The organism is Aeromonas bivalvium (genome assembly GCF_000819765.1).
GTDB lineage: Bacteria > Pseudomonadota > Gammaproteobacteria > Enterobacterales > Aeromonadaceae > Aeromonas > Aeromonas bivalvium.
Genome location: NZ_CDBT01000020.1, coordinates 4,183 through 56,962 on the forward strand (window position 1 = coordinate 4,183; position 52,780 = coordinate 56,962).

General features: G+C 57.0%; 45 protein-coding genes and 1 pseudogene. 34 read left to right on the forward strand and 12 right to left on the reverse strand.

All coding sequences use genetic code 11. The annotated features are described in order from the left end of the window. Positions 1-148 precede the first annotated feature (148 nt). A complete protein-coding gene (locus BN1119_RS07620; RefSeq protein WP_041996084.1) occupies positions 149-646 on the reverse strand; it encodes a MerR family transcriptional regulator in 498 nt (165 codons plus the stop codon). A gap of 224 nt (positions 647-870) precedes the next feature. On the opposite strand from BN1119_RS07620, the gene BN1119_RS07625 reads away from it, so the two are divergent. Then, positions 871-2,115, forward strand: coding sequence for an NADH:flavin oxidoreductase/NADH oxidase family protein (locus BN1119_RS07625; RefSeq protein ID WP_041996087.1), 1,245 nt, complete (start codon positions 871-873; stop codon positions 2,113-2,115). On the opposite strand, the gene BN1119_RS07630 is transcribed toward BN1119_RS07625, so the two are convergent. Both BN1119_RS07630 and BN1119_RS07635 read right to left on the reverse strand, forming a co-directional pair. Further along, on the reverse strand, positions 2,096-2,863 hold the full coding sequence (locus BN1119_RS07630; protein ID WP_052448036.1) for a DUF3142 domain-containing protein: 768 nt from the start codon (positions 2,861-2,863) through the stop codon (positions 2,096-2,098). The two genes, BN1119_RS07625 and BN1119_RS07630, sit on opposite strands and share 20 nt — an antisense overlap. Positions 2,864-2,866: 3 nt before the next feature. Then, complete coding sequence (locus BN1119_RS07635) at positions 2,867-4,987, reverse strand: PA5441 family protein (protein WP_041996089.1); 2,121 nt, start codon at positions 4,985-4,987, stop codon at positions 2,867-2,869. 529 nt (positions 4,988-5,516) lie between these two features. On the opposite strand from BN1119_RS07635, the gene BN1119_RS20670 reads away from it, so the two are divergent. Continuing rightward, positions 5,517-5,669: a hypothetical protein gene (locus tag BN1119_RS20670; RefSeq protein ID WP_084205344.1), complete on the forward strand. Its 153-nt coding sequence runs from the start codon at positions 5,517-5,519 to the stop codon at positions 5,667-5,669. 256 nt (positions 5,670-5,925) lie between these two features. Here BN1119_RS20670 and BN1119_RS07640 read toward each other — a convergent pair whose 3' ends face one another. From BN1119_RS07640 to BN1119_RS07655, 4 genes are all read right to left on the reverse strand, one after another. Further along, positions 5,926-7,155: an MFS transporter gene (locus tag BN1119_RS07640; protein ID WP_041996092.1), complete on the reverse strand. Its 1,230-nt coding sequence runs from the start codon at positions 7,153-7,155 to the stop codon at positions 5,926-5,928. A 61-nt stretch (positions 7,156-7,216) separates the two neighbouring features. Continuing rightward, positions 7,217-7,987, reverse strand: coding sequence for an ABC transporter ATP-binding protein (locus BN1119_RS07645; RefSeq protein ID WP_041996094.1), 771 nt, complete (start codon positions 7,985-7,987; stop codon positions 7,217-7,219). Beyond that, positions 7,980-9,032: a FecCD family ABC transporter permease gene (locus tag BN1119_RS07650; RefSeq protein ID WP_041996096.1), complete on the reverse strand. Its 1,053-nt coding sequence runs from the start codon at positions 9,030-9,032 to the stop codon at positions 7,980-7,982. Before BN1119_RS07650 ends, BN1119_RS07645 begins: the two co-directional genes overlap by 8 nt. 115 nt (positions 9,033-9,147) lie before the next feature. Beyond that, a complete protein-coding gene (locus BN1119_RS07655) occupies positions 9,148-10,266 on the reverse strand; it encodes an ABC transporter substrate-binding protein (RefSeq protein ID WP_041996099.1) in 1,119 nt (372 codons plus the stop codon). 395 nt (positions 10,267-10,661) lie between these two features. Between BN1119_RS07655 and icd the strand changes: the two genes are divergently transcribed. The 22 genes from icd (at position 10,662) to BN1119_RS07730 (ending at position 38,002) form a co-directional block, all read left to right on the forward strand. Beyond that, positions 10,662-11,915: an NADP-dependent isocitrate dehydrogenase gene (gene icd, locus BN1119_RS07660; protein ID WP_041996102.1), complete on the forward strand. Its 1,254-nt coding sequence runs from the start codon at positions 10,662-10,664 to the stop codon at positions 11,913-11,915. Between the two features lie 541 nt (positions 11,916-12,456). Further along, a complete protein-coding gene (gene rfbB, locus BN1119_RS07665) occupies positions 12,457-13,542 on the forward strand; it encodes a dTDP-glucose 4,6-dehydratase (protein WP_041996104.1) in 1,086 nt (361 codons plus the stop codon). Beyond that, the gene (gene rfbD / locus BN1119_RS07670; RefSeq protein WP_041996107.1) at positions 13,542-14,429 is read left to right on the forward strand and encodes a dTDP-4-dehydrorhamnose reductase; all 888 of its coding nucleotides are present in this window, start codon (positions 13,542-13,544) and stop codon (positions 14,427-14,429) included. The genes rfbB and rfbD overlap by 1 nt, the downstream gene beginning before the upstream one ends. 112 nt (positions 14,430-14,541) lie before the next feature. Next, positions 14,542-15,420: a glucose-1-phosphate thymidylyltransferase RfbA gene (gene rfbA, locus BN1119_RS07675; RefSeq protein ID WP_041996110.1), complete on the forward strand. Its 879-nt coding sequence runs from the start codon at positions 14,542-14,544 to the stop codon at positions 15,418-15,420. Between the two features lie 62 nt (positions 15,421-15,482). Further along, entirely contained in the window at positions 15,483-16,031 is a 549-nt protein-coding gene (gene rfbC / locus BN1119_RS07680; RefSeq protein ID WP_041996113.1) for a dTDP-4-dehydrorhamnose 3,5-epimerase, read from the forward strand. 103 nt (positions 16,032-16,134) lie between these two features. Next, complete coding sequence (locus tag BN1119_RS19885) at positions 16,135-17,277, forward strand: glycosyltransferase family 4 protein (protein WP_157438638.1); 1,143 nt, start codon at positions 16,135-16,137, stop codon at positions 17,275-17,277. Next, positions 17,261-18,487 carry an oligosaccharide flippase family protein gene (locus BN1119_RS19890; protein ID WP_084205346.1) on the forward strand — a complete coding sequence of 409 codons (1,227 nt, stop codon included), beginning with the start codon at positions 17,261-17,263 and terminating at the stop codon, positions 18,485-18,487. Before BN1119_RS19885 ends, BN1119_RS19890 begins: the two co-directional genes overlap by 17 nt. Before the next feature lie 51 nt (positions 18,488-18,538). Then, complete coding sequence (locus BN1119_RS19895) at positions 18,539-19,390, forward strand: glycosyltransferase (protein WP_084205347.1); 852 nt, start codon at positions 18,539-18,541, stop codon at positions 19,388-19,390. A 33-nt stretch (positions 19,391-19,423) separates the two neighbouring features. Beyond that, positions 19,424-20,239, forward strand: coding sequence for a glycosyltransferase family 2 protein (locus BN1119_RS19900; RefSeq protein WP_084205348.1), 816 nt, complete (start codon positions 19,424-19,426; stop codon positions 20,237-20,239). Between the two features lie 10 nt (positions 20,240-20,249). Next, positions 20,250-21,536, forward strand: a complete 1,287-nt coding sequence (locus BN1119_RS19905) for an O-antigen polymerase (protein WP_084205349.1) — start codon at positions 20,250-20,252, stop codon at positions 21,534-21,536. A 67-nt stretch (positions 21,537-21,603) separates the two neighbouring features. Beyond that, positions 21,604-22,455 carry a glycosyltransferase family 2 protein gene (locus tag BN1119_RS19910; RefSeq protein WP_084205350.1) on the forward strand — a complete coding sequence of 284 codons (852 nt, stop codon included), beginning with the start codon at positions 21,604-21,606 and terminating at the stop codon, positions 22,453-22,455. Continuing rightward, the gene (locus BN1119_RS19915) at positions 22,455-23,354 is read left to right on the forward strand and encodes a glycosyltransferase (protein ID WP_084205351.1); all 900 of its coding nucleotides are present in this window, start codon (positions 22,455-22,457) and stop codon (positions 23,352-23,354) included. The genes BN1119_RS19910 and BN1119_RS19915 overlap by 1 nt, the downstream gene beginning before the upstream one ends. Before the next feature lie 15 nt (positions 23,355-23,369). Continuing rightward, the gene (locus tag BN1119_RS19920) at positions 23,370-24,305 is read left to right on the forward strand and encodes an NAD-dependent epimerase/dehydratase family protein (RefSeq protein WP_084205352.1); all 936 of its coding nucleotides are present in this window, start codon (positions 23,370-23,372) and stop codon (positions 24,303-24,305) included. Then, entirely contained in the window at positions 24,302-24,859 is a 558-nt protein-coding gene (locus tag BN1119_RS07690) for a sugar transferase (RefSeq protein ID WP_244463699.1), read from the forward strand. The genes BN1119_RS19920 and BN1119_RS07690 overlap by 4 nt, the downstream gene beginning before the upstream one ends. 29 nt (positions 24,860-24,888) lie before the next feature. Continuing rightward, entirely contained in the window at positions 24,889-26,850 is a 1,962-nt protein-coding gene (locus BN1119_RS07695) for a polysaccharide biosynthesis protein (protein ID WP_041996117.1), read from the forward strand. A 433-nt stretch (positions 26,851-27,283) separates the two neighbouring features. Next, positions 27,284-27,769, forward strand: coding sequence for a dTDP-4-dehydrorhamnose 3,5-epimerase family protein (locus BN1119_RS07700; RefSeq protein ID WP_041996119.1), 486 nt, complete (start codon positions 27,284-27,286; stop codon positions 27,767-27,769). Positions 27,770-27,842: 73 nt separating this feature from the next. Continuing rightward, positions 27,843-29,012: a nucleotide sugar dehydrogenase gene (locus BN1119_RS07705; protein ID WP_456691079.1), complete on the forward strand. Its 1,170-nt coding sequence runs from the start codon at positions 27,843-27,845 to the stop codon at positions 29,010-29,012. 56 nt (positions 29,013-29,068) lie between these two features. Continuing rightward, complete coding sequence (locus tag BN1119_RS07710) at positions 29,069-30,079, forward strand: NAD-dependent epimerase (RefSeq protein ID WP_041996122.1); 1,011 nt, start codon at positions 29,069-29,071, stop codon at positions 30,077-30,079. 158 nt (positions 30,080-30,237) lie between these two features. Beyond that, complete coding sequence (locus tag BN1119_RS07715; protein ID WP_041996125.1) at positions 30,238-31,245, forward strand: LPS O-antigen chain length determinant protein WzzB; 1,008 nt, start codon at positions 30,238-30,240, stop codon at positions 31,243-31,245. Between the two features lie 101 nt (positions 31,246-31,346). Continuing rightward, entirely contained in the window at positions 31,347-33,092 is a 1,746-nt protein-coding gene (locus BN1119_RS07720; RefSeq protein WP_041996127.1) for a PglL family O-oligosaccharyltransferase, read from the forward strand. 156 nt (positions 33,093-33,248) lie between these two features. After that, positions 33,249-33,920 carry a YceH family protein gene (locus BN1119_RS07725; protein ID WP_041996130.1) on the forward strand — a complete coding sequence of 224 codons (672 nt, stop codon included), beginning with the start codon at positions 33,249-33,251 and terminating at the stop codon, positions 33,918-33,920. 242 nt (positions 33,921-34,162) lie between these two features. Further along, positions 34,163-38,002 (forward strand): DEAD/DEAH box helicase, encoded by a 3,840-nt coding sequence (locus BN1119_RS07730; RefSeq protein ID WP_041996133.1) that lies wholly within the window; start codon positions 34,163-34,165, stop codon positions 38,000-38,002. Between the two features lie 223 nt (positions 38,003-38,225). Here the strand turns inward: BN1119_RS07730 and BN1119_RS07735 are convergent, their stop codons facing one another. Further along, complete coding sequence (locus BN1119_RS07735) at positions 38,226-39,125, reverse strand: DNA replication terminus site-binding protein (protein WP_041996135.1); 900 nt, start codon at positions 39,123-39,125, stop codon at positions 38,226-38,228. A gap of 551 nt (positions 39,126-39,676) precedes the next feature. Here BN1119_RS07735 and BN1119_RS07740 point away from each other — a divergent pair. The 6 genes from BN1119_RS07740 (at position 39,677) to BN1119_RS07765 (ending at position 45,160) form a co-directional block, all read left to right on the forward strand. Then, positions 39,677-39,886 (forward strand): DUF1127 domain-containing protein, encoded by a 210-nt coding sequence (locus BN1119_RS07740; RefSeq protein ID WP_041996138.1) that lies wholly within the window; start codon positions 39,677-39,679, stop codon positions 39,884-39,886. 238 nt (positions 39,887-40,124) lie between these two features. Beyond that, positions 40,125-41,147, forward strand: a complete 1,023-nt coding sequence (astE, locus tag BN1119_RS07745; RefSeq protein WP_041996141.1) for a succinylglutamate desuccinylase — start codon at positions 40,125-40,127, stop codon at positions 41,145-41,147. A gap of 238 nt (positions 41,148-41,385) precedes the next feature. Next, the gene (gene pdhA / locus BN1119_RS07750; protein WP_041996144.1) at positions 41,386-42,480 is read left to right on the forward strand and encodes a pyruvate dehydrogenase (acetyl-transferring) E1 component subunit alpha; all 1,095 of its coding nucleotides are present in this window, start codon (positions 41,386-41,388) and stop codon (positions 42,478-42,480) included. Positions 42,481-42,563: 83 nt separating this feature from the next. Further along, positions 42,564-43,550 (forward strand): alpha-ketoacid dehydrogenase subunit beta, encoded by a 987-nt coding sequence (locus tag BN1119_RS07755; protein WP_041996146.1) that lies wholly within the window; start codon positions 42,564-42,566, stop codon positions 43,548-43,550. Positions 43,551-43,644: 94 nt separating this feature from the next. Beyond that, positions 43,645-44,742 (forward strand): dihydrolipoamide acetyltransferase family protein, encoded by a 1,098-nt coding sequence (locus BN1119_RS07760; RefSeq protein WP_041996150.1) that lies wholly within the window; start codon positions 43,645-43,647, stop codon positions 44,740-44,742. Positions 44,743-44,950: 208 nt separating this feature from the next. Next, on the forward strand, positions 44,951-45,160 hold the full coding sequence (locus tag BN1119_RS07765) for a cold-shock protein (RefSeq protein ID WP_005302803.1): 210 nt from the start codon (positions 44,951-44,953) through the stop codon (positions 45,158-45,160). A 551-nt stretch (positions 45,161-45,711) separates the two neighbouring features. On the opposite strand, the gene BN1119_RS07775 is transcribed toward BN1119_RS07765, so the two are convergent. Further along, positions 45,712-45,963 (reverse strand): TIGR02647 family protein, encoded by a 252-nt coding sequence (locus tag BN1119_RS07775; protein ID WP_041996156.1) that lies wholly within the window; start codon positions 45,961-45,963, stop codon positions 45,712-45,714. Between the two features lie 210 nt (positions 45,964-46,173). Here BN1119_RS07775 and BN1119_RS07780 point away from each other — a divergent pair, with 210 nt between their 5' ends. Both BN1119_RS07780 and BN1119_RS07785 read left to right on the forward strand, forming a co-directional pair. Next, the gene (locus BN1119_RS07780; protein WP_041996159.1) at positions 46,174-46,728 is read left to right on the forward strand and encodes a hypothetical protein; all 555 of its coding nucleotides are present in this window, start codon (positions 46,174-46,176) and stop codon (positions 46,726-46,728) included. A 203-nt stretch (positions 46,729-46,931) separates the two neighbouring features. Continuing rightward, positions 46,932-47,324: a DUF2750 domain-containing protein gene (locus BN1119_RS07785; RefSeq protein ID WP_041996162.1), complete on the forward strand. Its 393-nt coding sequence runs from the start codon at positions 46,932-46,934 to the stop codon at positions 47,322-47,324. An 88-nt stretch (positions 47,325-47,412) separates the two neighbouring features. Here the strand turns inward: BN1119_RS07785 and BN1119_RS07790 are convergent, their stop codons facing one another. Continuing rightward, positions 47,413-49,218 (reverse strand): extracellular solute-binding protein, encoded by a 1,806-nt coding sequence (locus BN1119_RS07790; protein ID WP_244463707.1) that lies wholly within the window; start codon positions 49,216-49,218, stop codon positions 47,413-47,415. 135 nt (positions 49,219-49,353) lie between these two features. Then, positions 49,354-50,246, reverse strand: a pseudogene (locus BN1119_RS07795) (EamA family transporter). A 223-nt stretch (positions 50,247-50,469) separates the two neighbouring features. Here BN1119_RS07795 and BN1119_RS07800 point away from each other — a divergent pair. Further along, positions 50,470-50,661 (forward strand): hypothetical protein, encoded by a 192-nt coding sequence (locus BN1119_RS07800; protein WP_041996164.1) that lies wholly within the window; start codon positions 50,470-50,472, stop codon positions 50,659-50,661. Positions 50,662-50,713: 52 nt separating this feature from the next. On the opposite strand, the gene BN1119_RS07805 is transcribed toward BN1119_RS07800, so the two are convergent. Beyond that, positions 50,714-51,898: a cyclic di-GMP phosphodiesterase gene (locus tag BN1119_RS07805; RefSeq protein WP_041996167.1), complete on the reverse strand. Its 1,185-nt coding sequence runs from the start codon at positions 51,896-51,898 to the stop codon at positions 50,714-50,716. A gap of 154 nt (positions 51,899-52,052) precedes the next feature. Between BN1119_RS07805 and rsuA the strand changes: the two genes are divergently transcribed. Next, complete coding sequence (rsuA, locus tag BN1119_RS07810; protein WP_041996170.1) at positions 52,053-52,745, forward strand: 16S rRNA pseudouridine(516) synthase RsuA; 693 nt, start codon at positions 52,053-52,055, stop codon at positions 52,743-52,745. Positions 52,746-52,780: the final 35 nt, after the last annotated feature.

Genomic DNA, 52,780 nt, shown 5'->3' on the forward strand with positions numbered 1-52,780 from the left:
CCCGCCACACAGGCCCCCACGACCTCCTTGTCCGCCAGGGCGGCAAAGCCCCAGGCCCCGGGCAGATAGGCGGCGATGCGCGACGCGGCGGGATCGGCCTCCAGCAGCAGGGCCAGCGGCAGGTGAGCGGGGTCCATCTCGACAAACGTCATCCTTGTTTCTCTCCCTGTTTGTGACGGTGCGCGCCGCGCGAAACGATGGCGGGCTTGACCGATGTGCTGGCCTTGGCGGCGCCCTCGGGGGAGGCAATGCCCATGCTGGCCAGCACCCGGGCGGCGTTCTCCTCGCACGGCATCTCGCCCGGTTTGGCTTCAACCAGCTGGATCAGGGCCTGCAACTGCTGCTTGCTGTGGGCAAGCCTTGCCTCCAGTGCCTCGATGTCGCTCACCTTGGACTTGAGCGCCGCCAGCAGCGGGGCGTGCTGCCAGGTGCTGATATCCGCCGGTACCAGCTGCTTGATCTCGTCGAGGGAGAAGCCCGCCTGCTGGGCCTGGCCGATGATGGCCAGCAACTGCGCCGTTTCGGGCGGGTAGTCGCGATAGCCGTTGGCACCCCGCCGCACCTGGCTGAGCAGGCCCCTGGCTTCGTAGAAGCGGATGGCCGAGGCCGCCATGCCGGTCTGTCTGGCCAGTTCACCGATCTTCATCTTGCCTCCCGGGCTGCGGGTTGATGGGCCCGCCACGTCAATGACTGAGGGGGCGGGGTCTGGGGCATTCTAGGGTTAAAGCCCGCTTGAATGTCAACGGTCCCGAGCAAGGGCGGTGCGGCTGGATAGTATTTCCCCCATCGCAGCGGCATCCCGACAAAGGGGCTTGACCTTCAAGTCAGCTTCAAACTTATGGTGGGGCCCTCACTACCGAGGAGATCGCCATGAACCCCTTTACTCCCCTGACCCTGCCGAGTGGCAGCCAGCTTATCAACCGTCTCGCCAAGGCCGCCATGGAAGAGAACATGGCCGACCGTGACCATGCCCCTTCGGAGGCGCTGATCCAGCTCTATCGCACCTGGGCAGAGGGCGGCGCCGGCCTTATCATCACCGGCAATGTGATGGTGGACGGGCGCGCCATGACGGGGCCTGGGGGCGTGGTGCTCGATTCCCCGGCGCTATCCCCACAGATAGGCGAGCGTTTCAGGGCCTGGGCAGAGGCGGCCAAAAGCGGCGGGGGCCAGATCTGGATGCAGATCAACCACCCCGGTCGCCAGATGCCGGCGGCGCTGGGGCAGCCCACCCTGGCCCCTTCCGCCGTGCCCATGGCGCTCGGCAGTTTCTCCAAACAGTTCGCCCCGCCCAGGGCCATGAGCGAGCGCGATATTGCCGAGGTAAAGGCGCGCTTCATCAACACGGCGCGGCTGGCACAGGATCTGGGCTTTGACGGGGTGCAGATCCACGCCGCCCACGGTTATCTGCTCAGCCAGTTCCTCTCGCCGCTCACCAACCAGCGCCGCGATCGTTGGGGCGGCAGCCTTGAGAATCGTGCCCGCCTGCTGCTGGAGATAGTGCAGGGGATACGTGAGCAGGTGGGGGATTGCTTCTCCCTGTCGGTCAAGCTCAACTCCGCCGACTTTCAGCGTGGCGGCTTCAGCACCGAGGATGCCAGGGCTGTGGTCGAGATGCTCAACCCCCTCGGGGTGGATCTGGTGGAGCTCTCCGGCGGCAGTTACGAGGCGCCCGCCATGCACGGCCAGGCCCGGGATGGCCGTACCCTGGCGCGGGAAGCCTATTTTCTGACGTTTGCCGAAGAGATAGTGAGTGCCGCTCATATGCCCGTGATGGTGACCGGGGGGATCCGCCGTTATCCGGTGGTGGAGCAGGTGCTCGGCAGCGGAGTGGCGGTCGTCGGCATGGCCACCGCGCTGGCCATAGCACCGGATCTGCCAGCCAGATGGCGCCGGGAGCAGGCGGCAAGCGCCGAGCTGCGGCCCATCCCCTGGCGCAACAAGGTGCTGGCCTCGGTAGGCTATATGGCGATGGTGAAATACCAGCTGCGGCGGCTTGGGCGCGGCCAGCCGAGCCGCCCCAAGGTCGCACCCGCCCTGGCGCTGGCCTGCCAGCAGTGGCAGACCCTGCGTGGCAACGCCCGCTATCGGCGCTGGATCAAGGGGCAGGGGGTGTGAAGGAGGATATCGCCCTGCTGGCCCCCGGGCTCTGCGCCGGGCGGTTGAGCAGAAAGACCACCTCGCCCCGGTAGTGGGGGGAGGCGGCCAGTGTTGTCTGCCAGGCGGGATCCCACTCCCCATCCTGCACCAGCCCTACCTTGAACGGGATGGTCAGTTGCGCCATGGCGGGCAGATAGGCCTGATAGCCAGGCACAGTGCGTGTGCCCTGATAGGTCTGGATCACCAGCTCGTCCACGGGCAGGCGATTGAGCTCTGCCACGTCCCCCGTTTTCGCCCAGTCGAGCAGCCCAGTCACGCTGAGCTTGCACCCGGGAGGCAGGGCGCGCCGCAGTTGTTGCAGGGCGTCGCCATAGCGATCGAGCTGGCGGGTCGCCGCATCGAAGTCGATCTGGATGCCCGCCACCTGGGCCCCGGCCGCGCGCCACGCCTCGTAGAGGCGCACCAGCACCTGCTGGTGGGCGGGGGAGATGGGGAGGGCGTTGACACGCACCACCAGCCAGACCTGCCCGGCCTTGAGGGGGGAGGGAACCCGCCCCAGCTTGACGAAGCGGGGGCCGCCGGGCCTGTCCAGGATCTCCCCCTGATGCAGATAGAGGGTGCTGGCCTGTTCCAGAACCGGCTGGTGGCGGGTGGCGGACCAGAGCCAGAACTCGTGATAGGCGCTGGCATCGACGCTGGCCTCAAGGGGGGCGGCCAGGATCGCCAGCAGCAGCGCCAGCAGGGCGCGTTCAGGGGGTCTGCTCATGGATCACCAGTAGTATTTGAGGGATCTGGCCCACACCGAGTTGCCATAGCGCTGCTTGAGGGTGTTGAACCAGGCCTGCCGGGTGCGTTTGGGGATCTCCTGGCTGTCGCAGCTGTTGTAGCCGGAGGGGGCATAGCACTGGATGGCGCGATAGAGGGCATAGCTCTTGTCCTCGGGCTCCGCCTTGGGGTTGGCCATCACGGTCTGATAGAGGGCGAGCCGGCTCGGGGATGTGGGGCGCTCGTCTTGCGCCAGTCCCCAGATCATCTCGCTACCCTGCCACAGGTCGATATGGGGCTTTCGGCTGCGCAGGTACTCTCCCAGGCAGTTGAGGGCATGACCATCGTCGGGGTGCTGCACCAGGGTGCCAAGGGTCTGGGCCAGATCTCGGCAGTGGTAGCCCTGGGGCGTCTCCTCCCCACGCCACTGGAACGCCGAGAGGCGCACATCCCCATTGGGCACCGGCTGCCAGGGGGCGTCGGCGGGAGGGGTCGCCTCCTTGTGATCGGCGGGGATGAGGGCCACATCCTGCAAGAAGGTGGCAGGGTCGCTGGCGATGAGATCCCGCACCAGCAGGGTATGGAGCGCAATCTGCCGCTCCGCCGCGCTCGGGCCCTGACTGGCTTGCTGGCGCAAGAGGGCGGGTTCGGCCTCCTGCTTGAGCACGGCCGCGCGGATGCGCAGCTGGGTGATGGGGCTGCCCGGCTGGAAGATGGCCGCCGTGTTGCCAGTGCGCACCCAGTGATCCGCCAGCACGTTCTCCACGAACGCCTGCTGGGCTTGATTGAGGGGGGAGGTCACCAGCGCCATCAGGGCCTGCTCGGCCTTGTCGAAGGCCTTCATGCCCTGCCAGGCCCAGATGCGCAGCATCTGGTGGCTGAATGCCAGGGTGGCGTCCTCCTGGCCCGGGGAGGGCAGGGCCAGCACCTGCTCGAACTGCTTGTCCAACAAGAGGATATAGGCCTTGAGGTAGGCCGCCTGCGCCTTGTGACCGGTTTTTTGCAGTTGCGCGATGGCCTCGTCCAGCTGGGCATCTTGCCAGTCCCGCGGCCGCTCATAGGCAGGTCTGAGGCCCCGCAGGGCATTGACGAACAACAGCGCCGGCTGGGCCGAGTCCTGATAGACCGCCTGTTGGCGATAGGCATCGCCACTGAGCAGGGTGAGATCGATCTCGTTGACCAGGGCCTCCAGCGCCGGCAAGGGCTGGCGGGTTGCCATGGCCTCGTCATAGGCATCCCGCAGGGCGCCGAGATCCCCGGCCATCCACTGGATGCGTCTGAACAATCCTCTGGTCGAGCTGGCGTAGCGCCCCTGCGGGTAGGTCACCAGATAGGCCTGACCCTGGGCCATGGCGCGGCGAAGGGCCTCCTTGTCACTCCTGGCCACGTCCTGATCGCCGTATTCGTCTTTGGCCTCCTTCATCGCTAGGTTGATCTCCGTGCGCATCACCATGTAGGTCGCGCTCTCGGCCACCCAGGGGGCCTTGGCCTGCTGCAAGGCGGCAAAGCCTGCGCGGGCCTCCTCGAAGCGGCTCTCGTAGAAGTGACGGGCGGCCTGCAGATACCCCTGCCACTCAAGGGCAGCACCGCTCATTTCGGTAGCGGGGGCCGGGCTCTCCTGCTGGCCCAGGATCAGCAGACGGCTTCGCAGCAGCGACGTGCGCTCCGGGGCGGGCACCTCGCTCTGCTCGAGGGCGTCCAGAAACGCACTGACCGAGGAGAGGGAGTTGGAGATGGCGTGGCCGTAGAGGGAGTCGCGGCCCGCGTAGTGCTCGAGCAGCGGGGGGAGGGACGGGTCGTAGGCGGCCAGCCGGCTGCCCAGCTGCTCGCGCAGCGCCGGGTCTTCCACCTCGTCTGGCTGGGGGAGGCGCATCAGAGAGAAGAGCGCCTTGTCACGCTCGTTCAGCGGATCCGCCGGCAGGGTGAAGGGAAGGGGATGGCGCTGCTGATCCGCCAGCAGCATCAGCAGATTGCCCCGGGTGTCGTTCTCGTTGAGATAGAGCGGATAGGTGGGCAGCGGGCAGTCGGTGAGCCAGAAGCCGCACCCGCCACCGTCGCCGGAGGCGAGGGCGGGCACAGCGGCAATGGCCGCGACCAGCGCAGAGCCATATGTCAGTATCTTCATCGAAGGTGGTATCCGTTCGGTGTCGGTGGGCCGGGCTTGCAGAACAGGCCAGCGCGGTGAGTCGCCATGGCTGGCCATGGTACGAGATAGGGTTGCAATCGACAACCTATTGGCGGCCAGCACCGAGCCGCACCTCGGATGGGGCATCGATGACTGGGGTTATACCGCCCCTTGTCAGCCGGGCAGAGAGCGAAGGCGTGCCTGGTTCGGCCGCCTTTCATGAAAAAAGCGTGCATAGCCCGGGGCCTGGGAGGATGACGGACCCGTTGCCGAGGATTTATGTTAATTGTCTGATATAAAATGATTTTATGGTTTTTTATGGTGATGGATAAGCGCGCCAAGGATGGCCTCAAACGAAATATTTCTCATTTTTTTAGATTGGTTTTTGCATAATCAATCGTTTATTTCGTTGGGAAATTTGAGCTGTCCTGGTGTCCAATCTCGGGAACAGGTTGACCTGCCTCCATGGAGGCCGTGCCGTCAGCCAGTGTGTAACCGATGTGCAATCGAGATGTAAGGAGACATCCAGATGGAAAAACTTGACCAAGAGGTAGACACCATGCGCCAGAAATTCGAGTCCCAGGGGCTGAAACAGGCGCAGGAGAAATGGCAGGCCAGGTTTGATGAACTGCAACGGGAGCGCACCGAGCTGCCCAGGCTCAATGCGGCACAAGAGCACTAGTCAGACGGCCGCGAGGCCCGGATGACAAGCATAATGACCACCGCCCCAAGAGAGGGCGGTGTTTTTTTGCAAGGGACGGGTCTGGGGTTGCCCGCGTCGGCGCAGCACGCCACAGAGATCCTGGCCGGATAGCTGGCGTCGGGATCCTGCCCCCGGCTTGCCCATCTTTGGGGGAGCCGGTCGGGCTGCGGCGTCAGCGGGCTATTCTCCCCTGATCAACCATCACAAGGGCCATCGCAAGATGGCCCTTGTGCATTCAGGCAGACGAGGTGGCGGCTGGGGCCTGGGTGGCTCTGAGGTGAGTGTAGAGGCCGAGCCCGGCCAGCAATCCGACCAGGGCCAGCAGGTACCAGATGGCGGTGGCGGGGCGGCTGCCTGCATCCCCCAGCATAAAACCGATAAGCAGGTTGCCAAAAAGCGCCATGCAGCCCCCCGCGCTGGCATAAAAACCGTAGTAGCTGGCGAGCTGGTCGGGGGGGGCGTAGCGGGGCAGCTGGGCGGCAAAGAGCGGGAAGCAGAGAACTGAGCCGAGGGAGAGCAGGGCCACCTGGGCCAGGACGCCCGCCGTCGGCCAGGGGGAGAGCAGGGGCAGGGCCAGATAGCTCATTCCCATCAGCCCTATGCCGAGCCCCATGGCGCGCGGCACCCCAAGGCGGCGCTCCACCAGACGCGACGCCGGCAGCTGGAGCAGGACGCCGATCACCGCCGAGAGGGTGAAGACGCCGCCGAGCAGCTGGGTGGCGTCCGGCAGGCTCTGGATATGGGCGGGCAGGGCCAGATAGAGCTGGTGGAACAGGATCTGGTAGCTGCCCGCCAGCAGGGTGAACATCATGAAGGGGCGCTGGCGCACTATGGTGCCCCACTGGCGCAGGATGGCGCCGCGCGGGGTGTGGGTGTCTACCGGGCGTTTGGGTAGCCCCCGATATTGCAACACCCCGAGCAGGGCGAACAGGCCCGCCGCCAGGAAACCGGTCAGGGCATAGCTCTGCTGGGTCAGGGTGAGGCCGACCAGGGGGCCGAGCAGCATGCCCGCCTGGCTGGCGAGATTGTGCAGGGCGAAGGCGCGCTGACGCTGATCGGGCGCACGGCATTCGCTGGCGAGGTAAGCCTGGGCGCAGGGGGTGAACAGGGCCCCGGCAAAGCCGGTCAGGGCCGCCGCCAGCAGCAGTATGGGCAGAGACTCGGCCCAGCCCAGCAGCATGAAGCCCAAGGATCGCACCAGGCAACCCCAGACGATGGCGGGGTGATAGCCGATGCGATCCCCGAGCGTCCCCCCCAGCAGAAACAACCCCTGCTGGCTGAAGACCCGCATCCCCATGACCAGACCGCAGGCCCAGCCGGCGAGACCAAGCCCGCTGCCCATGTGCTGGGCGAGGAAAGGCAGCATCATGTAGAAGCCGAGGTTGAAGGCCAGGCCGTTGATGATGAGCAGGCGGGCGGCCGGGCTCATGCCCTGCCAGTCCCGCCAGTAGGAAGCGCGGCTCATGGGGTGTTTACCCAGGCGCCGGTTGCGGGCCACGTCGCAGCTGGCGTCATGGGCGATCTCGTCATGATGCTCTGCGCACGGTGCGCAGGAAGGGAATGCCGCTCTGATCGTGGCTTATCTGCACCGGCACCTGATAGAGGCGCTCGATGAGGGCCGCGTCGAGCACCCGGGCGGGGGGACCGAAGGCCTGCAGATCGCCCCCTGCCAGCACGATCAGCTGATCGGCAAACTGGGCCGCCAGGTTGAGATCGTGCAGCACCACTAGGGTGATCCACTGCTGCGCCCGGGTCTGCTGACAGAGGTGCTCCATCAGCTGCATCTGGTGGTGCAGATCCAGGGCGCTGACCGGTTCGTCCAGCATCATGATGCGGGGATCCCGCAGCAGCACCTGGGCAAACAGCACCATCTGGCGCTGGCCGCCGCTCAAGGAGTAGAGGGGGCGATCAGCCAGATGGGCGATGCCAAGGGCCTGCAGGGCGCGACCGGCCGCCAGTATGTCTTCGTCCGCCAGGCGCATGGATAGGCTGTCGAGACGCCCCAGCACCACCACCTCGATGACGCTCAAATCCAGCTCCAGCTGGATGTTCTGGGGCATGTAGCCAAACTGCTGGCGCCATTTGGCCTGGGTCATCTGGCGCTGTGACTGCCCGGCCAGACTGATCTCGCCAGCGGCCGGGGTCAGCTCGCCAAACAGGGTGCGCAGCAATGAGGTCTTGCCGGTCCCGTTCGGGCCGATGATCACATGGACCTGACCCGGCTGCAGGGTGAGGTCGAGATCCCGCAGCAGGGTCTGCTGGCCGAGGGAGAGGGAGAGTCGGGATATCTCAAGCACGTTTACGCCCCCTGCCGAGGATCAACCAGATGAAAAAGGGCACGCCAATGAGCGCGGTGACGATGCCGATGGGAAACAGGGCGCCGGGCACGATGGACTTGGAGAGCACAGAGGCTGCCGACAGCATGCAGGCGCCGCACAGGGCGGAGAGGGGGATCAAGAAGCGCTGATCTTCCCCCACCAGCATGCGGGCGATGTGGGGAGCCACCAGGCCGACGAAACCGATGACACCGACGAAGCTGGTGGCGGTGGCGGTGAGCAGGGCGACCAGGATCAGGGTCTTCATGCGCAGCCTGTCCACGTTGACCCCAAGGCTGCGGGCGCGGGCTTCCCCGAGGCGCAGGCTGGTGAGGGCCCAGGCATCCTGGTAGATGAGCAGGGTGCAGATCAGGGTGACGGCGGCCGTGATGGCCAGGGAGTCCCAGGTGGTGCGCATCAGGCTGCCAAACAGCCAGAACAGGATCTGCTGGTTGAGCTCGGGGGAGGAGAGGAACTGCAGCAGGGAGAGCAGGGACTGGAACAGGAACAGCAGGGCGATACCCGCCAGGATCAGGGTCTGGCTGCTGACGTTGCGCATCATGGCAAGGCCGAACAAGAGGCTGGCGGCAACCATGCACAGGATGAAGGCCCCGGCCGGAATGGCCACCAGGGGCGGCAGCCCGAGACCACCGGTGTAGAGGGCCAGTGCGGCGCCCAGCCCGGCCGCCGCCGCGAGCCCCAGGGTGTAGGGACTGGCGAGGGGGTTGTCCAGCAGGGTCTGCATCTGGACGCCGCCAAGGCCGAGGGAGGCGCCGACCACCAGGGCCATCAGGGCGATGGGCAGGCGCATGTCATGGACTATGGTGCGGGTCATGGCGTCCGCCTGAGCGGGAGAGAGCAGGGCATCGACCACTTCCCCCAGCGGCAGCAGGGAGGGGCCGGTGGCGATATCGAGCACTAGCGTGATGCACAGCACCAGGCTGAGCAGCGCCAGCCAGTGCCAGCGACGGCGTTCCCGTTGCCGTTGGCGGGTGAGGGTCTGCTGCAGGGCAGCCAAATCATTCATGATAACCATCCTGACGCGGGCGCTCTTGATGAAGCGCCCTGTGGGTAACAAGCAAGGGCGAAGGCGTTGCCTGCCTTGACGGCAGCGCGAGCCGCAGTGGCCTGCGGCTCTGGACTCAGTTCACCTGGGACGGGTTTACCCCTAGCATGAAGGTGCCCTGGGGACGAATGGGCAGATAGCTGCGGTAGAAGCTCTGATAGGTGGCCAGGGGATCGAGATCCTGGAACAGGTCCGGGTAGAGGGCCTTGGCCATGAACTCGATGAGGGCGGCATCCATGATGCTGCGGGTGGCGCCGTGATAGACCGCATAGAGGCGACCCTGCTGCACCGCAGGCAGATCGCGCCAGCCCGGACGGGCGGCAAAGCCTGCCAGGCGCTGGCGCACGGTCTCGGCCGACACATCCTGGCCCACCTGCATCGCTTCTGGGTTGCTGACGCTCTCGTAGCCCGCCATCAGGATCACTTCGGGCTTGCTCGCCAGCAGTTGTTCCGGGTGGATTTGACCCCAGCGATCGACGAAGGGGGCCGCGACGTTGTCACCCCCTGCCAGCAGGGCCATGGCGCCCCACATGTCCTTGCCATAGGTGTAGCTGTACTCGGCCGGCCCCTTGTCACCCAGTTCGATGTAGACCCGGGGCGGCTGGCGCTTCGCCGCGGCAATGCGCGACGTGATGGTGTCAATTTTGGCCTTGTATTCGTCGGCCATCGTGCGGGCGCGAGCCTCCTGGCCGGTCAGCTTGCCAAGCAGCAGGGTGCTCGCCATGTGGCGGGCCAGGGTCTGGGCGTTGTAGTCCACCACCACTACCGGGATGCCCGCCTGCTCGAGGCGCGGCAGATCCGGGGCCAGGGCCTCGTATTGCCACTGGGCCAGGATCACCAGGTCGGGCTTGACCGCCAGGGTCTTCTCGATGGAGAAGCTCTGATCCTGCACGTTGCCAAGGTCAGGCACCTTGGCCAGTTGCGGCAGGCTGGCCACATAGAGGGACCAGATGGCGGGGCGGGACTTGACGAACCAGCCACGGGACATGCCCACCAGGCGATCGGCACCCCCTTCACCGGCCACGGCCAGATAATCCTCGGGATAGAAACCGAGCACGATGCGGTTGGCCGGGAGGCTCAGAGAGACCTTGCGGCCCATCACATCTTCCACTTCAACGGGGGCGGCGTGCGCCATCCAGCTCATCAGGGCGAGCTGGCCAAGCAGCAGCAAGCTTGCCAGGGGGGAACGAAACATCTTGTTGGAACCTCGGGGGGATGGACACTAGAAAGAAAGTGAGAACTATTGCTATTTCATCACCAAAACGCAATGGGGTTTTGCATGGTTTGTCCTCTTCCCTGCCTGTACAGGCGTATCGTTTGCGCGGTGCGTGAGCCTTATGGGTCTCGTTCTGTCCCGGATATCCAGCATATGGCGTCGAATGGCATCGTTGTGTCCTGCATGAGCGCCGCCGGAGGAGAGGGAGAAAGTGTGGACCTGCCGCCTGTTTCATCCGGACTCGGGGTGCATTGTGATCCAGTGCGCGACTATGGCCCGCGCTGCGTGCTCGCCATTTGATTATGTAAAGGGATGGGCTAAGATGGCCGCGCGAAATGATCAGATTGATAACAAACGGAAGTTAGGAGATGCCGATGGAAAGCAAAGTAGTAATCCCGACCCAGGGTCAGAAAATCACCGTTGCAGCCGATGGCAAGCTGAACGTGCCGAACAACCCCATCATTCCGTTTATCGAAGGGGATGGTATCGGCGTGGACGTGACCCCGGCCATGCTGAACGTGGTCAACGCTGCGGTCGAGAAGGCTTACAAAGGCGAGCGTTCGATCGCCTGGATGGAGATCTACACGGGTGAGAAGTCCACCCATGTCTATGGTGAAGGCGCCTGGTTGCCGGCCGAGACCCTGGATTTCATCCGTGAATACTGTGTGGCCATCAAGGGCCCGCTGACCACCCCGGTCGGCGGCGGCATCCGCTCCCTCAACGTGGCCCTGCGCCAGGAGCTGGATCTCTACGTCTGCCTGCGCCCGGTGCGCTACTACCAGGGCACCCCCAGCCCGGTCAAATCCCCCGAGCTGACCGACATGGTGATCTTCCGCGAGAACGCCGAAGACATCTACGCCGGCATTGAGTGGAAAGCCGACAGCGATGAAGCCAAGAAAGTGATCGCCTTCCTGCAAAACGAGATGGGTGTGAAGAAAATTCGCTTCCCCGAGTCCTGCGGCATCGGCATCAAGCCCATGTCCAAGGCCGGTACCGAGCGTCTGGTCCGTGCCGCCATCGAGTACGCCATCGACAACGACCGCGACTCCGTGACCCTGGTGCACAAGGGCAACATCATGAAGTTCACCGAAGGTGCCTTCAAGGATTGGGGCTATGCCCTGGCCCAGAAAGAGTACGATGCCCAGCTCATCGACGGCGGCCCCTGGTGCTCCTTCAAGAACCCCAAGACCGGCAAGACCATCATCGTCAAGGACGTCATCGCCGATGCCTTCCTGCAACAGATCCTGCTGCGCCCGGCCGAGTATGACGTCATCGCCTGCATGAACCTCAACGGTGACTACATCTCCGACGCCTTGGCCGCTCAGGTCGGCGGTATCGGCATCGCCCCGGGCGCCAACATCGGCGACGGTGTGGCCCTGTTCGAAGCGACCCACGGCACTGCACCCAAGTACGCAGGTCAGGACAAGGTGAACCCGGGTTCCCTCATCCTCTCCGCCGAGATGATGCTGCGCCACCTGGGCTGGACCGAGGCGGCAGATCTGGTCGTGAAGGGGATGGAGCGTGCCATCGCCAACAAGACGGTCACCTATGACTTCGAGCGACTGATGGAAGGCGCTACCCTGCGCTCCTGCTCCCAGTTCGCCCAGGACATGATCGATCAGATGTAATCTATTGATTAAGTTGATATTAAGAGGCAGCCATCCCCCGATGGCTGCCTCTTTTCGTTAGTCGGTTCCCAAAGGGGGATGCTTTTCGGGCAGAAGAGGGACCATAAAACGGTCTGAGATAGAGATAGATTCCAACGGCACCTGATTAATTGCGGATTAATCAACCAAACGGGCCTTGGCAATTTGCTTTTCAGTATCTCTTGGCGGGAGGGAAGTGATAGAATCCTAGGCTGTTTTAACGACTGTCCATAAGCGTTTTTTCATGGAGAGTCCAACGCGTGTCAACTCATCCCTGAGCTCCCGATGCGCATTCCTGCAGTGCTAAGCGTCACTTGAGGTCAACATCATGATCCTTGCACGCACACAATCCGGTCAAAAGCAGCAAACTGGGGGCTGTAACTCAGGGGCGGTAGCTATGGTATTCGGGGTTATTGGCGCAATAGTCAGTAATTATCAAAGAAAGTAGGTAGCATCGTTTGTAGCAAACGGGTGTCCCCAATTTATCTCATTTCAGCACCAATTTTTATTCAAGAGCATATCTATGAAAATACTCGTTACTGGCGGAGCGGGCTTTATCGGTTCTGCGGTTGTTCGTCATATTGTAAGGGATACCAACGACTCCGTCGTTAATCTGGATAAACTCACCTATGCGGGCAATCTGGAGTCCCTGGCAGAGGTATCGGTCAGTGAGCGTTACGCCTTCGAGCAGGTAGATATCTGCAACCGCGCCGAGCTGGATCGGGTATTTGCAGCGCATCAGCCGGATGCGGTGATGCACCTGGCGGCGGAGAGCCATGTGGATCGTTCCATCACAGGCCCTGCCGATTTTATCGAAACCAATATCGTCGGCACCTACATGCTGCTGGAAGCGGCCCGAGCCTACTGGAGCGGTCTGGATGAGATGCGCAAAGCGGCCTTCCGCTTCCATCATATCTCCACCGACGAGGTGTATGGCGACCTGCCCCATCCAGATGAAGTGGCCCCCGGTGTTGCACTGCCGCTCTTTACCGAAACCACCCCTTATGCCCCCAGCAGCCCTTATTCTGCCTCCAAGGCTTCGAGCGATCATCTGGTGCGCGCCTGGCGCCGTACCTACGGCCTGCCGACTGTTGTCACCAACTGCTCCAACAACTACGGCCCGTACCACTTCCCCGAGAAACTGATCCCGCTGGTGATCCTCAACGCCCTGGATGGCAAACCGCTGCCGGTATACGGCAAGGGTGACCAGATCCGTGACTGGCTCTATGTAGAAGATCACGCCCGCGCGCTTTATACCGTGGTCACCACAGGTGTCATCGGCGAGACCTACAACATCGGCGGTCATAACGAGAAACAGAATCTGGAAGTTGTTCATACCATCTGCGATCTGCTGGATGAAATGGTACCCAAGGCTGGCTCCTACCGCGATCAAGTCACCTACGTGGCGGACCGCCCAGGTCATGATCGCCGTTATGCCATTGATGCCAGCAAGATGAGCGCAGAACTGGATTGGCAACCAAAGGAGACTTTCGAATCAGGTATTCGCAAAACCGTGCAGTGGTATTTGGATAACCAGCAATGGGTCAACAACGTAAAAAGCGGTACCTACCAATCTTGGATTGAACAGAATTACGGGGAGCGTGTCTGATGCATATTTTGCTGTTTGGCAAAAACGGCCAGGTAGGCTGGGAGCTGCAGCGTGCACTGGCGCCGTTGGGCCGCATCACCGCTGTTGATTTTGACTCCACCGACTATTGCGGCGATTTCAGCAACCCGGCAGGGGTGGCAGAAACGGTTCGTCTTGTCAAACCCGATGTCATCGTGAACGCGGCGGCCCACACGGCAGTCGACAAGGCGGAAAGTGAACAGGAATTTGCCGTGTTGCTCAACGCCACCAGCGTGGAGGCGATTGCCAAAGAAGCCGAGGCGTTGGGTGCCTGGCTGGTGCACTATTCCACCGATTACGTGTTCGATGGCAGTGGCGAGCGGCCCTGGACTGAGAGCGACCAGACCGCCCCGCTCAACGTCTATGGTGAGACCAAGCTGGCAGGGGAGCATGCTGCTGCGCTTTGCTCACGCCACCTTGTCTTTCGCACCAGTTGGGTCTATGCCGCCCGAGGCAACAACTTTGCCAAGACCATGTTGCGTATTGGCAAGGAGCGTGCAGAAATATCTGTCATCAACGACCAGTTTGGTGCCCCGACCGGTGCCGAGTTGCTGGCCGATTGCACCGCTCATGCGATCCGCGTTGCGCAAAACAAGCCAGAGGTCGCCGGGCTTTACCATTTGATCGCCTCCGGTACGACCACCTGGTTTGACTATGCCCAGCGGGTATTTGCCAAGGCTAGAGAGGCTGGGGTTGAACTGGCTGTCACGCAACTCAATGCCGTGCCGACCAGCGCTTTCCCAATCCCGGCCAAACGTCCCCATAACTCTCGGCTCGATACCCGCAAATTCCAGCAGACCTTCGATCTGGTATTGCCGGACTGGACCGCCGGTGTGGATCGGATGTTGACCGAGATCTTGGACAAGTAAGTCACTGACCAAAGATGTATTGAATGCAATCTTCGTCGGTAGGGATAAAACGTAAAAGGAGTAGCATTTGGCCACCCTTTTCTTTGCAGCTTAAAACAAGAAAATAAGCATCATGACTAAACGTAAAGGCATTATTCTGGCCGGGGGTTCAGGCACTCGCCTCTATCCGGTGACCATGGCGGTGAGCAAACAGTTGCTACCTATCTATGACAAGCCGATGATCTACTACCCGCTGAGCACCCTGATGCTGGCGGGTATTCGCGATATCTTGATCATCAGCACGCCGCAAGATACCCCTAGATTCGAACAGTTACTCGGGGATGGCAGCCAATGGGGCTTGAGTTTGCAGTACAAGGTGCAACCAAGCCCGGACGGATTGGCACAAGCGTTTATTCTGGGTGAAGAGTTTATCGGGTCAGACCCCTGTGCGCTGGTGCTGGGCGACAACATCTTCTATGGTCACGACCTGCAGAAGCAGTTGGAAGCGGCAGCGGGAAAAGAGAGTGGTGCCACCGTATTTGCCTACCACGTGCACGACCCAGAGCGTTATGGGGTTGTGGAATTTGACAAGCAGGGCACTGCTATCTCTCTGGAAGAAAAACCACTGGAGCCCAAGAGCAACTATGCGGTGACTGGCCTCTATTTCTACGACAACAGCGTGGTGGAGATCGCCAAGAGTCTGAAGCCGTCGCCGCGTGGTGAGCTTGAAATCACCGATGTGAACCGTATCTACCTGGAGCAAGGCAATCTGTCGGTCGCCATGATGGGTCGTGGTTATGCCTGGCTCGATACCGGCACCCATGAAAGCCTGATCGAAGCGAGCAACTTTATTCAAACCATCGAGACACGTCAGGGGCTGAAAGTCTCATGTCCGGAAGAGATCGCCTATCGCCAGAAGTTTATTACTGCCGAGCAGGTTCGTGAACTTGCAGCACCGTTGGCAAAGAACGCCTATGGACAATATTTGTTGAAAATGGTTGCCAAAGCCTGATGTGATATAGGGAGAGGGGGTATGTTCCCCCTATAAAATTTGAATTAAATGTGGATACACAGATGAATGTAATCAAGACAGCAATTCCTGACGTGCTTATATTTGAGCCCAAAGTGTTTGGTGATGAGCGGGGATTTTTCTTTGAGAGTTTCAACCATAAGCAGTTTGAAGAGGCGGTAGGATATCCAGTGACTTTTGTGCAGGATAATCACTCAAAGTCATCGAAAGGGGTATTGCGCGGCTTGCATTATCAGTTGCCTCCCCATGCCCAGGGCAAACTAGTGCGTTGTGTGGTGGGTGAAGTATATGATGTAGCGGTAGATATTCGCAAAAGCTCACTGACCTTTGGGCAATGGGTCGGAGTTCATCTATCTGGTGAGAACAAGCGGCAGTTGTGGATCCCTGAAGGGTTTGCTCACGGTTTTGTCACACTAAGCGAGACTGCAGAGTTTTTATATAAAACTACGAACTATTATGTGCCGCAATCTGAGGGGGCCATTCGTTGGGATGAGCCGCAAGTCGGTATAGCGTGGCCGATTGAAGATGAGGTAAGTTTATCCACAAAAGATAATGTTGCCATGATGCTTGCAAGTGCCGTCATTTTTGAATAGTTAATATAATCTTCAGGGATAACTCCTTGTATCTTAATATATAATAATGAATTAATCATTCTGTGTGTTTTAATGTGCTATCGATATAGACAAGGTTGATAAGTTGAAAAAAGCATTTGTTACTATATTCCCTCCATTTGAAAAAGTACATCTTTATAAAGATGTAGGCATGATACCAAGGTGTATGGCCAGTGACCATGGATATAAATCCTATATATTAAGCAATACAAGTTTTGTTATAGATGAAGAGCTATTTCATTCCGTTGAATTTAAATTGATAAATAAAAATCACAATGTAAGCAGCATAACTTCATCAAGTTACAGTGTTTTTGAAATTTTAAGCATATTACACGGCCTCTCGACTGAGAATGATAAAGTAGTGGTCAACTTCTACCATTTTCATCCTAAACATGTGGTTCTTTCATTTTTAATTAAAGTTTTTTTTAGAAATGTTTTTTCATATGTAAAACTTGATATTAGAAGCAATGGTGCTAAAGAGCTATTTGAACGCTCTAGATTTTATAAAAAACACATAAGGGATTTCTTGCTAGGGTTCGTTGATATTTTTAGCGCTGAGACAGCGCAGGCTTTCAACTATCTAAAACAGAAAAAGAATATCAGTGACAAAACTTACCTAATACCCAATGGTGTTTTATTAACTGAGGGAGTGATTGATTCCAACGGTATTGATTTCTTTAATGATAAAGAAAAGTTGATATTTTCAGCTGGGCGCCTCGAGTCATACCCAAAAAACACAAGATTAATGATCGATTCGTTTGTAAAATCAGGATTATGGCAAGATGGCTGGCAACTAATTCTTGCCGGTAGCTATGATCAAGAGTTGATCAATTACATAAAAGAAAAAACAAGAACGGTGCACCATGAAGCAATATATCTTGTTGGTCATTTAAATAGAGACCAGTTATTTTCTCATATGCGAAGAGCTAAAGTGTTTGCGTTAAGTTCTCGCTGGGAGGGTTTTGCGTTGGTTTTGCCTGAGGCTGTTGCTCATGGTTGTATTATAGCAGGTACAGATGTTGGAGGTGTAGAAGATGTCACAAATATGGGCACACTTGGTTTTATCGCTAAAGAGCAAACTGTTGACTCGTTTACCGAGGCATTAAAATCTGCTGCGGAAAGTGAGCCCTTGCTAGGGAAAAAACAAATGGATTTTGGGATATCTAATTTTGATTGGAAATCTATTTGTAACAAGTTGGCCAAGATCATTGATGAAAAAACAAATTAATCTTTCCTATGGTATTTTAAATACTATTCAAAATGCTATTTTTCCGCTAGTTACCTTGCCCTATGTGTTACAAACTGTCGGGCCTGAATTGTACGGAAAGAATTTACATGCTGCACTTTTTCATCAGCTATTTTCTTTTTTGTTTATATTAGCAGTAAATCCCTACGCATTACGTCTTTTTAGCCACGCGATGGGGGGGGGCAGAAAAGCTGAAGAAGAAAAAATTTTTAGTCGCATTGTATCATTTCAGTTTATGATGTCTTCAGTTGCTACTGTATTACAGTTTTTTGTGATTGCAGCTTTAGAGTTATTAACACCACTATATGCACTTTATATATTCATAACTTTTTTTTCATTTATGAATGTAGAGTGGCTTTTCCAAGCAAAACAAGACTACAAGACTATTTTTTTTAGAACGTTATTATTGCGTTCACTTGTATTAGGTTGTCTATTCGTTTTTGTAAAGAGTGGTAGTGATTTTGAGCAATACAACCTAATTATAGCTTTCAGCCTGATTTCTCCCGCGATCATATCCTTCCTTATTGCAAGACAATCATACAAATTCAAAATTGGCATCAGTAACATCAAGGATGATTTGTTTGGAGCTAAATATTTTTATGCCAATGGGGCTGTTGGTTCTATTTACTCTTATTTAGACCAAGTAGTTATTGGGCTGTTGGTTACAAGTAAAGAGTTAGCTGTCCTAAATCTAATAAAAACATTAGCATCGACAATAATGTCCATCCCTAATATGGTGAATAGATTTATTATGCCTGATGCCTTTAAGTCATTTAAAGCTGGAATGCTATTCTATCATCATAGTAAATATTTTACATTAATGTTGATATGTTTGGTGGTTGGGCTTTCTCTTTTTTGTTTTATTGGATTACCAGTAATATCCACATTTTTAGGTGAGGATATGAACTTCAAGCAGTCATACATTTTCTTAATCGCGGCGTCGGTTTTTTGTACTTCACTTGCGGTATATATTGATACACAATCAAGTGTCATATTGGGGTTGGAAAAGATTACTACGATATCCAATTTGATTGTTGCAACAATTAGCCCACTTACAACAATTATTTTGTTTAGTAATTTTACCTATATAAGCCCTTTTATCGGGATGATTATTGGTGAGTTCTGTGGTGTGTTAGTAATGATATATATGCATGTGTTTATATTTAAAACAAACTTTATAAAATATGCTTGAATGTTACCTTTGAAAATAAGCAGTATTTATAATACTTAGTGAGATTGACTTATGCATGAACATGCTTATTTAATTGTAATTTATAATGAAAGTGTATTTGAATCTAGTACATTTAAATCGCTACTGGAACTGCTAAAAAAAAGGCCCCATTCCGCTGTTGTATATTTATGGGATAATAGTCCAACGCCACAACATCAAGTAAGTGAATTTGATTTAATAAGATCATGCGACATAAAATATCTTTATCATGGGATAAATGAAAAGTTATCAATAGTGTATAACAGGGTTATAGAGTTGGCTTTGGTCGATAATTGTAAATTTATCAGCATATTAGATCAAGACAGTGTTTTGCCGTTAGATTTTAAAGATAAAGTGGATGCCATAGAAAACCCTAAATTAATCGTTCCTACAGTTTACTCTAGTAGTAATGGTTTAATGATTTCACCTCGTTATCAAAAGTACAATTATCTGACTAATAGTTGTATGATTAGACCTATCGATATATCTAAAGTGGAGGGTTCGCTTGCATCGAATGAGTTTTTTGCCGTTGGTAGTGGTATGACAATATCACGAACATTATGGGATACTGGTATTAGATTTAATGAATCTTTGAGCTTTTATGGTGTGGATACTGAATTTTGTAATGACTATGCTAAAAAGTTCAATAGCTTCAATATAATAAAGTGCAACTTTCAGCATGATGCATCAGGTGACAATAACGAGGATTTTGAAAAATTGAAATGGCGGCTGTCAAGATATTTTGAACATTGGAATTTCAGTTTAGTTAAAAAGTTAGGTTGGAATGTTTTTTTGGCAAAAATGTACATAAGTTTTTTTAAAACATTTTTATTAGCCAAGAGTTACGCGAAAAAGAATTTAGTAAATAAATTTATAAAACTATAAATTCTATTTTTAATAGGGAAGTTAGGGCTTAGTATGCAAGTCAGCGTCATAATTCCAACGTGCAATCGAAATGATACATTGCCACGTGCCATTTATTCTGCATTAAACCAAGGTGTCGCTAAATTAGAAGTTATTGTAGTTAATGACACAGACAATCCAATTAGCAATGAAATTCTCAATATTGCCATAACAAATCCGGTGACTTTCACTTGTAATCCTGGTAGGAATGGTGCCGCAAGTGCTCGTAACTATGGTGTGAGCCTTGCAAAAGGAAAATACATTACTTTTCTTGATGATGATGATATGTATTTGCCTGGTAGATTGAATAATATGCTAAATCTCACTCAGCAAAGGAAATACATTATGGTGTCATCGGGTCGCTTTTATGAAACTGGTGATTTTACTACCATACAACCAGCAAAAAAGCAACGCTTTGGTGAGATAAGACAAAAAGATATTCAGTATCAAAATGATATTGATATTGGTTTTATGATGGAGCGTGATATTTTCCTTAGCTTTGGTGGCTTTGATACCAGTTATAAATCGCTAGAAGATTGGGATTTTATCTTACGAGTACTCGAGAAAGGTAACTGTTACAAGATAAAACGTATGGATTATGCAGTCAACTTAGATCCTAACCGCTCTCGTGTTTCTGATAGGGATTCAGAAAGTTACCTTAAACTGGCGGAAATGTATAAAGAAAAATATGGAAAAGAGTGGTTTTCATATATGTCAGCTCATGGTCTCAGCCTTTGTGGGAAACTTAAATTTAGTATTTTTATTCGTAACTTTAGTTTTAGATTGTTTAAATCTTATTTAAGACAAGTTAAACGAGCTATCTTGAAATAGGATTGAGAATATGAAAGTCAACCATTTGTTTTGGCTGTGTACAATCAATGTAATGATTTTTTATTATTTTATAGATTTAACCAATAAAGTAGATGGTGACATGGTAACTGTTATCATTTCTTTGGTTACATTGAATATGATTTGTGCTGCAAGCTTTTATTTGTATCGCAGTATTTTTAATCCTATTACAATTCTTTCACCTCTTGCGCTTGGTTTATTTTATCATCAATTTAATTTATCAAGTAGGCAGGAAGTTTTTTATACAGAGACAATAATTAATATTTCATTGTTTTTTGTTTTTTATATATTTGGTTGTGTATTGTTTTTTTCTAAAAAAATAAATGTTCTTGATAGGGTGGAAAGTCCGCTAAGAGTTCATCTTTTTTTTGTTATCGGAACAATAGTATTTTTTATTGAGTCGTATTTGAATAACGGATTGGCTATTATAAAAACACTAAGTGGTGCCAACGCATATATTGAAAATAATGCCATTCCTATTTTTCATTATTTTTACATGATGATAGCGCTTTTACCTTCATGTTATTACTACTTTTATAAGAGAAAAAAGCTCAGTAAGGGTTTTTATTTATTAATAAGTACAGCCTGTTTTTTTATGATATTTAACTCGTTATCAAGGCAATTAATTTTGCTCTGTATTTTTTCCACATTTTTTGCATATATAAATTTTAACAATATGAAGATTGACAAGCCTATTATTAAGCTTGGTGTATTCATTGCTGTATTTTTTATTTTGGTTGGTTCAATTCGCTATATTGGATTTGGTAAAGAGGGTGTAAGTGAGTTGGACTACATGAAAGCATACTCGGGAATTGAGAGTGATCTCGATGTTAATATGTTTGATGTCACATTTAATTTATATACCACTCAGAATTTTAGCACTTTAAACAACATAATAAATACCAATGAGAGTGAATTGCATTTTGGCAAATATCTTCTACAGGCATATTTAAAAATATTAAACATAGATAGAGCTTTAGATATTAAATTTAATAGTGAGTTGGATTCGTATACAAGGTTAGGTACAATTATCGCAGATTTATACCTTGACTTTGGAATTGCTAGTGTGATTTTACAGGCGTTTATCTATGGTCTGATAGTTAATTTTACTTATAGCAACTTTATTAACTCTCAATCTTTATCCGCAACGCTGGTTTTTAGTGTTGTTTTTTTTGTTATTTTTATGAGTCCATTTACTAATTATTTCAACCAGTTTTTTATAATGCTTTGCCTTATTTATTCGGTAAGTTTTAGATACAAGTTTACATTATGGAGATAAGGTTGCCTTTCTGTTGTTTACATCATGCAAAATATAATTTATTTACTTATTAAAGGATGAGGTGTAAGTGATATATAGTGTTATAGTTACATACAATCCTAATGAATCGAATTTATATTTGTTGGTTAATGCGCTTATCTCGTCTGGTGTAAAACCAGTTATTGTGGATAATGCTAGTAAGATAAGTTTTTGTGCACCTTGTTGTCTTATTAAATTAGATTCTAATTATGGTATTGCGACAGCGCAAAACATAGGGATTGAACATGCATTAAAGAATAATGCAGAGGCAATTATCTTCTTTGATCAAGACTCGTCAATAACCGATAGTGAATTTATCGAAAAGCTTTATAAACCCATTAAAAATAATGACGCTAAAATTACCGCCCCAGTTTTTACCGATTTAGCTCGTGGTTTTATATATTCGATAGTCGATATTGACCAGTATGGAAGAAGAACTAAATACTACCCATCTATTGATGCAGTTCCTTTTAAAGTCAGTAATGTCATTTCCTCAGGTACTATGGTTGATGTTCAAGCATTGAAAGTCATAGGTAATATGACGGATGAGTTGTTTATAGACTATGTGGATACTGAGTGGTGTTTGCGAGCTTACAAAGAAGGCTTTGAAATATTGGTTATACCAAGTGCAAGGATGACTCATTCTATAGGAGATAAGACAATAAAGTTAGGTTCATTTTACGTGCCTAAGCATAGCTCATTTAGACGTTACTATAGAATAAGGAACTCTTTTTATCTACTCAGGAAAAAACATATTCCTAAGTTGATGGCGTGTAGGGAAATAATTTTCTCTATAATACATCAATGTATTCTTATTGCTTTCTCAAGTGGTGAACGGTTGGCGTATATAGATTGTCTATATCGTGGTTTACGTGATGGTATTCTCGGAAGATTTAAGTAATGGCTGAAGTGAAAACATGCGTGTTACTTGCCGCGTATAATGGATGTAGTCATATTCATGAACAATTGGATACAATCTTACATCAACAGTGTAGTTTGAGTGTTGATCTGATTGTTAGTGTCGACCTTAGTCAAGACAGCACCTATGAAATCTGTAATGTTTATGCAGATAAATATAGAAACATGAGGCTTTTACCTTATGGTGACTATTTTGGAGGCGCGGGAAAAAACTTCTATAGACTTTTAAATGACACAGATCTTTCTTGCTATGACTATATTGCTTTCAGCGATCAAGATGATATCTGGTTAGATAACAAATTAGGCAAAGCAATCGAAAAACTACAGCAGTTTGATTGTTATTCCGCCAATGTTACTGCCTTTTGGGAAGACGGTCGTGAGGTATTTGTTGACAAATCGCAACCGCAGCGGGAGTGGGATTTCTTGTTCGAAGCTGCCGGCCCTGGCTGCACTTATGTATTTAAACGTGAAGTTGCTATTCAGTTTAAGGCGTGGTTATTAGAGCGTTATGAGAAAATTGGCGAAGATATTGCGTTACATGATTGGTTATTTTATGCATTCGCACGCAGTCGAGGGTATAGTTGGTTTATAGACCCAGAGCCTATGATGCGTTATCGGCAGCACGCTAACAATCAGGTGGGTACTAATAATAGCGTTGCAGCTGCAAAAAAACGTCTAAAAATGATAAAGAGCAAATGGTATCGTAATCAGATAACTAAAATTGCAGAACATTTGGATTTACTAATTTTACCAGTAGTTAAATATGGGTTAAACCATGGCTACTTAGGTAATTTATATTTGCTTTTGCATATAGGTAAAATTAGGCGTAGATTACGAGATAGAATTGCCTTGTCTTTCGCTCTTTTGTTCAATATTTTTTAACTATCGAGGGTGAACATGATTCTATTAACCGGGGCCACCGGCTTTGTAGGTAATGCAGTATTAACAAAGCTAATGCATCAAGGGTTGTCGGTTCGTACTTATGGGCGTCGTGCTCCTGTTAATTTCACTACACATACGAATCATGTGATTGGTGAGATTAGCGGTGTTGCAAATTATGTAACAGCTCTAGAAAATATTGATGTGGTGATTCATTGTGCAGCGAAGGCACACCTCGATAAAAATGCAGATGACCGCCAAACAATGTTTAACCGAATAAACTGTGATGGCTCCCTTATGTTAGCGCGTCAGGCGGTTGATGCTAATGTTAAGCGCTTTGTTTTTATAAGTTCAATTGGTGTTAATGGCGGTCATAATCACCAGGGCCCATTCAAGTATGATGATATCGCGGTACCTTGGGATGAATATACCCGCTCAAAATATGCTGCTGAATTAGGCTTAATGCAACTAGCTAAAGAAACAGGTCTTGAAGTGGTGATTATTCGCCCCCCATTGGTTTATGGTGCTGAGGCACCAGGCAATTTTGGTAAGTTATTACAAGCCGTGTGTCATGGTCGTTGGTTACCTCTCGGTGCAATTCATAATAAACGCAGCTTTGTTGCACTTGATAACTTAGTTGATCTGATTATTATCTGTATCGCCCACCCACATGCTGTTAATCAAACCTTTCTAGTCAGCGATGACCAGGATATCTCTACCACGCAGTTTCTTAAGATGATGATACAAGCTGCAGGCCAGTCATCACGGCTTATTCCGGTGCCCATGTATTGTCTGCGTATGTTGGGGTGGCTAACTGGCAAACAGGCGATGATTGAGCGACTGTGTGGTAATCTGCAAGTGGATATTAGCCATACCAAGAATACCTTGGGTTGGCAGCCTCCTGTCTCGGTGGCAGAAGGAGTTAAGCGCTGTTTTGTTGAGGAGGAGGGATGATGATAATTCGGTTGGTTGATTTTTGTTCTGCGTTGTTTGGTTTGTTGTTGTTGTGGCCGATGTTGTTGGTGGTGACTATTATCGGCTTGTTTGATACTGGCTCACCTATATTTTTGCAGACCCGGGTAGGGAAATATAAAAAACCATTCAAGCTGATTAAGTTTCGCACCATGTCGATCGATACCCAGTCGGTGGCAAGCCATTTGGCGAGCACCAGTTCCATCACCAAGTTAGGGGCTTTTTTACGCAAGACTAAAATCGATGAACTGCCACAGCTGATCAATGTGCTTAAGGGGGAGATGAGCCTTGTTGGGCCGCGACCTAATCTTTTTAATCAGGAAGAGCTGATCAAAGAGCGTGATGCATTGGGAGTTTATGATGTATTGCCTGGAATTACCGGCTTGGCTCAGGTTCAAAAAATTGATATGTCAACGCCACAATTATTAGCCAAAACTGATCGAATCATGATCGACACATTAAATGTGGCTAATTATTTTCGTTATATTATTATGACGGTCACAGGAAAGGGCCGTGGTGATGCTATTAAATCATAGTAATAAAATCTAATAATATTGGTGATATCATGTTGACGTCTTTTCTTGGCATATCTCGCTTATATAAGCGAATAATTAGCGTGTTTGCTGATTCAATATTACTTTCATTGGCTTTCTGGGGGGGGTATTGGGTTAGGCTTGATATCGCCATGCCTATTCAGAGCGTTCGGCACTGGGAGCTTCTCGCTCTTCTGATTCCGGTTACAGTATTTATTTTCGCCAGGCTTGGGCTTTATCGTGCTGTATTACGTTATGTCGGTTTTAAAGTGCTCTGGACCGTTTCTTTAGGCATATTTGTGTCAACATTATGCTTGGTGACATTCGCTTTTTTTCTTGAAGTATTCTTACCAAGAACGGTTTCAGTTATTTATTTTGCTTTTGGAGTCCTTCTGATTGGAGGCGTGCGTCTTTTCTTTCGAATGCTGGTAAACCGCGGTAAAGGAGGTAGAGTCCCTGTACTAATTTATGGTGCAGGCTCCTCTGGGCGCCAGCTTCAATTAGCTCTAAACCAGGGGCAGGAATTTTTCCCAGTTGCTTTTGTTGACGATGCAACTCATTTGAGAAAAGCCCTGATACAGGGGATCAATGTGCATTCTCCGGATATGATTGGCGAATTGATCATGCGATTTGGTGTGAAGAAAATCTTGCTGGCCATTCCGAGCGAATCACGTGCAGTGCGCCAAAATGTTATCCGTCGGCTGGAGCCCTTCCCCTGTGAAGTTCTGTCTATTCCGGGCATGGCTGACTTAGTCGGCGGAAAGGCTCAGATCAATGAATTAAAGGAAGTGTCTATCGAGGATCTGCTGGGGAGGGATCCTGTTGCCCCTATCCCTGAACTTATTAATGCCAATATCACCGGCAAGCGAGTCATGGTAACAGGGGCGGGGGGATCGATCGGTTCTGAACTATGCCGTCAGATTATCCGATGCAAGCCCGAAAAATTGGTTCTCTTTGAACTGTCAGAATATGGCCTTTATGCAATCGATAAAGAGCTCAGTGACCTTTGTGAACATGAAGATATCGATGTTGAAATAGTACCACTGCTGGGCTCGGTACAGCGTCAAAATCGTTTGTTTACTATCATGAGCAATTTCAGGATCCAAACGGTCTATCATGCTGCAGCCTACAAGCATGTTCCCTTGGTGGAATATAATGTGGTGGAAGGGGTCCGAAACAATATATTCGGTACCCTCTATTGCGCACAAGCGGCTATCGAAGCTGGAGTGGAAACGTTCGTTTTGATCTCGACTGACAAGGCCGTGCGGCCGACGAATACAATGGGGGCGACCAAGCGTTTGGCAGAGCTTGTGTTACAAGCACTGGCCTCGGCTCAGACAGGAACTCGTTTCTGTATGGTGAGATTTGGTAATGTACTGGGTTCCTCAGGGTCTGTTGTGCCTCTTTTTCGTACGCAGATTCGGAATGGAGGTCCTATCACGGTGACTCATCCCGACATTACACGCTATTTCATGACTATTCCTGAAGCTTCTCAATTAGTAATACAGGCAGGAGCCATGGGTTGTGGTGGTGACGTATTCGTATTGGATATGGGGCAGCCCGTAAAAATCATGGAATTGGCTCATCGAATGATCCGGTTGAGCGGATTAGCACTGAAAAGTGACAAGAGTCCGAATGGCGATATAGAAATTAAGATCACGGGTTTACGCCCTGGTGAAAAATTATTTGAAGAACTTTTGATTGGTGACAATGTCGAGGGAACATCGCATCCACGAATCATGAAAGCGAATGAAAGCATGTTGCCATGGGTAGAGTTACGTTCTTTGCTGGCAGAAGTTGATATGGCCTGTCATCAATTCGATCATGAACTGCTTCGCAGCTTGTTGTTGACTGCGCCACTGGTATTCACACCGACGGATGGTATTTGTGACTTGGTTTGGAAGGAAAAATTAGCCATGCAGCAGTATACTGCCACCTCAGTCAAGGCAGGGATTGAATTTCTGAATACGGAAGCACACCCACCTATTCATTGATTTATTATGGGGGAGAGTAAGTCAATTTCTTGCAGTTTTAACATGCTAGAGATCATATGAGGCCTATTCTATTATTGGGAGGTGATGGCCAATTTTTTGTTATTCTATCGCCTAATGGGAAACAGTTTTGTGCTACTAGGGAGGGCTGAGGCAGATTTTCTGTATCCTGTTCAGCTCTCCCAATTAGGCTGTGTTCCTAAAGTGGTCAAAAAACGGTCTTTCCATTTGATAGAGCCCCATCCTTACAAAAACACAGCATTTATTTACTTCAAAACCACGTAATTGGGCCTCTTTAGACGCCCATATCATGGCTCACAATTGTTAAGTCTGAAATGTGGGGGATTTGAGAACACACCTTGGAGCCTATACTGTTGCGCCCGGAAGTTATCTGTGCCGGGCCAGTTCCCTTTCTGCTGTATCTGAAGGCGTTCAGATGCAATATCAATCCCTTGCCATTCCAGAGGTCAAACTGTTGATCCCGACTCGTCACAGTGACGAGCGGGGCTTTTTCATGGAAACCCTGCGCCAGGATGAGTTTGAGCGTCACAGTGGCGCTTACACCCTGGTGCAGGATAACCACAGCCGCTCCTGGCAAGGGACGCTGCGCGGTCGCCTCTTCGATGTGGCGGTGGATGTACGGCCCGATCCAACCTCATATGGTCAGTGGGTCGGCCAGCTCCTGTCAGAGAAAAACGACCACCAAATGTGGATCTCTCCCGGCTTTGCCCATGGTTTCTATGTGCTGAGCGAGGTCGCCGATCTCCTCTATCGAAACAGCGATTACTACCATCCCGCCGGGGAGCAGACCTTGCGCTGGGACTCCCCCGCCCTGGCCATCGATTGGTCTCTGCTGGCCGGGGTGGCGCTGCGTCTATCCGCCAAGGATGCCAAGGCCCCTGTTTCTACCACCTTGAATTAGGGTAAGTCCGTGTTCTTGTGGCACAATTGCCAACTCAGAGTCAGAACCTTAATTTAATCAATCAGGTAATCCCATGGTGAAAATTGCCGTAGCGGGAACCGGCTATGTCGGCCTGTCCAATGCCGTGCTGCTTGCCCAGCACAACGAAGTGGTCGCTATCGACCTGGTGGCAGAGAAAGTTGCGCTCATCAATCAGGGCAAATCCCCCATCGCAGACAAGGAGCTGGAGCACTATCTCGCCCACATCCCCCTCAATCTGACGGCGACCCTGGACAAGCATCAGGCTTATCGGGGGGCGGATTTTGTCATCATAGCGACGCCGACCGACTACGATGCCGACACCCACTATTTCAACACCCGCTCGGTGGAGGCGGTGATCCGGGATGTGATGGCCATCAATCCGACGGCCGTCATGGTGATCAAGTCCACCGTGCCTGTGGGCTACACCAAGGCGATTCGCGAGGAGCTGGGCTGCGACAACCTGATCTTCTCCCCCGAGTTCTTGCGAGAGGGGCGGGCGCTCTATGACAACCTGCACCCCTCGCGCATCATAGTGGGCGAGCGTTCCGAGCGGGCCGAGCGTTTCGCCGCCCTCCTGCAAGGGGGGGCCATCAAACAGGATGTGCCGCTGCTCTTGACCGACAGCACGGAAGCCGAAGCGATCAAGCTGTTCGCCAATACCTATCTCGCCATGCGGGTCGCCTATTTCAACGAACTGGACACCTATGCCCAGACCCATGGTCTGGACAGCCGTCAGATCATCGAAGGGGTGGGACTGGACCCACGGATCGGCACGCACTACAACAACCCTTCCTTCGGCTATGGTGGCTATTGCCTGCCCAAGGACACCAAGCAGTTGCTGGCCAACTACGACGATGTGCCCAACAACCTGGTGCGGGCCATCGTCGATGCCAACACTACTCGCAAGGACTTCATCGCCGATTCCATCATTCGTCGCGGTCCCAGGGTGGTCGGGGTCTATCGCCTGATCATGAAATCGGGGTCAGACAACTTCCGCGCCTCCGCCATTCAGGGGGTGATGAAGCGCATCAAGGCCAAGGGCATAGAGGTGGTGGTGTTTGAACCCGCCCTCAAGGAGCAGAGCTTCTTCAACTCCCGGGTCATCACCGACCTGGAGGCGTTCAAGCAAGTCTCCGATGTGATCCTCTCCAATCGCATGGCTGGCGAGCTGGCCGACGTGGCGGACAAGGTCTATACCCGCGATCTGTTTGGCAGCGACTAACCCGTGCATGGGACGCCGCGCAGACGCCCCGTGCAACCGTCTTGAAGGACAGTGTTATGAAGTATCTGGTCACCGGCGCCGCCGGGTTCATCGGATTCCATCTGGTGCAGCGCCTGTGTGCTGACGGCCATGAGGTGGTCGGTATCGACAACCTCAACGACTACTACGAGGTGAGCCTCAAGGAGGCGCGCCTGGCCCGCCTTGCTCCCCTGGCGGGTTTTCGTTTCATCAGGCTGGATCTGGCCGATCGCCCCGGCATGGCCCGGCTGTTTGCCGAGCAGGGCTTCGAGCGGGTGGTGCATCTGGCTGCCCAGGCCGGGGTGCGCTACTCCCTGGACAACCCGTTTGCCTATGCCGACAGCAACCTGGTGGGCCAGCTGACGGTGCTGGAAGGGTGTCGTCACCATGGGGTGGGACATCTGGTCTATGCCTCTTCCAGCTCGGTATACGGTCTCAACGACAAGATGCCGTTTGCCACCACGGACACAGTGGATCACCCCATCTCCCTCTATGCCGCCACCAAGAAGGCCAACGAGCTGATGGCGCACAGCTATGCCCATCTCTATGGCATTCCCACCACTGGCCTGCGCTTTTTCACCGTCTATGGTCCCTGGGGTCGTCCCGACATGGCGCTGTTCAAGTTCACCAGGGCGATCCTGGCGGGGGAACCCATCGATGTCTACAACCAGGGGCAGCTGTCCCGGGATTTCACCCATGTGGACGACATCGTCGAGGGGATAGTGCGGGTGGCGGATAAGGTGCCGCAGGTCAGCCCAGGCTGGACGCCGAGCCAGGGACGCACCGACATGAGCTCGGCGCCCTATCGCCTGTTCAACATCGGCAATGGCAGCCCGGTGCGGTTGCTGGACTTTATCGAGGCGCTGGAGCTGGCCATCGGCCAGCCCGCCATCAAACACATGATGCCGATGCAACCGGGTGACGTGCATGCCACCTGGGCCGATACTCAGGGGTTGTTCGAGGCTGTCGGCTATCAGCCGCAGATGACGGTGGCGGCGGGTGTGAAAACCTTCGTCGACTGGTATCATGGCTATTATCGGCAAGCCTGACCCCGGCTGGTCCGCCGCGACCCTGGCGGCGGGCCTGCCCATCCAGTTTCCAATAAGAGAAATGTGACAATATGAGCAATCAAGAACCTACCTTGACACAGTCCCAACCTGATCTGCCCCAAGGATGGAGGCAGGCCAGATCCAGCGATGAGATTGACTTGCGCGAGCTTGTCCTGACGCTCTGGCGCAGCAAGCTGTTGATCCTCTGCGTTGCCGGTCTGTTTGCGGCAGGCGGCATCGCCTATGCGCTGACGGCGCCCCAGGTGTGGGTCAGCCAGGCCGAGATCAAGCAGCCCACCCTCAAGGAGATAGAATCCCTTGAGCTCAACATCAACCAGTTGATGAACGCCCAAGTGCCAGAGACCGCCTTCACCGCCTTCGAGAAGAAGGCGCTCTATGATGATTTCGTCAACAACTTCAACAGCTTCAACAACAAGCGCCAATTCTTGTTGGAGAAAGGCTATCTGGACGCCGAAGCGGCGCGGCACGAGGTCACGGACGGCAAGGGCAAGCGGATGCTGCTCAGGCAGATGGCTGAGGGGATAGATGCGAGGGCGCCGGACAAAGCGAAGGAGGACGTGGTCCTCTCCTTCGCCGCGAGCACGGCAGAGGAGGCCAAGGCGCGGCTGGAGCAGTACATCGACTTTATCCAGGCCCAGGAGTCCGCCGCCAAGGGCAAGGAGCTGGATACTCTCTGGCGCAACCGCATCAAGACGCTGCAGAGCCAGTATGAGAGCGCTAGGGCCGACACCCTCAAGCAGCTGCAAGATGACATTTTGCGTACCGAATACAGCCTGCGCATCAGTCAGGCGGCGGGGATAGAGACGCCGGTGCAGAACCTGCAAAACAAGGATAGCTTTGCCATCGATCTGGGGGCTCGGGCCCTGGCCGAGAAGCTCAAGGTTCTCAAGGAGATCAAGAACCCGGAGTTCATGAATCCGAGCATTGGCGATCTGCGTCTGCAACTGAGCAGTCTGCAGGCCATCAAGCTGGAGGCGCGGCCGTTCCACTCCTTCGCCTATCAAGCCTCGCCGACCGAGCCTCTGTCCCGGGACAAGCCCAAGCGGCCTCTGGTGGTGGTGCTGGCCACCCTGCTCGGCGGCATGCTGGGGGTGGGCATAGTGCTGGTCCGCTTCGCCTTTCGCGAGCAAGGCGGCGCCAGGTAATCGAAGTCAGTTATGATACGAGGGGGGGCGCAAGCCTCCTTTTTTATTTCTGCGACAAAGGGTTATGCTGGGTGGATAGACAATCTCAGGACGCTGGCCGGATGCTGGAAAAAGGATTCTTTGGGCTCTTCGCGCTCTATCTGCTGCTGGGGATGCACTTTTTCATGCACAACCCCGGGGGGGCCGGGCTCTATCTGCCCTTCAACGCCTGGGGCTGGGTGTTTGCCAGCCTCGCCATCGGCGCCGGGCTCTGGCAAGTGACCCTGAACCAGCGTCTGGTCTGGTCGCCGCTGCTGCTCTGGCTTTGGGTCGGCGGTCTGTTGTTGCTGCTGCCCATGGCCTATCCCGGCTTTGCGCTCAAGGATTACGCCATCCCCAGGTTGCTCGGACTCTTTGCCGGCCTGCTGTTTCTCACCAGCCTCTATCAATGGCCGCCAGCGGGCCAGCGCCGCGAGCATTTGCTCTATCTGGTGCTCGGCGCGGTCGCCATCGAGGCGCTGCTCGGCCTGGTCGAATATTACCTGCTGACCCCGGGCAACTGGCTCGGGTACGACACCCGGGCCAATCGCCCCTACGGCATCTTCCAGCAACCCAATGTGATGGCGAGCTTCATGGCCACCGGCCTGGTGCTGGCGGCCTGGCTTGAGGGGGAGGGGAGGCTTGCCGGGCGCTGGCTGCGGGCACTGCGCCAGGGGCTGCTGCTGGTCTGCCCCTTGTTGTTGGTGGTGCTGCAATCCCGGGTGGGGCAGCTTGGCGCCCTGTTGGGGCTGCTGCTCCTGCTGCCCATGTTGCGGGAGCGCAAGCTGGCGGCCAGGGTGCTGCTGCTGGTCGCCCTCGGCCTCCTGCTCGGGTTGGCATCCCAGTATCTGATTGCGGGGGTGAAGAGAGGGATTGAGGTCTATCAGTCCGGCGGCATGCGCTCCGTCTACTGGCCTTATACCATCAAGCTCATCATGCACTCCCCCTGGACGGGATGGGGCTATGGCAGCTTCGAGTCCGTCTTCCTGCACCAATACATGGCAGACAAGGCATTGGCGCCAGAGATGGTGCAGATTGAATACAACCTGGATCACCCCCATAACGAATTTCTCTACTGGGCGGTGGAAGGAGGCATAGCCCCTATGCTGGGCATGCTGCTGATGGGGGCGGCCCTGCTGTGGCGCCTCGGCCAGAGTCGCTGGCGCCAGGGGCTGGCCCTGCTGGCCCTGGCGCTGCCCATACTGCTGCACAGCCAGACCGAATACCCCTTCTATCACGCCATCGTTCATTGGTGGGTGCTGCTGCTGATCATCTACCAGATAGACAGCGAGATAGAGGCGAAAGCCCCCAGCCCCGGCTGGCATCAGAGTGTCTATCGTCCCTGGCTGCTGCTGCGCTTTCTGGCCATCGGCATCCCCCTGCTGGTGGTGCCCTTCATGCTGACTGCCATCCACACCGCCTGGGTGGTGACCCAGTACGAGCGAGGAGGCTACAAGGAGCCGGCCCTGTTGCTGAAGGTGATCAACCCCATGGCCTGGCTCACCCGGGTCGAGTTCGACGTCAACTCGGTGCGGTTGGCGGTGGGCTTGCAGGGGGGCAACCGGCAGGAGTTGGCGGCCTATCTGGCCTGGGGAGAGGCGTTCGTGCGCCACACCCCCCGCGCCAACATCTACGCCAACATGATAGTGGCCCTCGAGGCCCTGGGGCGGCGCGAGGAGGCCGAGTCCCTGCGTCAGCAGGCCCTGGTACTCTACCCGGCCGATGCCCTGCTGCGGGGCAAGTCGGCTTCGGTGGCCAGAGCGCTGGAGAGGCGGGCCGCCCCTGTGGTTGCTTCACCGGCGCAGCCGTTGGTCAATAAAGCGCCATAAAAGGCCTTTTCTTGTGGGTTTCTTCCAACCCCGTGCTGCTTGTTTCGCCAAGGCCATGGTCTTATCGCAAAATCGGGGTGCCGGGCTGGATCCCGGGAGTGGCCGCGATAAGATAGGGGTCAGATGCTAATATCTTGTTTATAAAGGGAGTCTGCAATGGAGTTGGTATTAGGCCCATTAGAAGCTCGGGTGATTGGTTGCCTCATCGAGAAGGAGATCAGCACGCCGGATCAATACCCCTTGTCCCTCAACGCCCTGGTCAACGCCTGTAACCAGAAGAGCAACAGAGACCCTGTGCTCGAGCTCGGCGAGCTGGAGATCCGCGCCGTGGTGGACGAACTGGTCCGCAAGCGGCTGGTGGTCAACACAGCTGGCTTCAACGCCCGGGTGCCCCGTTATCAGCACCGATTCTGCAACACCGAATTTGGCGACCTCAAGTTCAATGCCCAGGAGCTGGGAGTGGTCTGCGAGCTGCTGCTGCGCGGTCCCCAGACCCCGGGGGAGCTGCGCTCGCGCACCAACCGGCTCTGCCAGTTCGACGATGTGACCCAGGTCGATGCCGTCCTGAACAGGCTCATCGAGCAGGGGCCCTATGTGGTCAAGCTGGCCCGAGAGCCCGGCAAGCGCGAGTCCCGCTTCGCCCATCTGTTCAGTGGCGAGGTGACAGGTGCGGCCCTGGAGCAGGGGCTGGATGCTCGTGCTCAGCCCGAGGGAACGGCCCAGGGCTCCCCCTTGCATGATCGCCTGGCTTCCCTGGAGGAGGAGGTGAGCCTGCTGCGGGATCAGGTGGCGGCCCTGACGGCGCGCCTGGATGCGATGACCGCCTGATCGCCCCCGGGGGAGAGGGCCATCTGCACCCTCTCCCCCGTACCTGGCGGCCGGGCCGCTCCCGTCCTGGTGCCCGCTGTCGTGCCCCTGCTCCTTCCAGACCCGGCGTCGTGCCTTCGGGCCATTCCCCTGCGGCGGGCTCGAGGCGCAAGGCATTTAATTTGCGTTATTTCATGGTTAAGGGTCGAGCCGGCGGCGCTTTCCCGTTAAAATTCCGCTTTTGCTCCTTCGCGTGAGTCTTGATGTCTGCACCAACCTTGTCTCCAGATTGTTATGCCTTGCTCGGCGAGCTGCAGTTGCAGCGCGCCGCCAGTACCCGCTATCTGCAGGAACAGCTGCCGCTGGGTCAGGTATTGATCGACAGGTTGACGGCGCTCCATGACCTTGGCCTCATTCGGCAGCGGGGCGAGCAGCTCTGGAGCCTGAGCGCCGAGGGCTGCCTGGCGCTGATCCTGGGGGTGCGGCAGGGGCTCTGTCCCATGCCGGACTGGTCGCGGGTCTCCTCCCTCACCGGGCAGGATCCGGGCCAGGCCCTGGTGCGCTCCCTCTGCCTGGGTCGGGAGGGGGAGGTGCCCGGCTATGTCAATGGCGCCGATCTGCTGGCCCTGCTCGAGCTGCCCGATGCCCAGGCCCTGCTGGCCGAGGCCAGCCCCCAGTGGCAGCGGCTGCTGCTCGACCACCTGGCCCTGCAGGCCAGCCTCGATGCCTCCCCCGGCCCCTGGCCCCTGGCCGGGGCGGCGCTCGCCCCCGAGCTGGGCACCGCCCATCGCCAGCTGGCCGCCCAGTGGCATTGGCTGTGCGAGGAGCAGGGGTCGGCGGCTCCCTTCACCGATCTGCCCGATGATCCCCATCACTGGCCCGAGCTGATGGCCCTGACCGCTGCCGGCGGTGATGCCCCCCTGGCGCAGAGCCTGATGAGCGCCCTCGGCCTGTGGCAGGGGCGCCATGGCAAGGGGCGTTATCCGGCGAACTTCCTGACCCTGCTCTGGCTCGGCTGGCTGCAACAGGCCGATCCCGAGCTGGCCAATGCCGAGCGCAAGCAGTGGCAGAAGAGCCTGGGGCCGCAACAGGCCCTGTTGCAGGATCTCATCGCCCAGTGGGCGGGGGAGCGCCATGGCCAGGCGGTGGGACTGTTTGACACCCTGCAACTGCCCGCCGAGGAGCTGCACTGGGGCTACCTCTGGCTCGATCTCTGCGCCCTGGCCCGTCACGGCAGCCAGAGCCCTCAGGTGGCCATCCTGCACAAGTGGGATCTGGAGGAACTGCTCGCCAGCGCGCCCCGCCATCGATTGATGGGTTTTTGCCTGGACTTGTTGCGCCAGCTGTTGGGCAAGCAGGCCCGGCTGGGGCCCCTCGATCGCCTGCCACCGGACCCGCAAGAGGGGGACGAGGAGGACGACGAAGGCAAGGGAGCCGCATCGGCGAGCTGGCTCAACTGGCTGCAGGGACTGGGTCGCGCCAGTGGGGTGCGCAAGAACAAGGAGCAGCTGGTGTGGCTGCTCCATGCCGAGGGGCCCGAGCTCGAGTGCAAGATCCAGAAGCAGAGCACCAAGGGGGAGTGGACCGCGGGGCGCAGGGTCGATCCCGCCCTGCTCTCCAGTCAGTATGCGGCCCTGCTCGATGAGGCGGACTGGGCCCTGGTGCGGTTGCTGCCGCGCACCATGAACCGGCTGCCGGACGAGATCTGGCCCGTGCTCGCCACCCATCCCCGCCTGCTCAATGCCAAGGGGCAGAAGCTGCAACTGGCCCTGAGTGCCCCCCTGTTGCAGATAGTGGTCGAGGGGGATGGCATGCGCGGCGTGCTCAGCCCGGCCCAGGCCGGCAAGGGGGCCCACATAGTGCCCCTGGCCCAGGACTTGTGGCAGCTGATGCTGACCCCCCCCGGTCTGCTGCCCCTGCTGCCCGCCCTGTCGGCGATCCCGCCCCTGCCGGGGGAGGGGCTCGCCACCTTGCAGCAGACCCTCAATGGTATCCAGGGCTTGCCCTGGCACAGCGAGGTGCCTGGGCTCGAGGGCAATGTCGAGCTAAAGCCCTGGCCCGGGTTGGCCTCGGTGGAGCTGGACTGGCAGGAGGGGCAGCTCGCGGTTCGCCTGGTTACCCGGCTCGATGATGCACCCGCCCTGGCCCTTGGCAAGGGGGAGGCGGTGGTGCGTCAGGGGGTGAAGGAGTCCCTCTACTGGGCGCGGGATCTGGCCGAGGAGAAGCGGGAAGCCCAGTGGCTGCGCAACCAGTTGCCCATGGACTTGCCCGGCACCGAATGGCTGCTGCAGGGGGAGCAGGCGCTTACCCTGGTCAACGCCCTGCCCGAGCTGGTGGAGCGGCAGGTGCGCATCCATTGGCATCAGGACAGTGCCCGGCTCAAGAGTCTGGACGAGGCGGCCCTGAGCCTGCGCATCGAGCGGCGCCAGGACTGGTTCCAGGTCGAGGGGGCCCTCAGCCTGGATGAACACGAGGTGCTGGATCTGCGCCTCATCCTGCGCCAGCTCGCTCCGGGTCAGCGTACCGTCCAGCTCGACGAGCAGACCAGTCTGGTGCTGAGCGACAAGCTGGTGGAGCGGCTCACCATGCTGGGGGCCATGCTCGACGAGGAGCAGAGGGTCAACACCCGGCTCGCCTACCCCTTGACCCGATTGCTCTCGGTGATCAGCACCCAGGGGGACAGCGCCTGGCAGGCGCTGCAGGCCGAGTGGCAGCAGGAGGTGGATTGCCCCCCCGAGCTGCTTACCCCGCTGCGGGATTATCAGAAGGAGGGGGTGCGCTGGCTGGCGACCCTGGCCCATCACGGCTTTGGCGCCTGCCTCGCCGACGACATGGGCCTGGGCAAGACCCTGCAGGCGCTCATCGTGCTGCGCATGCGCCAGCAGCTGGGCCCGGCCCTGGTGGTGGTGCCCAAGTCAGTGGTCACCAACTGGCAGGAGGAGGTGGCCCGCTTCGCCCCCGAACTGGAGGTGATCACCTTCGAGCCCGGAGTGGATCGGGAGGGGCAGATTGCCAACGCCAGGGCGGGCCAGCTGGTGCTGGTCAACTACGGCATGCTGGGGGGGCTGGCCGCGGCGCTCAAGGGGCGTCACTGGGCAAGTATGGTGCTGGATGAAGCCCAGCAGATCAAGAATGCCGGTACCCAGCGCGCCAAGCTGCTGTTCCAGCTCGACGGAGATTTTCGTCTCGCCCTCTCCGGCACCCCCATAGAGAACCATCTGGGGGAGCTGTGGAGCCTGTTCACCTTTATCAACCCCGGTCTGCTCGGCAGCCTCGGGGAGTTCAAGCGCCGTTTTGGCAAGGCGGTGAAGGATCCCGAGCACATGGCGCTGCTGCGGGCCGTGATCAGCCCCTTCATCCTGCGCCGCCTCAAGCAGCAGGTGCTGACCGAGCTGCCGGACAAGACGGAGATAGTACATCACATCAGCCTCTCCGCCGAGGAGCGCCAGCTCTACGAGGCGACCCGGCGCGAGGTGGTGCAGCAGGTGCAAAGTGCCGACGGCCGCGCCCTGATGCACGTGTTGAGCGGCCTGACCCGGCTGCGCCGGCTCTGCTGCTCTCCCTCCCTCATCATGCCGACCTGGGCCCATAGCAACAGCAAGCTGGACGAGGCCATGGCCCTGCTGGACGAAGCCATCGACGGCGGCCATCGGGTGTTGGTGTTCAGCCAGTTCGTCGATTTGCTGAGCCTGCTGCGGGATCGCATCGCCAAGCGGGGCTGGGATTACTGCTACCTGGACGGCGGTTGCTCCGCCAAGTCCCGCCAGGAGTCTATCCTGCGCTTTCGCAACGAGCCGGTGCCGCTGTTTCTGATCAGCCTGAAGGCGGGGGGAACAGGGCTCAACCTGACCCAGGCCGATACCGTGCTGCACTTGGATCCCTGGTGGAACCCGGCGGTGGAAGATCAGGCCAGCGATCGGGCCCACCGCATGGGGCAGACCCAGCCGGTGACCGTCTATCGCCTGGTGTGCGAGCAGACGGTGGAGGAGAAGATAGTGGCCCTGCACGACGAGAAACGGGCCCTGGCCGATGGCTTGCTGAGCGGCCAGTCCGAGGTGAAGGGGCTGGATGTGGAGAGCCTGCGCGCCCTCTTGATGGGGTGATGGAAGGGGATGCGGCCCTCGCTGTCCTGCGCCCCCGGCGTGGCGGCAGCGGGGGCCGTTTTGCATCTGCTCTCTCTCCTGCCTTGCCGGCGCCAGCGGGTCGCGGCTCTCCAGGTGGGCGGCGATGACAGGCAGCTGATTCCTGACGCCACTGCCCGGCTCTGTTCACGCCTGCGCTTTCAGCAAGGGCGTTGTCCCGCCGCGGTAGCGAATGCTCACCGCCTCAGTCGAGGGGCTCGTATAGATAGAGATGAAGCCGCTCTATGAGGGGACGCTCCCCTATCTTGCGATCCCGCCTCGGCTGGCGCAGCTTGGGGGGATAGTGGCCCAGGGGCTTGATGGCGGGGGAGGCGTCGGCGCACAGCAGCAGGGGGAGGCTCGCCTTGATCTGCTGCTTTCTCGGCTCTCTGTCCCGCCAGAGCAGGTTGATCATGGGGTGGGTCTTGACCGGGCGACGAATGCGCAGCTCGCTGTCGGCGGACAGGCGGCGGATATCGTAGATCTCCTTGTCCACCATCTGCTGCCACTGCTGTGGGTGGGAGAGGGCGGGCACATAGCGGCGACTGCGCTCCAGCATGGCGATCACCTGCTCCCGGCTGAGTCGGCTGATGGTCTGCTTGTCTGCCCAGGTGAAGCCGAGTGAATGGAGATCCCCCGCCAGCAGGGTGAGCTGACGGTAGATCTGCAAGGTGATGACCCCGGGCAGGGCGTTGTGGACCAGCTCGAACTTCTCGTCTCGGCCTCCCGCCTGCTGCACCAGCGCCTTGAAGGCCAGCTTGCTGCGGTTTATCTCCTCGATCAGCGGGACAAGCAGGGGGGCGGCCTCGGCCGGCAGCCGCAGCCAGCCAGGCAGGCGCTGGGTGGATTTGGTCGAACAGCCGGGACGGGCCCCATGATGCTGGTAGGCGGCGAGTGCGGCCGCCCGGGCCGCCTCTCCCTCGAGCAGCCCCACCTCTATCTGGCTGATGGGATCATGCTCTTGTCCTTGCAACACGGGAGGCAGGGGATAGACCTGAGCCTCCAGCAGGGGGAGGCGGGCGATCCGGCTCGCCAGCTCGGCCAGCAGGCTCTCCAGCTCGCTCATCTGCTGGCGCAGGGCGGCTTGGGGGGTAAAGGTGGCCATGATTCGATTCTCGGTAAAGGGGGAAGGGGCACCTTAGATGCGGTGCGCGTCACCGCATAACTGTATAAATAGACAGTGTTCGGTGTCAACCCGAGCCGGGATCGACCCAGAGGCGAGAGGAGGGCAAGGGCCTGTGGCGGGATATGCGGGCCTGGGGTGGCAGGGATAAAATGAGAGTTAAACGGCGCTCGTTTGATGGACCCTGATCATGTAATGAAATGGTACATTTGTTGATATCTGGCAACACCTTACGATCAATTATGCAGCATGTTGACGGTACTGGGGATGCCTCCTCCCTGGCCCGGAACCTGGGGGCTGCATAAGCGCAAAGATAAAGTGCATAGTTAACCCGAGGTCGGGGAGCACAATCTGCTGTTTGCGCCGAAATGGGCGGAGGTGTTTTTATTTTTCTTTTAAATTCAATTTGTTATATAAAAATATCACCCTGGTGTCGCCATTAGTTTTCCTAATGCACTGTATCAAAATTCGTCAATTGAGACAGGGGGAGACAGCTCCTAAGCTTGCGGCAACCAAATGAGAGGAGCCGCACCATGGCCAACATGACCTACACCCAAGCCGCTTACCAGCAGTCCAGCGAGCTGAACCTGGCGACTCGCGCCAAACAGACCTTCCTGACCTGGCTGGAACGCAGCCGCAGCCGTCGCCAGCTCTCCGAGCTGCCCGCCTACCTGCTCAAGGATATCGGCCTGAACGAAGCCGACCGCTATCAGGAAACCAGCAAGCCGTTCTGGCGTGGTTGATTGACCTGGCATGGATGCCTCGTTTCTCTCCTCGCCTCACCGGCCCCCGGCCAACCTCCTGCTCCCCTGAATGCTCCCTCGTTTACCCCCTTGCCCTGCCCCGCACTCTGATGACTGCATGGAGCTCGTTCCCTCTTGCATTGTTATTCTAATGATTGAATTTGTTTAAAAAATTGTTTTTAAGGCAGGCCGCTGCCGTATAATCTGCGCCATCGACAGTGACAAGATGGTGAAACGGATGATCCCTCAACATGACTTCCTGGCGCTGAGTCGCCGCCACGAATGGCAGCTCGATCCCTTCTCTTTTTCCCTGGCCGATGGGGCCCTGGCGCAGGTGTGGGATACCGGAGTGATCTGCATCGAGCCGGCCGAGGGCCTGCGCGCCGATCCCGGCAAGGAGATAGTGCTCTCCTGTGGCATTCACGGTAACGAGACGGCCCCCATCGAGCTTTGCAACCAGCTGCTCGGCAAGCTGCTCGGGGGAGCGCTGAGCGCCCGCCATCGGGTCCTGTTTCTGTTTGGCAACCCGGCGGCCATGAACCTGGGGGTGCGGGAGGTCGAAGAGAACATGAACCGGCTGTTCAGCGGTGCCCACAGCAAGGGGGAGGGGCTGTGCAACCGGGAGCGGATCCGCGCCATGCGTCTCGAACAGTATGTGTCCCGCTTCTACTCCGACTCCGGGGCCGAGCGACTGCATTATGATCTGCATACCGCCATCCGCGGCTCCCGTCACGAGAAGTTCGCCGTCTACCCCTTCCCCCACGAACGCCCCTACAGCCAGGAGCAGATCCGCTTCCTCGGTGCCTGCGGGGTGCGCACCATCTTGCTCTCGAACGGCCCCACTACCACCTTCAGCTATTACAGCGCCCATCAGCATGGCGCCCATGGCTTCACGGTGGAGCTCGGCAAGGTGCGTCCCTTCGGCGAGAATGACATGACCCGCTTCATCGAGGCCAGACAGGCGTTGCAGGAGCTGGTCTGCGAAGAGCGCGTCCGGCTGGAACCCTGGCGGCCGGAGGATTTCAACATCTTCACCATCGATCGGGTGATCAACAAGCGCACTGCGGATTTTCGCTTCCTGTTTGCCAGTGATGTCGACAATTTCACCGAATTTCCGCAAGGTTTCGTGCTGGCGGAAGATGGCGATCTGCGCCATGTGGTGGAGCAGGAGCGGGAGGCCGTGGTCTTCCCCAATGCCAATGTCGCCATCGGCCAGCGTACCGTGCTGCTGGTGGTGCCGACCCGGTTGTGGGATGCCTGACACCCCAGGGGTGACCCCCTTGGCGGGGAGCGGCCTTGCGGCCACATGATGCAAAGAGGAGCCGGGAGAGGCTCCTTTTTTGTTGCCAGTCCATCAGACCAACCGGCTGCTTTTCAACCAAAATACAGAGGATATCGCTGGGGTTATTTGCTTTTGCCACATTGCGCTTTGGTTAACATCCTGTTTACATTTTAAGGGTCACCTCTGGTGGTGACGTAACCACGGCAAGGAGCCAGTTATGACCCATGTCGACATCCCTTTCCTTCGTTACCTCGATGAGGGGGGGCGCCCGGTCGCCACACTACCGACCTGGCTGGACAAGGAGCTGCTGCACACCTTCTACCGCAACATGGTGATGGTGCGCAGCTATGACAAGAAAGCCATCGCGCTGCAACGTACCGGCAAGCTGGGGACCTTCCCCTCCCATCTGGGGGCCGAGGCGGTCGGGATTGGCGTCGGTCTCGCCATGCAGGCCCAGGACGTCTATGTGCCTTACTACCGCGACATGCCGACCCTGTTCGTGCGCGGCGTGCCCATGGAAAAAAATCTCCAGTATTGGGGCGGCGATGAGCGGGGTAGCGTCTTCAACAAGCCAGACGGCACCCCCTCCGAAGATCTGCCCATCTGTGTGCCCATCGCCACGCAAGTGACCCATGCCTGTGGGGTGGCGGCCGCCTTCAAGCTGCGTCAGCAAGCCAGAGTGGCCGTGGTCACCATCGGCGATGGCGGCACCTCCAAGGGGGACTTCCTCGAGGGGCTCAACTGCGCCGGCGTCTGGCATCTGCCCATGGTGATGGTGATCAACAACAACCAGTGGGCCATCTCGGTGCCGCGCAAGCTGCAATCGAGTGCCCCCACCTTGGCCCAGAAAGGCATTGGTGCCGGGGTGCCCAGCATCCAGGTCGATGGCAACGACGTGCTCGCCGTCTACGATGCCACCCTGACGGCGGTGGAGCGGGCCCGCGCCGGCAAGGGGCCCACCCTGATCGAGGCCATCAGCTACCGGCTCGGTGACCACACCACGGCGGACGATGCGACCCGTTATCGCGACGCCGCCGAAGTCGAAGCGGCCTGGGCGAAGGAGCCGGTCAAGCGGCTGCGCCAGTTCATGGTCGAGCGCGGCTGGTGGGACGAGTCCCGGGAACAGACCCTGCTGAGCGAAGCCGCCAGCCAGGTGGAGCAGGCGGTGGCTGCCTATGAGGCCATGACGGCCCAGCCGCCGGAATCGCTCATCGATTACCAGTTTGCCGAGCTGCCCCGGGATTATCTCGGTCAGCGCCAGCGTATCATCGACAAGGCCATGGCCGGGCAGGGAGGGCGATCCTATGAATAAGTCGAGGACACAGGAAGGTATCCCTCTGTTCGTGCCGGGCGTGGACCTGTCGTCTTGCATCGAATCTGGCGAGGAGGCATGCCATGAGTGACATGACCCTGCTCGAGGCAGTCAACCTGGCCCTGCATCACGAGATGGAGCAGGACCCGGACGTGGTGGTACTGGGGGAAGATGTGGGGGTCAACGGCGGCGTGTTTCGTGCCACCGTCGGTCTGCGTGACAAATTTGGCTTCAAGCGGGTGATAGACACGCCCCTGGCGGAAGGATTGATCGCCGGGGTGGCGGTCGGCATGGCGACCCAGGGGCTCAAGCCGGTGGCCGAGTTCCAGTTTCAGGGATTCGTCTTCCCCGGCATGGAGCAGATCGTCTGTCAGGCGGCGCGCATGCGCAATCGCACCCGGGGGCGCCTGAGCTGCCCCATCGTCTATCGCTCCCCCTATGGGGCCGGCATCCACTCACCCGAACACCACAGCGAGAGCGTCGAGGCGCTGTTTGCCCATATCCCGGGGTTGAGGGTGGTGATCCCATCAAGCCCCAAACGGACCTATGGTCTGCTGCTCTCAGCCATCCGCTGCCCGGATCCCGTGATGTTCTTCGAGCCGGATCGCATCTATCGCGCCATGAAATCGGACGTGGTGGACGACGGTGTGGGCCTGCCGCTGGACGTCTGCTTTACCCTGCGTTCCGGTCATGACCTGACGGTGGTGGCCTGGGGCGCCTGTCTCCTGGAGGTGATGAAGGCGAGCCAGATCCTCAGTGAAGAGGGCATCCAGTGCGAGGTGCTGGATCTGGCCACCATCAAGCCCCTGGACATGGCGAGCATCCTTGCCTCGGTACGCAAGACGGGTCGCTTGCTGGTGGTCCATGAGGCGTGCGGCAGCTTCGGGGTGGGCGCCGAAATAGTGGCCAGGGTCACGGAGGAGGCGCTCCCCAGTCTCAAGGCGCCCCCCAGGCGTCTGACCGGTGTCGATGCCGCCGTGCCTTATTACCGCAATGAGGAGCACTACCTCATCACGGAACAGGATATAGCCCAGGCGGCTCACCAGCTGATGGAGAACAAATGGCGATGACACGTTTCACAATGTGGCGATCTGGCCGCCCATCAACAAAGCGCCATGAGAGTGTTCAGCATGTGGTGATGTCCCAGCGGATGGAGAAAGGGTCATGAAATATTTCAAATTGCCGGATCTTGGCGAAGGGCTGGCCGAGGCGGAGATAGTGGAGTGGAAGGTGACCGCCGGGGATGAGGTCAAGGTGGATCAGGTGCTGCTCTCGGTCGAAACCGCCAAGGCGCTGGTGGATGTGCCTTCCCCGGTCAATGGCGTCATTGCCCGGCTCTGTGGCCAGGAGGGAGATATATTGCACATCGGCGCCCCCCTGGTGGAGTTTGAGGGAGGCGAAGACGACGGCACCGTGGTCGGCAAGGTGAGCAGTACTCAGCAACACATAGAGGATCACTTCGTGGCCGGGGTGCTGGCGTCCGGCGGGCAACTGGTACAGGCGATGCCTGCGGTACGCCTGCTGGCTCAGCAGCTGGGGGTGGAGATCAACGGCCTCAAGGGCAGCGGTGCCGGTGGTCTGGTGCTGGAGCAGGACGTGCAGCTGGCGTTCGAGGCCCAGCAAGGCAGCGGCAACGAATTTCTCAAGGGGGCACGCCGGGCCATGGCCAAGGCAATGGAACATTCCCACCGTACCGTGGTGCCGGTCAGCATCACGGACGAGGTCGACCTGCGCGCCTGGCGAGCCGATGAAGATGTGACCGTGCGCCTCATCAAGGCCATCGGAGTCGCCTGCCGCGCCGAGCCTTCGATGAATGCCTGGTTTGATGGGGAGACCCTGTCGCGGCGCCTGTTTGATGAGGTCAATGTGGCGATCGCTGTGGATTCACGCCATGGACTCTATGTCCCCGTGATGGAGAATGTGGCCGAACGCGAACCCGCCGACATTCGCCAGGGGCTGGATCGCATGATAGCGGACGTCAAGGCGCGGGCCGTACCGAGGGAGATGCTGCAGGGGGCCACCATCACCCTCACCAACTTCGGTGCCATTGCCGGTCGCTATGCCAGCCCGATCGTGACCCCGCCCCAGGTGGCCATCGTAGGGGCCGGCACCCTGTTCGAAAAGGTGGTGTTCGTGCAGGGAGAGGCGCGACCAATCAGGGCGTTGCCATTGTCGATGACGTTTGATCACAGGGCTTGTACCGGCGGCGAGGCGGCACGCTTCCTCAAGGCGCTGGTGCAGGCGCTGGAAGCGGCGAGTTGATAGTCGCTGTGCTCCGCGTTGGCGGGGCACAAATATGTTTGCGTAATGAGCAAAGCCACGTATAATCAATCGAGCTTGAAAAAGGCGATGTTTATGTCAATGAATACGATGTCCTGCATCTTTTCCTGTTGTTCATAAGTCACTCCCTCTTTCGAAGCTTTGTCCGCCTTTCAAGGCACGAGTAATTTTTGAATACAGGTTTATAGATATGTCTAACATGATCACCGGTACCGTTAAATTCTTCAACGAAACCAAAGGCTTCGGCTTCATCCAGCAAGAAAACGGCCCGGATGTGTTCGTACACTTCAGCGCCATTCAAGGTAACGGCTTCCGTACCCTGGCTGAAGGTCAGCGCGTACAGTTCTCCGTGACCCAAGGTCAGAAAGGCCCGCAGGCTGAGAACGTAACCGCTCTGTAATTGTTACAGAATTTAAGAAAGCCGTGGTGCCTCAGGTACCACGGCTTTTTGTTTTTCTGGCATCCAGGCGACCGTCATGGTGTGGCATGCGCCACGCTGGCGGGCGATGCAAGCAGCCGTTTCCAGGCTCTTCATAGTGCCATGGAGAACAAGGTATGTTCCGCCTGCTCTGGCGCGTCTCGTCCCATGTCAGGGGGGAGAGGAGAGTGATCGTTTGCGCAAGCCTATGAAGAGAGGGGCCTGGTTGGCCGCAAGTCTGGTGCTCGCGACGGCACAGGGGTCACCTTCCTCACTCATGGCTCCCGAGTCGAGCGCCGCCAGCCCTGATGTGGTTGGCGCCGAGCAGGCCAGGATGACCTGTCTGCGCTTCGTGCATGTTCGTCTGGGGGTTGAGACAACCCCCATCAGTATCGAGACTCGCCCCGTGCCCGCTCAGGCCGGGCAATGGTGGGTGGGCGGCAATGTAAAAGGACCCGAGGGTCCTTTGCTGTTTGCGTGTCATCTGCGCCAGGGGGCGCGCTGGGAGCTGCTCGACTTCGCACTCTGGGCGGCTAGGCCTCCGGTTTGAGGGCGACCAGCAGGTGCTGCAGGTGTTCCACCATCGTCATGCCAAAGGGGGTCAGGTAACCACCATCGATGGCACTGATCAGGCCTTGGCTGTGCAGGCGTTGTGCTGCCTGACACAGGGCATCGCTCATATCACTGCGTAATTTGATCCCCACGCTCATATTCGCCGGATCAAAGCAGGCCAGTATTTTCAGCTCGTGAACAAACTCTTCGGAAATCTGGTCGATCCCAATCATGGACAGGCTCCTTACGCTAATGATGTATGCAAATTAGCACTCCCCTAGGGAGTTTAGTGGGCGCTGGGTCAAACTATTGGCCATTACGGCAAGCGGGCAAGTTGAATGGTGTTTTTTCAAACAGTTGGCACAGATGAGCATTGTGCCACGCCGTGATAGGATAGGGCCTCACCGGCCCGGCCCCATCATCTTTTTTCCAAGGTTGCCATCATGACCCGCATCACCCTGATCTCCTTGCTGCATCAGCTCGCCCCCCGCTTCCCCATCTATCCGGTGGCGCAACTCGTGCCGCTGATCCGGGACCATGAGGGGGAGGTATGGTTGCCGCCTCTGGCCAGCGCGGATGTGGCAGCCCTGAAGGCCGTCACTCCCCCCCGGATGCTGCGCGAGCTCGCCTCCTTGGCCCCCGGCTGGTGCGAGTTTGCCACTGGCGGCGGTGAGACGCCCGAGCTGGACGCCCTGGCCAGCTATGACGAAGAGATGCAGGAGAACCTGCATCTCTACTGGCGCCACCCCGCCAAAATAAACCACCCGATCACCGATAACCTGTTCGAGCTGCGGCGGGAGGTGGTGGATGAGGCGCACGGCACCCAGCTGGCGGCGGCCTGGGAGCAGCAGCAAGCGCTGAGGCTGAGCCAGTTGATGGCGGCGGCCAGGGGGCAGGATCTGCTCTGTTTCGTCGAGGTCGAATCGGCTTACTGGTTGCGCCAGCGTCTGAGCGAGCAGGAGGGGGTGGAGCTGTTGACCCCGACGCTGCCTGAGTAAACACACAACCAGGCTCAGGGTGATGGGCAAGGTGTGTGGGGGGGCAGAGGCGCAAGGCGGCGGGATCCGCCCCTGTCACTGGACAAGGCCGTGGCAAGATGTGAACATGGCGCCCTTTATTGCGCGAGCGGCGCCGATCAGGGTCTTTTCTGCCCTCGATTGGCTCACTGCCACGCCCACAAGTACCCACAAGAGGCTTGATCATGAGCTATGAACTGACCGATACCGAGCGCAATGCCGCGCTGCAACTGAACGCCGACTACCGCTTTGATCACTTCATCAGCAAGCTGGTCGAGCACGAAGAGCTGTTTGTCCTGACCGATGAGCACGGCGTCATGATGCTGACCACGGAAGATGAAGACTGCATCCCTGTCTGGCCGCACCCCGAGTACGCCAAGGCGTGGGCCGAAGGGGAGTGGGCCGACTGCAAGCCCCAGTCCATCACCCTCAAGGTGTGGCTGGAGCGCTGGGTCGACGGCATGGAGCAAGATGAACTGTGCGTGGCTGTGTTCCCGACCCCGGATCAGGAAGGCATAGTGCTCGAGCCCGCCGACGTGGCCGACGCCATCGCCCAGAAGCAGGCCAAGCGCGGCTGATCGCCCCGCTTCAGGCTGCAACTAAAGACCCCGCCAGCAGGCGGGGTCTTTTGTTTTGCCGGGTGTGCACAGCTCCCGCGGGAGCGCCTCATTTCTGCTGATAGGTGGTGTCGGTCAGCGTGACTGCCGGGAAGGACTGGCCTGCCTTGATGGCGGCTTTGGTCTGTGCTTTTGCCTCTTCGTCAATCCAGAGCAGGCCGCCATAGCTGTAGCCGCTGTTGCCCCCGTCCAGAGGCCAGTAGAGCAGGTCGCTCTTGGGGGTGGCGGGCACCTTGGGCAGCTTGATCCAGCGCCAGGCCCCTTCCCGGGTGTAGGGTACCTGATAGGCGGGCACGAAGCTGGCCAGTTCATAGAGGCGCTGCTGGATCTGCCGTGACAGCGCCGCCTTCTTGGCAAAATCGAACTCCTTGTCGTATTGCTCCACCAGGGTCGTGATGGCGTCATCATCTATGTTCATGATGTTGTTGGTCTGGGGCTTGTTGGCATTGACCTTGTGGAAGAACTCCCAGTAGGCGGGGTAGCGGCCGCCGCTCCAGGCCATCCAGGCACTCTGGTGTTTCTTCTCCAGCATGGATTTGAAACCGGCGGAGGCATCCATCAGATTCAGTTCCAGATTGAGTCCCGCCTTCTTCGCCTCCTCCCGCAGCAGGGTGAGGCGCTGGGCATGCTCCGCCGTGGTGTAGGTGATGCTGAGGGAGAGGGGTTGGCCCTTGTCGTTTTGCAATATGCCGTTGGGCCCGGCCTGGGTGAAACCGGCCTTGGCGAAGTAGTCCCGCGCCAGCTTGGGATCGAACGGGCGCGCCCTGATCTCGGTATTGGTAAAGTCATCCTGGCCTGAGCCATAGCTGTGAAGGCGCTGATAATCCCCTCGCAGCAGGGTGGCGAGCATCTTGTCGAGATTGAGGGCGTGCTGGATGCCGAGCCGCACATTGCGATCCTTTAGCAGGGGATCGGCGGTGTTGAGGTAGAGTCCCATGGGGGACTGAGGTGTCTGGTTGTAGAACCAGCGTCGCTCGATATAGCCCTTTTCAAATTCCGCCGTTCTGGTCTTGTCGTGCCACCAGTTTGGCATGACCAGACCGAAGGTATCCAGCTCGCCGCGCAGGAAGTGCTGCCAGGCGATGTTCTGATCCCTGAGCACCTTGACGTCGATCCGATCCGGATTGAAGCGGTGCTGGAAGTAGCGCTCCCCGTCCCCCCACCAATCCTTGACTCGTCTGAAGGTGATGGATTTGCCCTTCTTCACCTCGCCGATCTGATAGGGGCCGCTGACCGGCAGCACCTTCCAGTTGTACTCCTTGACCCAGTTGGTCGTCAGCTTGATGGCATGGCTGGGGACGGGCGTAAAGGGCAGGGATTCCAGCAGATCCTGGCGGCTCTTCTCGCTGCCGCTGGTGATGGCGAGGGTGCGCTCATCGAACTTGGTGACCTCGGTTATCTGGGTGCTGTAGTAGTTGTTGTACCAGGGGTCGTTTATCTCCTTGCTGCGCAGCATCTTGAGGGTGAACAGGAAATCATCGACGGTCACCGGCTTGCCGTCCGACCAGCGGGCCTTGGGGTTGAGGCGAAAATAGAGGGTCTTGTGATCGCTGCCGAAGCCCCACTGGTTTGCCAGCATCGGCATGGGGTTGCCGGTGATGGGGTGGGTGCTGAGCAGCGGCAGGTTGGTCTCCCTGACATAGCCGGCGAAGCCGCCGTTGGAGTCGGGCCCGTAGAGTCGCAGGGTCAGGGGGAAACTGGTCATGAAGGTGTGAAAGGTCCCGCCCCGCCTGGCCGCGGGATCGGCATAGACGGGATCGGTATCGTTGCTCTCCCAGGCGAGATCCGCCGGCAGGGTGGCGCTCCAGCCTACGGCGCTCCAGCAGAGGGGGAGCACCATGACCGCGATCCGCATGGCTCGCGGTAATGAGGAAATGACCGAGGGTGAATTGTGCAGCATGTCCTTGCTCTCCTGATGATGGGCGTCCTGCCGGGTCAACATGTGGGGCCGAGTGGGCTCGCCCCATGATGGGAAGTTTCCCTACCGAGGTCAATGCTCGGCTTGTGCCTTGAACAACCTCACTTTTCCGCCCAGCAGATGGACCACGAAGCCGAGCAGCACCAGGGCCGACCCCAGCCACTGCAAGGTCGTGGGATGCTCGTCGAGCAGCAGGGCGGCGGCCACCATGCCGACGCAGGGCACCAGCAGGGAGAGCGGCGCCACCTGTGCCACCGGGTAGCGCATCAGCAGCCGTCCCCACAGGCCATAACCGAGCCAGGTAGCGACCAGAGACAGATAGAGCACGCAGAGCAGCCCCTGCCAGCTGATGTGGAGCAGGCTGCTGGCAATGACATCCGGCCCCTCGAACAGCCAGGAGAGGGCGAAGAAGGGCAGGATGGGCACCAGGCCGCCCCAGGCGATCAGGCTGGGTAATGAGGTTTGATAGCGCAGGCCAATCTGGCGGTTGATGACGTTGCCAAGGCCCCAGCAGGCGGCGGCACACAGGGTCAGCACGAAACCGAGCAGGGTCAGGTTGCCCTCGCCATGGGTGGCGATGAGATAAAGACCTGCTCCCGCCAGGGGCAGGGCCACCCAGTGATGAGGCTGCCAGCGCTCCCCCAGCCAGATCATGGCGAACAGCAGGGTGAACACCACCTGGGATTGCAGCACCAGGGAGGCCATGCCGGCCGGCATGCCGAACTTCATGGCGCAAAACAGAAAGGCAAATTGCCCCAGGCTGATGGCGCCGCCATAGGCCAGCAGCCAGCGCCAGGGCATAGCGGGTCTGGGTACCAGCAAGATGGCGGGGAAGACCACGCCGACGAAGCGCAGCGCCCCCAGCAACAGCGGCGGTATTCCCTCCAGCCCCCACTTGATGGCCACGAAGTTGAGCCCCAGCAGAGAATGACCAGGGCGGCCAGACACTTGTCCTTGGTTTGCATTGGGTTTCCTTGTGCGAGATGGGGGCCTGGGTTGTCCGGGCGAGGGGATCAGGCCCCGAGCATAACCCCCATCGGGGGGGCGGCGTCAATCGGGAGCGGTTGCTGGATGGGGCGCTCGCCCCCGGCAAAGGGCCTCGAGGCCAGGGCGCTGATCAGGAGGCTGCGGGCTAAACTATTCGTAACGGCCCGAGTCGGTGGGCCATGCAGCGAGTGGAGGCTCCCGATGAGCGATCATGCCCTGTTACCCCATGGTGAGGATCTGCGCCGGGCGGTGCGCTGGCTGGCACAGGGGCACGCCAATGACCCTCATGCCATCGAGGAGGCCTGTCTGCGCTTTGATCTCTCCCCCCTCGATGGAGAATTCCTGATGCGCCACTGGAGCAGGCCAGACAGGCATCCCGATGAGCCGATATGAAGGACCCAGGCGGGGCGTATGAGTGCCTTCGCTTGCAGACGATGGCACAGGATCACACGAAGTTCGCGAGATTGATGCCGTAGTCCTTGGGATCCACCGTACTCTCTATGCGCTCCTGGGTACCTGGCTTGGCCAGATCCAGCCACTGGACATCGAGATAGTGGCGCCGGCTGGCGTGATAGATCACCTTGACCAGCGGCTTGAGCGGCTGCTGTTCGTTGCGCTGCATCACTATGGCCAGCCGCTGGTTGGAGAGTTGCACCAGAGTCCCCACCGGATAGACCCCCATGCACTTGATAAAGCGCGTCACCAGCTCCTCGTCGAAGTGGCTGGCGGCGCCCTTGAGCAGGATGCGAAACGCCTGGGTCGGCGGCATTCCCTGCTTGTAGACCCTGTCTGCCGTCACCGCGTCGTAGACATCGACGATGGCGCTCATGCGGGTGTAGAGGGAGAGCTGCTCCCCCTTGAGTCGACGGGGGTAGCCTGAGCCGTCGAGCCGCTCGTGGTGGTTGGTGGCCACTTCCAGCATGGTGGGGGTGATGCCGCTGGTGGCGATGAGGATGTCATGGCTGTGCACCACATGCTCGCGCATGATGGCGAACTCCTCATCGGTCAACTTGCCCGGCTTGTTGAGCACCTCATTGGGGGTCATGATCTTGCCCACATCATGGAGCAGGCCCCCCAGGGTCAGCTCCTTGAGCACGCTGCGCGCCAGGCCGAGGTAGCGGCCGAAGTTGGCCAGCAGTATGGCCACGTTCATGGAGTGCTCCATCAGGTAGGCATCCTTGGCGCGGATCCGGGCCAGGCAGAGCATGGCGTCCCCATGGGTGAACATGGTGTCCACCATCTCCTCGGCCACCGCCGCCAGGGGGGTGATGTCGATGGGTTCCCCCGCCTTGAGATGGCGAATGAACTTGCCTTGCAGCTCGCGGGCCTCCTGATACAGGCGGCGGATCTTGGGGGGGCGTCCCTCGCCCTTGACTCGCCCCGATGTGCCGGGGGCCTGCCCCTGTCTGGCGGGGGCCTCGGGCTCGGGTTGGTTCCGCTGGCTGCGCTCGGGATCGATGCGTACCGTCAGCACGCCACGGGCCTTCAGGCTGGCTATCTGCTGCCGGGTGTGGACCAAGCCGCTCTGGGCTATCTCCAGGCCGGCACGCTGGCTGACGATGGCGACCACAAACATGCCGGGTGCGAGTTCGTCGACGGCGATGACGGGATGGGCGGAGGATGAAGGCATAGGGTCACCGGCTTGCGTGATACTCGAAGCGAGATGGGCGCGAGTCTATCACCCGGTTCGTGCGCCATCACATACCCATGGGGCGTTATTGCTGGAGTTGTCACGCTTGGCCGATATAATGTCGCCTTTTTCCCGATGGCAATTGAGGTAGTGAATGCGGCTCGACAAGTTTCTGTGCGATTGTTCCGATTTGACCCGCTCTTTGGCAGGCAAGCTGATCCGGCAGGGCGAGGTGGTGGTGGACGGCATCGTGGTCAAGCAGCCCGCCTTTCACATCAACGAGCAGAGCCAGGTGGAATTTGACGGCGTCCTGCTGACCCTGAGCCAGGGCAACCGCTACTTCATGCTGCACAAGCCGGAGGGCTACGTCTGCTCCAACGAGGATCCGGATCACGCCACCGTGTTCCAGCTGCTCGACGAGCCGGCCATGGGCAAACTTCATGTGGTGGGCCGTCTCGACCTCGACACCACGGGCCTGGTGCTGGTGACCGACGATGGTCAGTGGTCCCATCGCATCACCTCGCCCCGTCACGAGTGCGCCAAGACCTATCGGGTCTGGCTGGCCGATCCCGTGCATTCGGACGCCATCTCCCTGTTTGCCGACGGCGTCTTCCTGCGCAACGAAACCGACAAGACCCGCCCCGCACAGCTCGAGCTGCTGGGGGAGTGCGAGGCGCGCCTCACCATTCACGAGGGCAAGTACCATCAGGTCAAGCGGATGTTTGCCTCCATCGGCAACAAGGTGGTGGGGCTGCATCGCGAGCAGATCGGCGCCCTGGCGCTGGACGAGACGCTGGCGCCCGGCGAATACCGTGAGCTGACCGCCGAGGAGATAGCCCTGTTCTGACGGGGTCAGGGGGGGGCGGATGCAACACGGCGGGG

Excerpts from the sequence above, each read along its gene's own strand:
- BN1119_RS19890 (WP_084205346.1), top strand. The coding sequence starts at position 17,261 with ATGAAAAAACAAATTAATCTTTCCTATGGTATTTTAAATACTATTCAA.
- BN1119_RS07805 (WP_041996167.1), bottom strand. The coding sequence starts at position 51,898 with ATGCCTTCATCCTCCGCCCATCCCGTCATCGCCGTCGACGAACTCGCA.
- icd (WP_041996102.1), top strand. The coding sequence starts at position 10,662 with ATGGAAAGCAAAGTAGTAATCCCGACCCAGGGTCAGAAAATCACCGTT.
- BN1119_RS07780 (WP_041996159.1), top strand. The coding sequence starts at position 46,174 with ATGACCCGCATCACCCTGATCTCCTTGCTGCATCAGCTCGCCCCCCGC.
- BN1119_RS07635 (WP_041996089.1), bottom strand. The coding sequence starts at position 4,987 with ATGAAGATACTGACATATGGCTCTGCGCTGGTCGCGGCCATTGCCGCT.
- BN1119_RS07690 (WP_244463699.1), top strand. The coding sequence starts at position 24,302 with ATGATGATAATTCGGTTGGTTGATTTTTGTTCTGCGTTGTTTGGTTTG.
- BN1119_RS19915 (WP_084205351.1), top strand. The coding sequence starts at position 22,455 with ATGGCTGAAGTGAAAACATGCGTGTTACTTGCCGCGTATAATGGATGT.
- BN1119_RS20670 (WP_084205344.1), top strand. The coding sequence starts at position 5,517 with ATGGAAAAACTTGACCAAGAGGTAGACACCATGCGCCAGAAATTCGAG.
- pdhA (WP_041996144.1), top strand. The coding sequence starts at position 41,386 with ATGACCCATGTCGACATCCCTTTCCTTCGTTACCTCGATGAGGGGGGG.
- BN1119_RS07695 (WP_041996117.1), top strand. The coding sequence starts at position 24,889 with ATGTTGACGTCTTTTCTTGGCATATCTCGCTTATATAAGCGAATAATT.
- BN1119_RS07640 (WP_041996092.1), bottom strand. The coding sequence starts at position 7,155 with ATGAGCCGCGCTTCCTACTGGCGGGACTGGCAGGGCATGAGCCCGGCC.
- BN1119_RS19905 (WP_084205349.1), top strand. The coding sequence starts at position 20,250 with ATGAAAGTCAACCATTTGTTTTGGCTGTGTACAATCAATGTAATGATT.
- rfbB (WP_041996104.1), top strand. The coding sequence starts at position 12,457 with ATGAAAATACTCGTTACTGGCGGAGCGGGCTTTATCGGTTCTGCGGTT.
- BN1119_RS07735 (WP_041996135.1), bottom strand. The coding sequence starts at position 39,125 with ATGGCCACCTTTACCCCCCAAGCCGCCCTGCGCCAGCAGATGAGCGAG.
- BN1119_RS07765 (WP_005302803.1), top strand. The coding sequence starts at position 44,951 with ATGTCTAACATGATCACCGGTACCGTTAAATTCTTCAACGAAACCAAA.
- BN1119_RS07790 (WP_244463707.1), bottom strand. The coding sequence starts at position 49,218 with ATGCGGATCGCGGTCATGGTGCTCCCCCTCTGCTGGAGCGCCGTAGGC.
- BN1119_RS07725 (WP_041996130.1), top strand. The coding sequence starts at position 33,249 with ATGGAGTTGGTATTAGGCCCATTAGAAGCTCGGGTGATTGGTTGCCTC.
- BN1119_RS07620 (WP_041996084.1), bottom strand. The coding sequence starts at position 646 with ATGAAGATCGGTGAACTGGCCAGACAGACCGGCATGGCGGCCTCGGCC.
- rfbD (WP_041996107.1), top strand. The coding sequence starts at position 13,542 with ATGCATATTTTGCTGTTTGGCAAAAACGGCCAGGTAGGCTGGGAGCTG.
- BN1119_RS07775 (WP_041996156.1), bottom strand. The coding sequence starts at position 45,963 with ATGATTGGGATCGACCAGATTTCCGAAGAGTTTGTTCACGAGCTGAAA.
- BN1119_RS07785 (WP_041996162.1), top strand. The coding sequence starts at position 46,932 with ATGAGCTATGAACTGACCGATACCGAGCGCAATGCCGCGCTGCAACTG.
- BN1119_RS07655 (WP_041996099.1), bottom strand. The coding sequence starts at position 10,266 with ATGTTTCGTTCCCCCCTGGCAAGCTTGCTGCTGCTTGGCCAGCTCGCC.
- BN1119_RS19900 (WP_084205348.1), top strand. The coding sequence starts at position 19,424 with ATGCAAGTCAGCGTCATAATTCCAACGTGCAATCGAAATGATACATTG.
- BN1119_RS07625 (WP_041996087.1), top strand. The coding sequence starts at position 871 with ATGAACCCCTTTACTCCCCTGACCCTGCCGAGTGGCAGCCAGCTTATC.
- BN1119_RS07755 (WP_041996146.1), top strand. The coding sequence starts at position 42,564 with ATGAGTGACATGACCCTGCTCGAGGCAGTCAACCTGGCCCTGCATCAC.
- BN1119_RS07705 (WP_456691079.1), top strand. The coding sequence starts at position 27,843 with ATGGTGAAAATTGCCGTAGCGGGAACCGGCTATGTCGGCCTGTCCAAT.
- rfbA (WP_041996110.1), top strand. The coding sequence starts at position 14,542 with ATGACTAAACGTAAAGGCATTATTCTGGCCGGGGGTTCAGGCACTCGC.
- BN1119_RS07800 (WP_041996164.1), top strand. The coding sequence starts at position 50,470 with ATGAGCGATCATGCCCTGTTACCCCATGGTGAGGATCTGCGCCGGGCG.
- BN1119_RS07740 (WP_041996138.1), top strand. The coding sequence starts at position 39,677 with ATGGCCAACATGACCTACACCCAAGCCGCTTACCAGCAGTCCAGCGAG.
- BN1119_RS07710 (WP_041996122.1), top strand. The coding sequence starts at position 29,069 with ATGAAGTATCTGGTCACCGGCGCCGCCGGGTTCATCGGATTCCATCTG.
- astE (WP_041996141.1), top strand. The coding sequence starts at position 40,125 with ATGATCCCTCAACATGACTTCCTGGCGCTGAGTCGCCGCCACGAATGG.
- BN1119_RS19895 (WP_084205347.1), top strand. The coding sequence starts at position 18,539 with ATGCATGAACATGCTTATTTAATTGTAATTTATAATGAAAGTGTATTT.
- rsuA (WP_041996170.1), top strand. The coding sequence starts at position 52,053 with ATGCGGCTCGACAAGTTTCTGTGCGATTGTTCCGATTTGACCCGCTCT.
- BN1119_RS07760 (WP_041996150.1), top strand. The coding sequence starts at position 43,645 with ATGAAATATTTCAAATTGCCGGATCTTGGCGAAGGGCTGGCCGAGGCG.
- BN1119_RS07650 (WP_041996096.1), bottom strand. The coding sequence starts at position 9,032 with ATGAATGATTTGGCTGCCCTGCAGCAGACCCTCACCCGCCAACGGCAA.
- BN1119_RS07720 (WP_041996127.1), top strand. The coding sequence starts at position 31,347 with ATGCTGGAAAAAGGATTCTTTGGGCTCTTCGCGCTCTATCTGCTGCTG.
- rfbC (WP_041996113.1), top strand. The coding sequence starts at position 15,483 with ATGAATGTAATCAAGACAGCAATTCCTGACGTGCTTATATTTGAGCCC.
- BN1119_RS07700 (WP_041996119.1), top strand. The coding sequence starts at position 27,284 with ATGCAATATCAATCCCTTGCCATTCCAGAGGTCAAACTGTTGATCCCG.
- BN1119_RS07730 (WP_041996133.1), top strand. The coding sequence starts at position 34,163 with ATGTCTGCACCAACCTTGTCTCCAGATTGTTATGCCTTGCTCGGCGAG.
- BN1119_RS19920 (WP_084205352.1), top strand. The coding sequence starts at position 23,370 with ATGATTCTATTAACCGGGGCCACCGGCTTTGTAGGTAATGCAGTATTA.
- BN1119_RS07630 (WP_052448036.1), bottom strand. The coding sequence starts at position 2,863 with ATGAGCAGACCCCCTGAACGCGCCCTGCTGGCGCTGCTGCTGGCGATC.